Here is a 57,671-nt window from a genome sequence, read left to right as displayed (position 1 = left end):
CTATTTCACCAGCCATTTACTGGTTGTGGATAATCCCGGTTGCCTGCTTTGCTATTTTTGCATTACGGTACCGGCACAACAAAGTCAAGCTAGTTGACGGTGTTTGGTTTAATCTCTTCTTCTTTTCATTTTTAATCTGCTTAGGCTTTAGTATTATTGGTACCCAAAACGCAATTCTAATTAATACTGCCATGTACATAGCTTTAGCCATTATAGTGATTATCATTCTTACTTTTATGCTCCAAGCCTTTTTCTTTATTTGGAACGGTATCATAATGTGGCACAGAGAAAGTCATACTCTAGCTAATACTTTGACTCTGATTATTGGGATTGTCCTCTTATTAGAACCCATTGTCATTCGGTTGCTTCAACCGTTTTTGCCCAAAGTCATTAACGTCTTTTTCACCAATCTAGGGGATTCACTTTTCTTCTATATATTTGTTTGGGCCTACAATTTCCTTACCGTTTCGCTACTGTACCAATTTAACCGACCTAAACCAGATCAAGATTACATCATCGTTTTAGGGGCCGGCTTAATGAACGGGGATCAAGTTACTCCTTTGTTAGCAGCCCGGATTAATCGGGGCTTGGCCTTTTATCAGCAACAATTAGCCCAAACGGGGAAAAAAGCCATTTTGATTTTTTCCGGTGGTCAGGGGCCTGGCGAAACTACTTCAGAAGGTCAAGCCATGTTACAATACGCTTTACAACAGGGCTTACCTGCGGAACAGGGGATCGCTGAAACTAAGTCCGCTAATACTTACGAAAATATGCGTAACTCCAAAGAAATCATTGAGCAACGTCCAGGAACTCACAATACCATCTTTGTTAGCAACAATTACCACACCTACCGGGCTGCTAGAATGGCCCGTCAAGTTGGCCTTAACGCTGATGGTATCGGGGCCAAAACTTCCCTCTTCTTCATTCCTGCCGCCCTCATTCGAGAATACGTAGCCATCTTTTTAAAATACAAAAAATGGCACATCTTTTTCTTCATCCTTGCCCTTCTTTCCGCATTTTCAGCAGCTTATTTTAGTACCCGCTAAGTCAAATTCCACTGCTTTTAGTCCATTAAGCGCTATACTAATGTTGTAAAAAATAAGGGGAAATTTTATTATGGATATGAGCAGTGAAGATCGAAACCAATTTATTAACGCCGTTAAAAAGGAAACCTCAGGTCAAATTGACTCCGCTAAAGTGATCGGTGATCGGCGCTTTGAAACCCACGAAGAAGCAGAAACCGCACTGGGAATTGCCAAAGAAGTTGCTCCTAATAAGCATTTTGAAATTAAAGAGGCTAACGGCAAATACTACGTAGAAGTTAAGTAGCTTAATCGTTAAGCTACGACTCTAAACTTTATAAATAAAAACTGGAATCTTGACGTCAATATCAAGATTCCAGTTTTTATTTGGTGCTATTTATTACTAGAATGGAGCCGTTAAACTTATCTAGCTTAACTATTTCTTCTTACTGGGGAGAACCAACAACCGGTATAACCATACCGTGAGTAAATAATAAACCAGATAGATTAGGACAAATATTAAAATGATCCAACCGATTTGGTAGTAAGGATCCGTCATTACCACCTTAAATAGCTGAAGACCAAAGAGGACATCCACCACCCCTAAAATAGCTGGTAGTGTGAAGAGCACTAAAATTTCTCGGTTAATACTTTGTTTGAGTAATTTTTGTCGCGCCCCAATCTTGGCCAACATTTGGTAACGAATTTGATCCTGAGTGGCCCCAGACAAAATTTTAAACATCAAACAGCTAGCTAACATTGCTAAGAAAGCAATTCCCAAGAAGTAGCCCACAAATTCTAAGCCACCAAACATGCCAATAGCCAACTGATAAGTTGTAAAGGCTCCAAAGCCAACTTCTCCAGTGGCTAACGGATATTTTTTAGTTTGATAATCTGCCAGTTTAACTAGTTTATGGTAGTTAGTTGGAATATCCTTAACCGTTACCATGGTTACCCGTTGGGGTTTAGCTTTTAACTGAGCAAATTGACTAGCAGAAACAAATTTAGCGTTTAATGGGGTTCTGGTTCCCGCTAAGAAACCAAATTCATATTGTTGATTATTAGTTAATTGCTTAGTAGTTGTATCTTTGTATTTTGCGGCGGTGTGCGGATCTTTTCCCGGAATCACCGTCTTAAATGGCTGCTTAGTAAATTCAGACTGTAAATAATAAACATACTTCTTAGTAACTTTTTGTTGGTAAGTCACCGTTTGAGCGTCCGTTAATTGCTTAATTTGTCGTTTTTGGTTTTGATCCGGATTATTAATTGCCATAGTATAAGCTGACGAATTTTTAGCAATCAGCGGAATATCTCTTCTGAACCCCGTTCCGACGGTAATTGCTCCTAAAGCCATTGCAAACAGCAATGAAGTAACGGTTAAAATTTTAGTATAGTCATGCACCCGGAACATAATTTGGGAAAGAGTGAAACCATTGAGTCCTTTAATCGCCCAATTAGTGCGTTTAATTAGGGTCAATAACAACAACATCACTGCGTGAAAAACTAGGTAACTACCAATAGTAATGGTTACTAAGGCAATGGGAATAGAAGCCAAGACTAACGTAGCAACGTTAGCCATTGCCCAATAACCAATTGCGAGTAAGCCGATTCCCAAAATTGTTTGCAATACTAACCGCACTGGTTTGAAATTAACGCGGTCAACGGTGTCAGCTTGTTTCAATAACTTCAAGACTGGTGTTTTAATCATTTGGCCCAAGTTCATCAACGCTGCCACAATGAATAAACCGATAAATAAAATCAGGGTCACTACCACCGCTTTAGGATAAAACGGATTAAAGTGGTGCATGGTTAATCCCAATCGATTAAATAACCAACCGGAAAGTCCCCCGGTAACCACAATTCCTAAAATAATACCAATAACCGTAGCAATTGTTCCTACTAACAAAGTTTCTACCACTAGTAACCGACTAACTCGGCTTTTCTTGGCCCCTAACATCATAAACAAACCATAGTCATGTTGGCGCATATTTAGTAAGAATCTGTTCGCGTACATAACGTAAACTAAGGTAATTATTGCTAGTAAAATCAAGCCAAAGACGAACGTAATAGAAGCAAACTTAAAGTTAATATTAGCCTTAATCAAGGTTTGATTGGTGGCTAAATTAGCAAACATATAAAAAATAGCTGCCGACATTACTAACCCAGTTAACAAGACAATATAGTCTCGAATGTGGCTTTTAATGTTAGCCATCGTAAGTTTAATTAACATAGTATCCTCCTTTCTTATTGTTCAAACGTACCTAATTGTTCCAAAATATCTTGGTAAAATTCAGTCCGATCACGACCATCCCGGTTAATTTCCTTACCAATTACCCCGTCTTTGATAAACAAAATCCGGTTGCAGTAACTAGCAGAAAACGGATCGTGGGTCACTAGTAAGACGGAAATATGTTGTTCCTGGTTAATTTCGGTTAGTAATTCTAATAGTTCGCGCGCACTGTTGGAATCCAGCGCCCCGGTAGGTTCATCCCCGAATAATAACGCTGGATTAGCAATAATTCCGCGAGCTGCAGCTACCCGTTGCTTTTGCCCTCCAGATAATTCAGACGGATACTTACTTAACAATTCCGTAATTGATAAAGTTTCGGCAATTTTTTGAACGGCAGCATTAATTTTACTACGGCTAACTCCTTGTAGTGATAAGGGTAATGCAATGTTTTCAAAGGCCGTTAATGTTTCTAGCAGGTTAAAGTCTTGGAAGATAAACCCAATTTGGTTAGCCCGAAAATCAGAAATTTGATCCCCCTTAAGGCGGGTTACGTCTTGACCATTGATTTCAACCGTTCCACTAGTGGGTTGGTCTAACGTAGCCAACATATTAAGCAACGTGGTCTTCCCAGAACCAGAGGCCCCCATAATGCCCACAAAGTCACCGGGTTGCATTGTAAAATTAATTCCCTTTAAAGCTTCATATTGTTTTTCACCTTTACTACCATAAGTTTTGTGCAGATCAGTTACTTTAATAATTGGTTGTTTTGTCATAGTAAACTCCTCGATCCTAGTTTGTCAGTTGGTTAATTACTTGTGTAGCTAACTATATGAGAATTATTTTTAAAAGTCAACAATTTTAAGCAAAATAAAATATTAATTAGTAATAGTTTACGTTATTTAGTTTAAACTAACGAGCATTTTGAACTACAATAAAGTAACCTATTTGGGAGGTTCCCTTTAATGAAATTAATCGCTAAAAATGCCTTAAACAAGCATTTAAAATTATTCTGGAAAAATGCCACCGGCTACCACCTAAAATTACTGACCTTTAAAAAGGACCGATCTTTAGAATTGACCGGTAATACGGATGGCACGGTTACCATCGTCGAAGTTGGCTTTCAATCCAATACCTATTCAAACTTAAGTGTGGATGCAGCGAAGCACCAATTTAAAAAAAGTTTGACTCGGGAATTTCCGCGAAGCCATAATGTATACTTTGAACAATATAAGAAAAACTAAACTAAAAATACTATACAAGTCTCGCCATTAGCATTAGGCTAATAGTAGAGAAAGTGAGGTATTGCACATGCTTAATAATATTGAAGACACAGTCACATTGTCTAACGGCGTCAAAATGCCCAGACTTGGGTTAGGCGTCTGGCAAGCCGCCCCCGAAGACACGATTAATGCGGTTAAAACCGCCATTGAAACTGGTTACCTATTAATTGATACCGCCAAAGCTTACGGCAACGAAGCCGAAGTTGGTGAAGGGATTAAAGCCGGGCTAGCTGCTACCGGCAAAAACCGAGAAGATTTATTCATCACCACCAAACTAGCTAATGCGGACCAGGGTTATGAATCTACCTTAGAAAACTTCCAAGCTAGCTTGGACCGGCTACAACTAGATTATCTGGATCTCTACTTGATTCACTGGCCAGTCGCTGGCAAGTGGGCCGAAACCTGGCGCGCATTTGAAAAACTATATAACGACGGCAAAGTTAGAGCAATTGGGGTTTGCAATTTTACCGAAGCTACCATGAAATCCTTAATTGCCCAAAGTGAAATTAAACCGATGGTCAACCAAATCGAATACCATCCCCTCTTACAGCAACCAGAATTGAAACAATATTTGGATGGTCAAGGGATTCAGGCTGAAGCCTGGTCCCCACTTGGCGGTACCGGTGGTAACTTGATGCAAAATCCAATCATTGGCGACATCGCCTTAAAGCACCACAAGTCACCTGCTCAAGTTTTAATTAGATGGGATCTTCAAAACGGTTACGTTACGATTCCCAAATCAGTTCACCCGGAATACATTCAAGCTAACGCCGACGTATTCGACTTTGAGTTAGATTCCGATGATTTGTGTCAACTAAAGACCTTAGATCAACACTTAAGAACTAGTTACTGGTTAACCACCTTTGATTGGTACACCGGTAACGAACAATAATTTTTCCAAACCAAATTGGTAAACATTCTATTTGCCGGTTTGGTTTTTTATTTTGCCCGTAATCCAGTGAATTGACGTTTGCCAAAGTCTTGCGTACGCTATATGTAAGTAGAGTCTGAAAGGGGCGGATCAGCATGCACAAGTTTATTAAGGAATTGAGCTATGGTATTTTATTAGGAGTAGTTGCGGCATTAATCGTTGTCCTGTTTACTAGTCTTATTCACTGGGGTACTTGGCTGCTTTGGGAATTTTTACCTGAAGAATTAGGCCAACCATTAGTTTGGCCGCTTATCATTGGTTTAACCGGGGGCTTGATTGTTGGCCTTCTTCAAAAATACGTCGGGCCTTATCCTTATCACATGCAAGAAACCCTAAAAATGGCTAAGCAACCTCAATTTTATCGGGGCAAAACCTGGCGTAATTTTGTAAACGCCATAGTGATCTTAATTTTTGGAGCGGGGGTCGGACCAGAAGCGGCCTTAGTAGCGATCGTAGCTTGCTTTGTGGTTTGGATTAATGATCGACTTCAATATGCCGATTCTAACTCAGAATTTTTAACCACCAACGGAATCGGGGCAGTGATGGCTCTCGTCTTCACTAACCCCTTTTTTGGCCTATCAGAACAGATTGATCATGAACCAGCTAAAACTAAGTCTGCCGCCCATTACGCTGTCAATATTGCCACTATCCTTAGTGCTTGGTTAGTATTTTCAACGCTACAAAAATTTGTCAGTACTCCTTTTTTCCATCTCCGTTTTCAACACTTTAACTGGTCTTGGAGTTGGCTATGGGCTGGTTTATTAGCTTTTATTCTAGCTGAGGCCTACAGTTGGGTGTATTTTCAAGCCATCAAACCGATTGAGGCCTTGAGTAAAATGCAAAAACCAATTTGGCTAGCTTTATTGGGCGGTCTAATCCTGGGACTTACTGGAATGTGGTCTTCTTATTTGTTATTTTCAGGTGAAGAAAGCATCACTACCTTGCTGCAAACCTACTCCCAAATGTCCGTAGGTTTTTTAATCATCTTAGGAGTGGGCAAAATGTTACTAGCAATTTTTTATAATGCTGTGGGTTGGCGAGGCGGAGATATTTTTCCTAATATTTTTGGATCGATTTGTCTAGGTTTAGCCGTCGGAGTGGCTTTTGGACTTCCAGTAGTTGCGGTTGCGACGGTCTCTTGCGCGGTAATTTTAACTAATATTATGCAAAAACCTTTGTTGGTCTGTGGATTATTAATCTTAGTCCTACCACTATCCTTATTCCCGTTAGTGGTAATCAGTAGCTTAGCCAGTGCTGGAGTGCACAAACTACTGCCCCGTTCTGAATCTGCCGCCTAATTAACGGTTTAGCACTTGTATTTAGTAAGCAACAGTGCTAGGTTAAAGGTACTTAAATTTTCGGGAGGTAGCTTATGGCTGTACACGATATTAATTTCAGTACTCACGTTGGTTTAGAAATCATCGCTGATAAGTGGAACGCCTTGATTTTGAAACAATTAACTTCAGAATTCATCCCCTTTATGGAGTTACGAACTGCAATTCGAGGAATTTCTACCTTTAATTTTTTGCTTACGCTAGAACAATTAGAAGAGCTTAACTTAGTGACTAGTAATACCGATTATGAATATCGTCTAACTGCCAATGGTCAGCAAATTCAACGAATATTAGTCCACATTGAAATACTAGGTCGCCAAGCTCTAAATCATTTGGCTACCGAAGTAAACTAAAACCCACCAATCATTTGATTGGTGGGTTTCTTATGATTGGCGAATATTTGCCACTATTAGTTGGCCAGTTGATTTGGTTGTGAGCTCCCACACCTCGGTAAAACGTTGAATTAACGCTTCATCTCGCTTTAACTGGTTATACTGTTCAGATTGGTTCGGATATTCAAAATAGTCCTTGGCCTGTGCAACCACCACTACGTGAGTAGCATGGGGATCACTGAATTCCTGTTGTAAATCAACGATAGCTACATTTTCTAACCGGTTAATTTTGCCTTCTTTTTGCCAATTAGACATAATTCGTTTTTGTTTAGCGTAGTATTCCGGGGTCATTAATTTTGCTAACTGCTCTTGATCGTTTTGGGACCAAGCAGCTTCCACCGCATAAAATAATTCCTCGAATTGGGCAGCCAACTGCGGATCAATTGGGCCTACACCATGAGGTTGATTACGTTCAAATTGACGTTGCTTATAACGGTTGCGTCCCACTAAAATGCCGAGAAAGCCCAACGGAGCCAGCAAAACCCAGCCAGCACCGCGACCATAGCCACGGCCGCCATAATAACCGCCACCGTAACTACCAGTTCCACCACCAACATAGGTGCTCCCGCCGCCCCCGGCACTTCCACCACCGCCAGCGCTGCCACCTCCACCGGTAGATCCGCCAGCTCGCGCGAATGCAGGCACAGCGGGCATCCCTAGCAATATCACCAGACAGCCGATAATTGTTAACCATTTTTTCATGTGCTTTAACTCCGTTTTTAATTTCAATTAGAATATTATCCCATAATTATTTTAAAATGACTGCATTTTATTCAAATTTAACTAGTTCGTAACCGGATAATAAGTGCTATTAATTAAATAAGTTTAAAGTCACTTTAAAAGCTTGCTTTTCGGGTGGAAACTGGTAGAATCATTTCTCAAATAAAAGAATTATGGAGGAACTTTAATTGACCCTTAACCTGTTTAGTCACAATCCGTTACGCTTTATTATTTCAACCGTACTAATCGTTCTTAGTTTGGTTTTAGCTTGGCGGTTAATCTTAGCGGCAGTAGTTGTAGCTGCGGTTGTCGGTGTCTTCTTTTTCGTCCGCAATCGCATTCAAGCACGCTCAACCGCTAACAAGGCCCAGGAATCCCCTCAGGCTGAATTTTTCCGTGACGACGCTCCCCATCCTGAACGTAAAATCCTCAAGGATGTCGAAGAAAATGACCTATGATGATTTTAAGATAACAAATGCCCTTGGGCATGACCTTTATTAAGATAACAAATGCTCTTGGGCATGACCTTTATTAAGATAACCAATCCCCTTGGGTAACCTACAAAAACAAAAAGAGTCGGAAATTAAATTTCCGGCTCTTTTTTATGAACTCGCAATCTGATTAAATTTATCCACAGCCGTGGCTTTCCCTACCACGGTCAGCCGATCATCCAACATTAATTCAGTGTCTGGACTGGGAGAAACGTGAACCTGATCTTGGTGACTAATGGCAATTACCGTTACCTGATAACGATCATTTAATGCCAACTGTCTTAACGTTTGCCCCACTAACTGTTTGTTTTCTACCCGGACGTCAGACAAAGACACATCCTTATTTAACATCAAATAATGCAAAATGTTAGGTTCCAAAATTCGTTCTGCTACTCGCCGCCCCATATCAACTTCTGGTTGAATCACTTGATCAGCACCGACCTTTTTCAACACTCGCGCGTGCAATGGTGATTCTGCCTTGCAGATTACGTTTTTCGCACCTAATTCCTTCATAATCAAAGTAGCCATGATGCTGGCCTGCATATTTTGCCCGATGCAAATAAAGACGTGATCAAATTGACCTAACGCCAAATTTTTCATTGCCGCTTCATCAGTAGCATCCGCAATTACAGCTTGCGTAACCAACGGCGCATAATCATCAATCACCGTTTCATTACTATCAATTGCTAACACTTCTTGCCCCCGTTTAACTAGGGTTTTACAAATACTGCCACCAAATAGCCCCAAGCCGATGACCGCATAATTTTTCGCTGCTTGCTTAGCCAATTAACACACTCTCCTCTGGATAACGATAACCATCGTCAGGATGGTTGGAATTTAAAACTGCATACATAACGGTGTAGATACCGACTCGGCCGATAAACATCATAAATATGATTACTAGCTGTCCCCAAACGGTTAAGTCCGGAGTCAATCCCAATGTCGCTCCAGTCGTTCCAAATGCCGTTAATACTTCAAATAAAATATACTCGAGACCCACATTTTGGGGCACCGTTTCAGTAGCAGCCATAATCATAACCGCCACCACTACCAAAGCCAATGCGATAAAAAACATTGTCATGGCGTGTGCAACATTTTGGCGGGTAAAGCGGCGGTGGGCAAATGTTGCATCCCGTTTGCCACGTAAAGTAGCCATTCCTTGAATAATCAATACCCCTGCTGTGGTGGTTTTGATTCCCCCGGCAGTTGACCCAGGCGTTCCACCGATAAACATCAATACCATGGTGAAAACAATGCCGGCCATGGATAAATGCGCGAACGGTATGGTATCAAAGCCAGCCGTTCTAGGAGTGACCGCCAAAAATAAAGTGTTAACGAATCGTTGCACCGGCGTTAACTGAGCCAGTTGCTGAGCATTTTGTTCTGTAAATAAATACACCACGACACTGAGTCCCAGCAAAATCCCAGATGTGGTCAGCGCCAATTTAGTATGTAACGTTAAATGGTGTTGTTTGCGGTAGGCTAATAAATCAGCCAAAACTAAGAAACCAAACGAGCCGCTAATAATCAACAGCATAATTACAATCAAAACATAGGGATCAGTAGCGAAATTTTCTAAACTATTCCCAAATAGATCAAATCCCGCGTTACAAAAAGCTGAAATCGCGTGAAAAAAGCTATACCACATTCCCTTACCTAGTCCGTATCGTGGAATGAAATCAAATGATAGCAACACCGCTCCTACCATTTGGACCCCAAAAGAAAACGAAACGATCCAGCGAATTAATGCGATCTGGGATAAGCTCACCAGATTTAGTGACTCTTGCGCCATCAGCTGAGTAGACAGATCCAAATGACGCCTGGTAGACATGAACAGTAATACTACGAAAGTCATAAAACCTAGTCCACCAATTTCAATCAAAGCTAAAATCACTAGTTTGCCAAAAATGGTCCAGTGGGCCGCGGTGTTCACCACCGTCAAGCCAGTCACACAAGTTGCCGAGGTAGCCGTGAACAACGCATGAATCAGACTAGTAGATTCGTGCGCCGCAACGGGTAGCATCAACAATCCAGTTCCTAAAATAATGAAACCGAGAAACCCTAATGTTAGTCCCTGCACCAACGACAGTCGGTGTTGGGTAAATTTTTTAAACATGGATTAACTACCTCCCGTTAGTTTAAGTTTAACAAACCCTGATGCGGATTGGGGAATAAAGTCGTAGGAATTTAAATTGTCAATCCACAAGTGGATAATTACAAACTAAAAGAGTTAACTACTAACAGTTAACCCTTTTTGGTGTACGTCATCAACACGTGTGGCGTATTATTAAAAATAAATGGTTCGCCCTGGGCTACAAAGCCATGTTTTTCATAAAAACCAACTACCTGTTGTTGTGCTTCAATTTTAATAGTTTCTCCAGGGCATTTAGCTTGGCAATAGGCCAAAATATGGTCTAGTAACTGATTGCCGAGACCTTTGCCCCGCGCTGCTGGTGCTGTAACTACCCGCCCAAAGGTTAATTGCCCATCATCTTCACGAAAAATTCTTGCGTAGGCCCAAAGTTGACCGGTCACGTCATCACGATAATACAGATGAACAGCTTTCTTATCTTCCTCATCGACTTCGTGGTAGATGCGCTTTTGTTCCACTACAAAAATATCGGTCCGTAATTTGATAATATCGTAAAAATCAGAACTAGTTAATTCTAAAAACTTTTTTTGTGACCACATGATTAAGTTCCCCTTTTCGAGTAAAATAAGTTATACTAGAGTTGTATATGCAACTATCAAACAGAAACGAAGGTTTTTTACATGGACGATACCCAGCTTTTTAGAACTCTCGGTGCTATCTCTCGCAAAGCTACTACTAGTGCTAACCAACAGGTAAAGCCTTATGGGTTAGATAACAATCTATTCCAGTACCTAATGCGAATTGTTGAAAACGAAGGTATTACCCAAGTAGAGCTTACCAACTTAATCAAGGTAGACAAAACTACCCTAAGTCGAGCCCTACAAAAGTTAGAACGTCACGGTTACTTGGTGAAAGTCCCTAATCCCACAAATAAAAAATACAAACTACTCTATCCCACCGATTCTGGTCGAGAAGTTTATAACCAACTCTATCAGGTGGAACAAGGAATTATTAAACAAGCTCTCAGGCCACTAACCCCAACTGATAGAATCCAGTTGGCTACTTTATTGCAAAAAATCAGCGCATCGTTATAACGATTTTTATTATAACACCAACGGTTGCAAATGCAACTATTCTTTTAAAATGTAATCTTGTCAGCGAATTGCTTTCATTTTATCGGCATTGCACTATAATGATGGTAATCTTGATTAGGGGGAATTAATTATGGCAATGCTTGATGTTAAAGGTTCTATCAATAATTTAAAAACCACAACGGAAGAACACTTCAAATATATTCAGCAACAACGCTCCTTCACCCGTGCTTTTCCCATTCATTTTGAACTAGCCTACACTGACTTTCGGGTAATTGAGGTGGCTTTACAATTAACTAGCGAACAAAATCACGCCTTATTAGCTTCATTTGCCGCAGCTTACGAATCTGTCTACCAATACGAAGATGCTTATGCAACCGGCGGGTTAGAGGGATTTAATAATCAATTTGCTGATAAGCTAACTGATTATCAACGGGCCAAAGATAACTTCTTGGCAATTATCGAACAAATTACCAAACTACAGCCTTAACTTAAAACTCCCCGCAGTCGTAATGATTGCCGGGAGTTTTTTGCCATTCTTTGGTTATTTTACTTTAAAATTCGATTTAAAAATGTAACGGCAGTGCGGACACCGATTTAACCCGTAATGAATCGTCATCTGACGCCCACAATGCGGGCAATTTCCGGAGATACTGCGTTCATGAATCCCAGATATTTTAGTGGTCATGGTGTTAGGCCATCCTTTCAGAGGTTAATGGCTTTTTATATGGTAAATATGACTTATTTCCAATTCCCCAAATCCAATTAAATACAAAAACTCCCCAGTTCCAGCCCTCAATTTCTGCTGGTGTTTCTTTCCCGTTTTCTTGAATAATATTTACTCCCAATTTCAGCTTTTAACGACGATCAGTTTCGTTGGTCGTAATTCCCGCCAGTAGAATCGAACTACTACGAATCACCAGAGCGGGATGAGTTGCTTAAACATTAATATTAAGGTAATTACATATTAGGATTTATACTTCTATTTCATTTTAGTAAATATAATCTCACCGCCATTTTGATAAGCATAATGTAAATGTTTACCTACTTTTGCTAAATAGTTAAATTTTCCGAATGGTCTTTTCCCACTCAAAGTATAAAAATCTTTTTGAGCTTTTTTTAATTTTAAGGTATGGATAGACTTATTATAATGAACTCCGGGTGCTTGGGGTAAATATCCATAAAAGCGGTATTTGACAGTTTTACTAGTTACCGACATTTTCATTTTAGGAATTGCCATGTTCTTATTGATATGTTTAGTTCCATAAGTATAAACTGGTTTAGAAATCCAAACGCCTAGGTATGATTTTGGTAAGGTTTTAGCACTTACTGGGGATGTGCATACAACCATTCCAAATGATAGAGCGGTTAATCCCGCTAATACGTAATGCTTAAACTTCATGATAAATCCTCCAAATCTTAGCCCCTCAACTAAGTTAATTACCAGCTTTTAGAGTCGTCAGAGTTTGGACTAACTACATATCAAACAAAATAATATAATACTTAATTTAAAAAATACGAGAACCTATACTAGCAAGCGTACATTGTAATACATCTTAGTAAATTTCCACAATTTTATTTTTCTTATATTAATCCTTCAGCTTCCCGTCGATCATCGTGTACACCCGGTCCGCCTCCGCTAGCAAGTCATCGTCGTGGGTAATCATAATCACCGCTACATTGTGCTCTTTGGCTTGGGTTTTCAACGTTTTCACCACTTGAAAGGCCCGCTTGGAATCCAATGCCGCCGTGGGTTCGTCTGCGAAGATCACCGCTGGTTGATTGTATAATGCGCGAGCAATCGCCACTCGTTGCCGTTGCCCACCAGATAATTTGGCCGGCAAACTGCTTCGTTCCGCAGCCACTCCCAGCTCAGTCAATAATTGCTCAGCATAGCCATTATGATCTTGCTTGCTAATTCGATCGACCAACTCAAATTGCTCCTCAACCGTCAAAAATGGAATTAAATTCGATGCCTGTAAAATAAAGCCGTACTGATTAAACCTAACCTGGCCCCGTTGCTTTTCCGTCATCTGGCTTAGATCCTGACCGTTTAACAATACTTGTCCACTGGTGGGGGTCAGCAAGCCTCCCATCATGGTAAGCAAAGTAGTTTTTCCGGAGCCAGAAGGTCCAGTTAAAATAACAAACTCACCAGCGTTAATAGTTAGGTCCAACGGTGCTACTGCAGTAGTCGCCGTCTCACCACTCCCGAAAGTTTTGCTAACTTGCTTTAATTCTAATACTGCCATTATTCCGTCCCCCCAATCGCACTAATCGGATCAATTTTAAGAATTTGCCGAATTGAAAAGATGGATCCCAAAATCACCATGGCTAATAAGCCCACGGAAAAGCCACCCACTAACAAACCGTTATTAGCGTATGGCATCGCCGCTGGTAAAATCAGCACGGTTAATTGATTAGCAATCAAGCCTAGTCCAATCCCGACAATTCCCAAGATCAAAGCTTGGGCCACGATACTATTCACTAAAATTCTGCTACTAATTCCTTGAGCCCGCATAATTCCGTAAACGCTAATTTTTTGAACCGTCAAAATATACATAAAGATTCCTACGATAAATAGCACAATGATAAATAACGCACCGATCATTAAACTAAACGTTGAATTTTGGGCACTATAGCCCGGAATATTATTAATCAAGGTTTTAGGAGTAATCACTTTAGCGTTAATGACTCGCTTCACGTCCGCTTGGTTTTTATATACAATTCCACTGATATTACCTGCATGAACATTAGTATATTTGAGTTGGTTATAGGTGGGTAACGTAGTAAACACCACTGGCAGCGTCCCATACAGGTTATCCTGCGTGAGCCCGACCACCTGGTATTGTTGCTGACTACCATTAATTTTAAGGTGATCACCTAGCTTAACTTTACCGTCATTAAGCTGTTCATCCACTACCACCTGCTTGTCACTGCGTACTTGGTGGCCCTTCACCAATTTCGGTTTAATGAAGCTCTGAAAGTTAATCCCAAAAATAGTAGCATCAATGTTTCCATCACCACCGTTTAAGGTAGCCACCGCATTCATTTCCCCGACTGGTGCTTGATTGGCATTCAACTGTTTTAAGTTGACTCCTGACAAGGTGGAAGCCGCTAAATTACCATCGGCGAATTTGCTGATACTAATTCGATTGGCATCCCATTGGTCGACCGCCAACCGGTTATTCGAAGCAAGTCCGTAAGCCAACCCAGTTAGAAAGTAAATCAAGTAGGCGATCAAAAATAACATTAAAATCACTAGCCCGTAACGTCCCTTGTTAGCTTTTAATTCGTGTGTCGCTAAATACATAGCAATATCCTTTCTGATTCAAAATGAGGTTGCCACAATTGTACACCATTGAAATCGGTTACTAAAGTTGTTAACCTTCATGCCCCCATTTAAATAAAATAAAAAAGCCCTCCGAATTAGATTCAACTCGTAAGGGCTTTATAGTTTAGCACTTAAATTTTTTCTTCTGCTAACTCATCAACGCCAGTCTGTTTAGGCATTAGTAAGTTTAATAAAATAGCTGCAATAGCTGCCACCGCAATTGGCGAACCCAATAGATATTGAACCGTCTGGGGTGTTTCTGCAAGCACTTTAGCTGGAAGTAATACTAACGCTAACGTCAAAATAATTGGAATGCCAATGACGTAAATATCACCTTCGCTAGTGTCTAAGCTACGAATGACGTTTAAGCCGTTTAGCATAATAATGACACAAATAATAGCAAATACCCCGCCAATTACGGCTGCCGGAATCGCGGCAAGAAAGGCCGAAATCTTACTACAAAAGCCAAGCAAGATAAACCAAACCCCAGCGCCAATAAAGACACGTTTACTAGCAATTCCCGTAATGGAAATAACTCCGGCATTAGTTGAATAACCGGTTACCGGAGTGGTCCCGACTAGTGCTGCGATTAAACAACTGACCCCTTCACCGATGATTCCTTGGTTCCATTGTTTTTGGCTAATGTCACGATTGATCACCGCGCCCATCGCAAACCAAGTTCCCGTAGTTTCCGTAGTTAAGATGGCGTAAATCAAAACAAAGGTTAAAATGGCCGGTACCGAAAAATGAATTCCGTAGTGAAAGACCGTTTGGGTAGGTAAGCTAAACCACGGTGCTTTAGCCACTGCTTGCCAGTCAAAACGACCCATGGTGGCTGCTAAGCTAGAACCCACCAGTAGAGCTAAAATAATGGAACTAGTCTTGAAAATTCGTTGTAATTTGGGAAATCTCATACTTATCATCACTGCTACCAACAATGTAGCTGCCGTTACCACTGCCAATAAGATGTTTTGATTAACGTTTCCACTAGCCTGAAAAATATTAGAATTCAAGGCCGTTGGGATTAGTGACAACCCCACACAGGTGATGATGGTTCCCCCTACTAAAGCCGGCACCAAGGTAGAAATGATTTTATGAAAGATTCCGGTGATCCCCAGTAATATCAAAATTAAGGCCCCGATCAGGGAAGCTCCAATCAAGTTAGCCATTCCCCCGTTAAGACTACCGGCCCCCAAGATAATTCCGGCAGCAGCCCCCAGGGGCACAAACGAAGGGCCTTGCGATACTGGCATTTTCATGAAGAACCAGGTTTGTAAAATCGTCCCGATTCCCGCCGCTAAGAAGGTAGACTGCAGTAGTCCTGAAGTAGCACCGCTTCCCATCGCTACCGCTCCGGCCAAAACGATGGGTGGCACGTAAACATCCATTGCCAACACGTGCTGTAATCCGAGCAACCCTGCTTGGGAATTACTGATCTTATCATCTGGTCCGATTAAAATTCCGTGATTATCCTTCATTTATCTGTGTCCCTCCTGATTTTGATATACCATTTCGCCACCCACCATTACCCAACTAATAGAGTTACGTTCGGCTTGGTAGAGAAGCCGTTCAAATTCATCATCAATGCTTTCAGCAGTTAACGCGGGTGTCAACTTGACTACTTGAAAATCCGCCTGCTTGCCAACTTCAATCGCCCCTACTGGTAAATTCAGCGCCTGAGCGCCCCCCTTAGTCGCCAGATAAAATGCAGTTTTCATCGAAATTCGCGAATCAGGTACTCCTCGTTTAGTCGAATCCATTTCATTATTAACTCCGTCCGTTAGGAGTTGTGATGACATCACTGCCTGTTGCATATTGCGGTATAAGCTAGGTGAAAAGCCACCAGAGATGTCACTGCCCAACCCAATTTGGTTACCAGCTTGCAAAGCTTTTCGAGTGGGAAACACCGCATTACCGAAGTACACGTTAGAAATGGGACAATGGGCAACTGCAGCTTGGCGTTGGCGAAACAGGGATAGATCACCATCGGTTAGTTGAGTCCCGTGAGCCATCACCGCTTGGTCAGTCAACAAGCCAAAATGATCAAACACTTCCGCATCTCGTTGACCAAAACGTTCTTGCACGTACTGATCTTCCCAATCGCTTTCACTACAGTGAGATTGAATCGGCAAATCATACTGCTTAGCCAACTCACCCAAGCCCTGCAATAGTTCATTCGTACAACTAGGAATGAACCGGGGTGTAATAACCGGCATCAGAGTAGTTCTAGTTTGCTGTTGCAATTTCAACATTGATTCAATAAATTCTCGCGTGGCTTTAAGAGCCTCAGTTGCTGATTCGTCCCGGTAATATTCAGGAGTTTGCGTAGGATCATCCATCGCTACTTTGCCAATTAACGCCCGCAACCCAAATTTAGCTGCTTGCTGAGCCAAAATTAAATTGCTGGAATTATAGATGGTTCCAAACATCAACGCCGTGGTGGTACCGTTCGCCAATAACGTTTGTACTAAACTAGAATAGACGGTTAACGCAAACTGATCATCAGCAAACTTAGCCTCCAGTGGAAAAGTGTAAGTATTTAGCCAATCGTTCAGTGATCGATCTAACGCCAATCCAGCTTGTGCCCATTGAGGAGCATGAATATGTAAGTCTACAAATCCTGGTAGTAACCGTTCGTTAGCAGCTAGCTGCAGTAAGTTATTTTGATCTGCTGCGGTTTGGCGGACACTATGAAATTCTGGTTCCCGATCAGAAATAATCCGAACAATCTGCCCCTGTTCATCAATACAAATCAGTGTGTTTTCACCAACTTGAACTGTCTGGTCGTCCTTTGAAGTAAAATACGTCCCTGCAATCACCTGTGAGTACATTCTGGTTGCTCCCTTCGAATCCTAATTAGTTCCCCAAGAATATTTTTAGTATATCACAAACATTTTTAAAAACAAAACTAATATTGTTCGTATTTTTATGTAAATAATTCTTAAAACGATTTAACGTCACATAAATAGTTCGTTTTTAACTACAAAAAAAGACTTAACGGTTAATTTCGTTAAGTCTTTTTATTAATTCCTACTTTAATTTTTATCCTTAGCAATCGACTTGGCAATCAATTTGGCAAAGTAATGCACCCCAGTATTATTAGGATGAATTCCATCGCTAGTGAACCAGCCTGGATGTTTCTTAGCTAAGCTGTACCAATCGATGATATGGAGGTTTTTATATTTTTTAGATGCGGAAATAATCGTACTGTTAACTTCATTTTGCCAACTGCGGTTAGGCACGTAGGCGGTAGTCCAATAAACATCTCGTTTAGGCCCTACAGCGCCCATCACGGCTTTTACTTGATCGGAAGTAACGGTTCCGTTAGTCCCCAAATTCAAGAGTAAATTATCACTAATTTTGCCGCTGTTAGCCATTTGTTGAACGATAGATTGAGCTGCATCCATTTGGCGCCCAACTTGTCCGTCCACAACTGCTCCTGGGAATAATTGTTGTAGGCCACCGGAAATATCAATCATGACGGAATCACCAACGCTGGTTAATGGTGTGTGTTGCAACGTCACCATTTCTTGAGCGGTAATGCCATAACTCTTCATGACCTTACGTTTCTTCACTGACAAATGTTTAATCGCTTGTTTTTCTAACTTACGGTTATGCGCAAACTTTTTAGCTTGAGCAGCTTGCTTCTTTTGCAAGAGTTCTGCCCGTTGGTTTTTCTTATCAGCGGCGGCTTGACGAGCGGTGATCGTTTTTTTCAACGAGTCCGCGGTAGATTGCTCTGGTTTAGTGGCCATTCCCACAAAGGTTAACGCCACCATAGCTGCCATAATAGCCGCAGTAACTACTCTAGTTGGGTTCTTTAAAGCCGTTCCTAATTGATGCCAATCCATGTGATTAAGTGGCTTTTCAACGTAGCGATAACTCAATTCGCTAATTACCAAAATAATGGCTACTTGGATCAAAGCATTAATTAATGGATGGTTACCGATACTTTTTACACTGTTTTCGTAAAAAATCATTACCGGAAATTGGTAAACATAAATCCCGTAACTGCGTTTTCCAATATACGTAAAGACTGGATTAGTTAACCATTGATTCCAATGGCTGGCTGGATGAACGATAATAGCAACGAACAAGGTAGCCAAAAGTGAGAAAATAAACATGCCACCATGATAAGCCCAAGCATCTGAACCAGACATAGTGATGTAGTAGTAAATCATTCCTAGCATTAATAATAATCCTACACCATCAAACGTCCAGCGACTCCCCTTGCTGACGTTACTTGATAATTTATGAATTGGCCAGATAAAGGCCAACGATGCTCCTAGTAGCAACGCGAAGAAACGAGTATCAGTTCCGTAGTACACCCGGTTGATGTTATTAGGATCGTACAAGATAGCCATTTCTATAGCCGAAGCAATTGCCCCTACTAATAAAACTAGGGCCGATTGCCACCGTTTCTTGGTAAGCTTTAATAACAAAATAATCACGAATGGCCAAATCAAATAGAATTGACCTTCCAAAGATAATGTCCATAAATGAGTAAATGGTGATTCTCCCATTGCCCGGTCAAAATACGATTGACCATGCCCAATTTCAAACCAATTATACACAAAGGTTAAATTAGTGGCCAAGGTTGCCTTAATATTTGTTAATAATGAACGGTTAAATAACGTAATGTATGCCGTGGTGGCCACCAAAACGGTCACTAGCGTTGGATATAATCTGGAGATTCGTCGTTTTAAAAATGCTCCAATATGTAATGACTGTTCGTTATCCCAATCTAATAACATGAAGTAGGTTACTAAATAGCCCGCCAATACTAAAAAGATTGGCACCCCTAAAAATCCCCCTTGAAGAGCTGAAGGAGCTAAGTGAAAGACAATCACACCAATAACTGCTAAGGTTCTAAGACCATCGATTCCCGAAATATAACGGCGTTTATGCGTCTTCTTTGCCATTTGTTGATTGCGCCATTCTGCACGTTTCATAATTCTTTTCCTCTAGACTTTCTTTTCTTCCCCAAAATTATTAATTACTTATTAAATTTACCATTATTTAAACTACGATAGGGGGTAAATTTAAATATTTAAAAAAACCATAATATTTGTAATTATTCTTTACAAGTGAGCTTTCCAAATCAATCGTTTTAATAGTTATAATATAAGGAATTTAACAATAATTTTATGTTTTTAATTTTCACAATTTTTGATAACTATTTAGTTCTTATATTTATAAGATAATAATAAAACAGTTTAAAATAGCTAAATCTGTTATATCATAATTTTCACTAATTGGAAAACGCGATTGGCTAGTGAAAAGTATCAAAAAACAGAGGCCGTTTTATCAACCTCTGTATCATCTTAAAGTTAGTCTATTTGGGTTAACGTGGCTTTCTTTTAAGTTGTAAAAAGTACGTCACTGCCACCAGTAATACTGAGAGTATGCTGATCGTTAATCCCACATACCAACCAGCAGGTCTATACACTAGTTTAATATGGTTTATTCCAGTTTTTAATTTTGATCAATATTCTTTCGCATTCGCACTAATTTCTAAGCAAGAATTAGTTTCATGACAGTTAGGGCACTTCAATTTCCGAGTAGCAAACGTGTGAGCAGAGAAGAAAAAGGCCTTTTTAGTTGGTCGAAAAATGAAACCGCAATTAGGGCAAACGTAAGCGACACGGTGGTACATAAAATTAACTAACCAGGTAGCCCCTAAAACAGCAAGCACGATGGCACCGATGAACCAACCCCACTGACCGGTTCGCAAACTAATCACAAACGCCACTACTTCCACGATATCAATTACAATTCCCGCCGCGAATAAAACGGTTCTAGTGTTTCGCAAATCTTTTTTATTTTGCATAATGTCCCCCATTTCTCCAATGCTAGTGATCGGTAAGTCATTTAAATGACTTAAATATGGTTGCAGAGCTTTTATAGTTTCCACTGATTCTTTGGCAGCATCAATTTCGGTTTTAAATTCCTGCAACTGTCTATCTAAATGTGCTTGAATGAATTCACCGGGATTTTCCTGACTGAGAATTTCGCGAATATCGGCTAACCGGAAACCGAGAACCTTGAGTAGCGAAATGGTTTTCAAAACCGTGATTGCACTATCATCATAAATCCGGCGGCCATTCAGCGTTGATGCTGGATGCAGCAAATTTTGTTGATCATAATATTGAATGGTTCTAACGGAAACCCCGGTGATTTTTGCGAGTTCCCCCGATGTGTATTGAGTCATTGATTTCACCTCCACGGTCTTCTTTATACGCCATGACGTTGCGTAACTTGCAAGGATTTTTTGAATTATTTTCTTGATTAATGACAGTATGGATATTAAATCGAAATAATTAAACAATAATGATATCATTACAACTAATACATATCCAAATGAATACAGAAAGAAGTAAAAAAATGACTAAACCAAACAGTTCATTTAAGAATATTGCGTTACTACTAACTGTGGCATCAGGATTAGCTTTTAGCGTCGCTACACCACAAACTGTTAATGCTGCAAGTTACCACAATGGTGTTCCCAAAGTACTACGTGGTAAGTGGCGTTCAGGCATAAAAACATATAAATACGGTAAAATTATTCGTAAAAGTCGAGCACATGCTCATTTTTACAAAAAATCTTTTTCTAACCAAGGTGCTTTTTATCCTGATCCTAATTAATTATACCGTTAAGGTAAAATATAAGTCACTAGGTCACAAACACTATAAATTGGTAGGCTATCAAGTCAATAATGCTCCTAAGGGTGGCATTAAATATTCCATCACTATTAGTATGACTAATAGTAAAAAAATGAAAATCAAATTCAATCAGTCTTCGAAAGATAAATGGAATAATACCACTTACTACAAATATTAAAAACAAGAGGGATCCCAGAAAACAAAATTGGTTTTCTGGGATCCCTCTTGTTTAGAGACTTATGTCACAGTCTAGACAATCTCATTACTTTTGATTAATTTAATTAGTCAAGCTTAATTAGGAAAAAATTATCTCCAAAATATTAGCTATTTTTCTAAACAATCATATCCAAATGAGGAATATTATCTTCTAAATAAACTAATAACTTCGCAGTCACAGCCTCTATTTAGTAATGTTTTTCATATAATCAATTTTATTTTTCAAAAATTCATCAACTAGTCTTAACTGCTGGATCTGCTTACGAACCTTCTGTTGATAGATTAGCAGTCCCTCTAACCTTTCATTCATCTCCGTCTCAGTTACTCCTCTTAATTCCCTGACCGGAACCCCAATCTCTCTAATTCTCTTAATCACGTTAATCCACTCTAAATCAGCTTCAGTATAGCGCCGGTAATGATTGGTATTTCGCCTAATAGGTCCAATAATTTTTTCTTCTTCATAATATCTTAGCGTCGCTTTACTAATGCCGGTTAAGTTAGCCGTCTCTTCTGCAGAATATGTTTTCATAATTAACTCCTTGCTATCAAGTACACTTGATAGTTTATACTCTACTCAGTTTTTAAACAGGGAGAACTCAATTATGAACAATAACAAAGTGGCTTTAATTCCCTCCCTATAATTAACATCGTGTTGATTTCATGGTAGAAAATCACAAAACGGCCCAAACCAAAACGGCTCGCACCAAGCGTGCCATTCAAACCGCCCTTATTAGTTTGATTAACACTAAGGGATTACCCAACGTTACCGTCAGCGATCTCAGTCAAACTGCTGATATTAACCGCGGTACTTTTTACTTGCACTACGAAGACAAATTTGACCTAGTCAACCAGTTGGAAACAACTATTTTAGTCCAAATAGAACATATTTTAGACCACCACTTGGCCGGTCCAGTCGGCCTAGTTATTGATAATCCGCAACAACGACAACCACTGGAACAGGCGATTTACGAAATTTGCCTGCTAATCTCCCAAAATTTTGCACTTATCAAAGCCCTCCTTAGTCCGGAAGGGGACCCATACCTGCCCGGAAAAATTACCAAATTACTCCAAAACTACTTAGGACTCGATAAGGTACTGCAGCGTTACCATTTACGGATTCCAACTAATTACGCCGAAGCCATTATTGTTCAAAGTCTAGTGGATATTATTAATATCTGGTTGCAAGAAGAGCAGCCCAGATCCCCTCAAGAAATCACCCAAATTATTTTAGTGTCGCGCTTCTTCTCGCCTTATGGATTGATTGAAAAGGATATTAAATAGCGATAGATAAAAAAAGAGGCCAGCTCATGATGAGCTGGCCTCTTAAGTTTATAGTCTCAATTGTTTTTAAATCAGTTAATATCAGCGAAATTAGCTCACGATATAATCTAAAATCGTAAAGAACGCTGCCTTATTTGCCACCGGGACGGTTTTTTCAGCAATTTCAGTTGCCGTTTGGTGCAAATCGTTATTAACATCGGCATAGTCACCGTCATTGATGGTCATAGTGCGAACGTCCATTAGTTGTGGTTCTAAATGAAATTGTAAGCCCACCACGTTACCATTGTAGCAAAATCCTTGATTAGCAACTAAATCACTACTAAATAGCAATTCTGCTCCTCGTGGAATTTGAAACATTTCTTCGTGCCAATGCAAAACGATTAATTGCTCTGGTAATCCTGGAATCATATCATTTTGTCGATACACTGGTGCCCACCCCACTTCTTTGTGGGGAGCAGTCAAAACTTCGCAGCTTAAAACCTTAGTAATTTGTTGGGCCCCATAGCAAGCGCCGAAGATGGGCTTGTGCTGTTGTAACAGCTGGTGAATCAACTCGCGTTCTTGTTTAATCCACTCCAAATCATCATTGGGACTCATCGGTCCACCTAAAATGATCAATAGATCAGTTTCCGTGGCCCGGGGTAAAATGCAAAACTGATAAGGATGGTAAACAAACATTTCGTGTTGATGCAGGGTGGCCCATTCTTGAATAGCTCCGGGGCCTTCACTCGGGGTGTGTTGCAAGACGTTAATACGCATAGATAATCCTTTCCATTTCAACGGCAATGTTTTATCCGGTATCGCCTGCAATTACCAGTTATGCATTGAAATTAACATAGTCCTATTAGCGTTTCAAGTGATTACGAAATTTACCAATAGTTACTAATTGGTTTGTTAGGGCACACCACCCTATTTCTCCATAATCTCAGCTACTCGCCGTTGCAAATCCGGCACTACCTGTGCTTCAAACCACGGATTTTTCTTAAACCACCCGTAATTTAGTGGAGAAGGATGCACGATGGGAAAATATTGCGGTAAGTATTCTTGATAATGGCGGACCGTTTCGGTGAGGTTTTTTTGCGCCCGCTTTTGCAAGTAAAATTTTTGGGCGTAAGCACCGATTAATAAAGTGAGCTTAACGTTAGGCATCAGCTCTAACAAGGGAGCATGCCATTTTTCGGCAAAGCCTTTTCTTGGCGGTAAATCACCATGGATCCCCTTTCCCGGGAAGTAAAAATCTAGCGGCAAAACGGCAATCTTATTGGTTTGATAAAACTCTTCGCGACTGAGATTCATCCATTGGCGTAATCGGTCGCCACTTTGATCGTTCCAAAAAATTTGGGTCTCTTGCACCTTTTTACTCGGCGCCTGACTGATAATCAATATTTCTGCTTGGGGATCAACTTGATAAATGGGTGGGATATTTTGGGAAGTATATTCTGCGTTTTGGGGATCGGCCTGAATTGCCGCAAAAATTTCTGCATCTGTCATTTTAATTCTCCTACCGTTTTTTTATTTAAGATACTATTTCTCATCCTTAAATTAACCTCTGATCGGAGTTTTGGCAAGGAGCACAATGATATTTGAGTTGCCTAGTTGAATAGTTTACACTCAATGGTGAGTTATTAATTCTGAGAGGATGATTATCATGGGAAAAGGATCCCGGAAACGAAAAGAGCGCCAAGCATCAATGACCAACGCAGCAGAGGAAGTCACCCTCACTTGGCCGGCCCAGCCCATTTATACCAGCAACGCCAATGATTCGATTAGCTTTACCAGCTTTTTGTCTGAACGAAAATCACGCGGGCAACAACTCCTACTTGTCGAGTTCGACGATGGTGCGGTTTATGGCGGCTACAATCTGCATCCGGTTGGTAACTTATACTAAGTTCAACCAATCCTTCTTAAACGGCATCGAAGACGTTTTTAATAAGCCTATCATCTATAAGGACGACACCATGTTTTTCGATAATGACGAACTAGTGGTCATGGACTACCCCGTGCCGGGCAAGAAACAAAAGGATATTGCGGCCTTTTGTTTAAATTCGGAACAGCTTTGTTCCCGTTTTCAGCAAGCTCAAGATTTGAAACACTACTTGGATCAACTATACACAATCATGGTTAATCAAGCGGAACAGCAAAATAAATAAAGACTATTTGCAGCCATAATTATCAGAAAAGAGACTTTCTCACATTGAGAAAGTCTCTTTTCTAATGATTTAATTAATTAAACTTATATTAACATTCAGCAAACGTTAGTTAATAATATAGTTCTCAATCGTAAAAACTATCGTTTTGTTTTCCACCGTGATGACGATCGATGCTGATGAAATAATTTTAAACGAAATAACGAAGATTTATTAATTTAGATTAAGTCCATCAGAATTATTTACAATTTTTTCCATAGGGTCATTCTTTGGTAATTGTTGTAAAATAATGTGTTTTTTCATACTAACTTGAGCTGTTTGGGTGTTCCACCACATTGAGGCATTGTATAAAACTCCTAATGATGTATTCAATACATCCCCTTTTACAGAAGGATAATCGGTTAACCGACTACCATTTACATATCCCTTCTTATTGGCTAACCGGTATCGGCCTGCATCACCCCAAACATCGCTATATGGTTGATCAGCAATTAGTTTTTCATTAACAAAGAATAACTTCCAATGTTTAATGTTATTAGTAAAATTGTCTGATAATTTATAAATTCCTGGAATCCATTCAACAGCCCCAGCTCCTAATTTTTTATCTGGTATATGCAGATTTCCTAAATATGCCCGATGACCATTTTTTAGATAAGCATATTTACCATTCATTCCAGGAAAAGCTTGAGGATCAATATTTTCCATGTAAAGTTTACCATCTTTAAAAGTAATATCTGACCCCTTTAGATGTTTTTCAAGAGAGGTAGGTCCTTTATGTAGGTATATTCCATCACGACTCCAATCAGAATATTTCAAAGCAGCTTTGTCGTGATAACCTTGAGCTAAACCATATTTACGGAAAGTAGCCGATGAGTAAGTTTGAGGGAAGTATTTTTTAACATTACCTTTATAAATCCAGCCCTTGATAGAACCACTCTTAGTCTTTGATTGGATATATTGTTCTACAACCTTCTTACCATTAGACAATTTAACAGTAGCTTCCTTCTTCACATAGAAAGGCGTAGTCTTGTAGTTCTTAGTATTATGAGCAACCTTATTTAATTTAAGGTTAGTATACATAACCCCTTTAAAAATATGAGCATGAGTGTTGTTAATCTTCTTTTGACTAAGAGTCTTCTTACCGGTGGCAGCGTTTACATCTTCAGGTGTGACATATTGTTGCCAGTAGTAGCTAATACTAGAGTAGCCATAGTAGTGATAATCTGAGCAAAAATTTTTAATTTCTTGCTTTGCATAATAAACCTCTCCATTTCTTTATTTAGAAGTATTTTTTACTTTACAATTTAATTATAATTGTATCACAAATAATATCAAATAGTAATAGCAATAAGAAATGAGGAAAGTAATAGACATAAATATAAACAAAAATATTATAGAACTAATAGGATCACTACTGATGATCTTAATATTTCAGTCCCCTGTTAATAATATAAATACTCGTTTTCAGTACGGGTCAGAATTGAAACGTTACTTAGATCAACTCTATAACGTCATGGTTAAGCAGGCAGAACAGCAAACTAAATAAATGTTATCCACAGCCATCATCACCAAAAAAGAGACCCTCTCACATCGAGACGGTCTCTTTCATTAAATTTTATATGCTTTGGTTACTCTAAAATATGTCAAACTTATTTGACATTAATAATTTAATTTCCTATACTCTAATAGTCAAATACTTTTTACATTTGGAGATTATATTATGGAAATCGCTATTCTAATTTTTGTATTCCTTTTTTTAATCGTTTCGTTTGGTGCCATCATCGCTATGTTTCGAACCATCAGTAAACAGGGTGATGAACGCCGCAAACAAATTGTCATGACGGCTTCGGCCAAAACTTTTTACATTATCATTGGATTACTGGTTCTAGACTTTATTGGGCAAATTATTAGTATTTTTCTCAATAAGACCCCTAATAACTTGAAACCCTTTCATTTGTTATTGACTAGCGCCGTTATCTTTTTACTGGAATTACATAATGCTTCTAAAAAATTTGGTGATTAACATTGCAAAATCAAATTCGTATTTTACGTAAACAGGCTGGTATTTCTCAAGATACACTGGCCAAACTCTGTAACGTCAGTCGCCAAACTATTAATGCCATTGAAAATGACAAGTATGATCCAACCTTAAAATTGGCGTTTAGTTTAGCGCAACGGTTAGAAACAACGGTGGATACGCTATTTCATCCCACTTCTTAGTAATTTTGACTTCTTTAATTTTTGGCCTCACCACCTTATAATCAGGCTAACAAATCCAATTTCACTTATATTCAGTAAAAAAGACCCTCTCACATCGAGAAGGTCTCTTTTACTTTAATCAATTTAATTAGTCAAGCTTAGTCTTTGATACCACGTTCAACTTGTCATCGAAGTTGTACCACCAGTAGCCATTTCAAGGCTGATGATGTCTTCATCCTTTGGATAACTACCAAGATTGATATTTATCCACCTGTGGACAACTGTCGACCAGCTTAAATGCTCCCTTTTATCCACAAAAATGTTGATAACTAGCTAGATCTACTCTCCTTTAAAAAATTCTGATTTATTTTTCCCATTTACCTTCAAACGACACATAATGTCACGGTCGGTTGGTATTCTAGTTACGTAATCAAATCGGCTCATGGTTAGCCATATTGGAGGAATTAGGAAAATGAAGAAAATAATTCGGTTTAGTTTAGCGTTGTTCATGGCGTTATTAGTATTAGGCACAGGAGCCAAAGGAACGTCGGCAAAGTCATTTACATACGCTAACAATAAACACAAGACCTACCAAAGCGTTCAGACCTACAAAATTAACAAAACTTACAAAACCCCACACTCTGGCTATCTTAAACTCAAAAAAATTTACGTCTATCATGTCAGCAAGGCAAAGAGTAAATACCAAACCTGGGTAAAAGTAGATCTTTCTATCAAAAATACGAATGATAAATATTTAATAGATATAGACAAATACGGTGGTTCTAAACTCCCCATATACCATTTCACTAAAGGCAAGGCAAAGAAAGCTAACTTCAAGTATTCCGATAGTTTCCAAACTTTTCCAAGCTCGGTCGCTGGTGGTGGCGGTCGTACCCGAACCTACGATCACAGTCGTTGGGAAGTTTCTAAAGCCAAGACCGGCAAACTGGGCAAGACTAACTTACGGTTAAATCTGTGGATTTCCGATTGGTTTTCACCAGAAATAAAATGGCACAAAGACATCAGCGTCAACCTTAAATAATTTTAATGTAGACAAAAAGCCATCCTTCATCTGTGCTATACCCCTAAAGTTAAAGGAATTGCTCAAAAATATTGGCTAGATTTAGAATTAAAACTACCCCATGGGCAATTGAAAATAATGCCTCCTATACTCAAGTAACAGCAAAATTTGGGTATACGGGTATATTGCAAATCNCCATGGGCAATTGAAAATAATGCCTCCTATACTCAAGTAACAGCAAAATTTGGGTATACGGGTATATTGCAAATCTATAAATAGAAAGAAATTTATCGCAATGAAGGTCCAAATGGTTTATTGTCTGTAAGAAAAGAACGAAAACCAAAAATGAATAAAAAACAAAATAATGAAGCAGAAAATTTAGAACTAAGAATTAAAAATGAAGCGTTAAAATTATTGGAAACGTCAGCTTCAAAATATCGACAAATATCAGAAACTAAAGGACATTATTAAATATATAAGGATCACCCCCACATACGTGGGAAATACTAGATAAATCCCGCTGTATCAACATCTTAAAATCCGAATTAGTTTATTTTTATTACTTTTCTGTTTGTTAAACAGAACATCCTTACTTTAGCTCATCAATATCAATTTGACTATATTTAACAAAAAAAGAGACCCTCTCACATCGAGACGGTCTCTTTTCTTTTAATCAATTTAATTAGTCAAGCTTAGTCTTTGATACTACGTTCAACTTGTCATCGAAGTCGTAAACCACTGGTTCACCAGTAGCCATTTCAAGGTTGATGATGTCTTCATCAGAAATGCCTTCGATGTACTTGCTCAAGGCACGAAGTGAGTTACCGTGGGCTGCGATGATAACGTTCTTGCCATCTAATAACTTAGGAGCAATTTCGTCTTCCCATAGTGGCATAACGCGTTCCAAGGTAACCTTAAGGTTTTCACCACCAGGAACGATGTGTGGATCAAGGTTAGCGTAACGACGATCGTTAGCTGCTGAACCTTCATCGTCTGCACTCAAAAGTGGAGGCAATACATCGTAAGAACGACGCCAAATGTGAACTTGATCTTCACCAAATTTTTCAGCGGCTTCCTTCTTGTTTTGGCCTTGCAAAGCACCGTAGTGACGTTCGTTCAAACGCCAAGTCTTAGTTTCTGGGATCCAGAGTTGGTCTGAACCTTCAAGTGCGTAGTGCAAAGTCTTGATGGCCCGAGTCAATACTGAAGTGTAAGCGAAATCAAATTCGATTCCAGCTTCCTTGATTAACTTACCAGCGTTTTGAGCTTGCTTAACGCCTTCTTCACTAAGGTCAACGTCAACCCAACCAGTAAATTGGTTGGAAAGGTTCCATTCACTTTGACCGTGACGAATCAATACTAATTTTGCCATGTTTATTACCCCTTTTCAATTTCTCTTAATCCATATTATTTTACATCATTTCCCGTTAAAATTCAGCTTTTATTTGGGCTGATCACCGGTAATTCCTTTAGTATGATCCGCACTCTCCGTTTGAACTCCAGTAATATCTAGGAAGAACGTGAAGATTGGGACCCCACAAATCAATCCCCAGGTGCCAAAGAAGTGTTCTGCCACTAATAACACCACAAAAGTGTAAAAAATGGGCAGGTTAGTTCTAGAGGACATGAATTTAGGATTTAGCACGTAAGCTTCCAATGTGTGGACCGCCAAGATCATCAACCAAATGTATAAGACATCGGTAAAGCCCCCCACTGAGTAAGCAACTAATGACAACGGCACTAGCGACACAATCACACCGGCTACCGGAATCAAACTTAAAATAAAGATCATAATGGAAAGAACTGCTAATTCTGGCATGTGCATAAAGTACATGACGATCGTGGTTAACACGGTATTAACAATGGCAATGAAGAACTGAGCTTCAATCACTACCCCGAAACTGCCCACAAACTTCTTGCCAAAGAAGTAAAGATCGCTGAAGAACCAGCTAATATCACTACTTAAAAATTCCTTAGAAAATTTAGCCATAGAATTTTGTTCAATGGCATAAAAGAAACTTAGAATCAGTGATAAGAATAGGGTAACTCCCATTGCCCCAACACTGGTAACATAGTGCCAAACTAATGACACACCGTTTTGAACCTGATCCATCAAATGCGCTTTTTGAATCGCATCATTGATCCAGCCCATCGTTTGCCCATCTGGTAGGTTCTTCGGATCAGAATAAAAGCTAATCATATCCTTAGTAGAACTGATTGTTTGATCCAACAATTGGGGTAGGTAATCCGTAATAGTAATAAACAATCCTACCAATACCAACACGTAAACTACGACCACCACTAATGTTCGTGGAATTGGCGTCCGTTGGCTCACAAAATTAGAGAGTTTGACCACGATCAAAGTAAAGATAAAGGTCAACAAGATCATACTCATCATCCCTTTAAAGGCTACCAAGATTGCAATGGCCACAGCTAAAACAACGATCCGTCTTAACCGAATGTTACTGACAAATTTTTCCCACACGAGTTATTTATCCCCCGTAACTAAAAGTTTTCCTTAACGTATTGTGATAAGGATTCTTGTTTCTTATACGCACCATTAATAGCATTAATGACGTCTTGGTCACTTAACGCCCCTTCATCTACCCCCGCAGCTTTGATAGTTGCTCGAGCATCTTTGATTTGTCTGGCACTGGCTGCTTTACCGTTAATCTTCTTCTTAGAATCAGGTACGGTATATTCGTTACTACCTTGATAATTATCCGCAGCCTTCTTCTCAGAACTAGTCAATCCTGCACTTGAAGAGCTAGCAGCCGCCTCACTTGCAGAACTGGAACTGGAACTAGCACTAGCTGCAACGTTAGGATTATCTACTGGTTTGTTGCTTGGCTTTTCAAACTTGTTGGCTTCATTAGGGTCAGTTGGTGTGCTGTTATTTTCAATTGCACTATTATTAGCGTCCCGTAATTTCTTAGCCTTATTGAAAAGTACTTTGTAGTAACTCTGACTGGCACTCTTATCAGTCAAAATTCCGTTCAAGGTAATATTAGAATCTACATATTGCCCAGCTTTTTGTTGTTGCAAAGCTTCGTTATAAACCTTGGTATATTTAGCTAAATTAGCTTGCACCTTTTTAATCAATAGTAATTGATCTTTGGCCCGATCAGTTAATTGTTTATTGCCACCTTTAGTATTAGTGACCGCGGTATAACTGCTCTTAGCATCAGAATACTGACCGGCTTTAAAACTATTATCACCCGCAGCGTATTCTTGCGTTTGTTTCAATAAGAGGCTAGCCCGTTTGTCCCCTGGCTTTTTCTTAAGAGCATTCATGAATTCTGTTTCAGCAACGGTATACTTTTTATTAGAAATTTGTAAGTTACCTTGTTCCATTGAATCATAATAAAGTTTTTGATTTTCAGCGTGGCGAGCGTAGGAATAGCCCCCAACGGCCAAGCCGACGATAATGGCGACGACTAACCAGATCCACTTTTTCACGTGACATCCTCCTAAGCTTTAGACATTTGTTTTTTCATTATACCATTAAGTCCCTTAATGTTCGAACGAGTGAATTTATAATCTCCCACTTACAAAAAAGAATTCAAAAGCGTTATAATGCTAAATGTGTATTTTATAGTGAAAGAAGGAGAAGTTCATATGTTGGAGAAAAGATTTTACCATACTTTTTTCAAAAATGGTTTCTCAATTCCATTACAAGTAACGTATTGGGATGGTAAAACGGAAACCTATGGGGAAGGAATTCCGGAAATATCCATTGTATTTCATCAAGAAGTTCCTATTCGAGCAATTTTGAAAAACGCCTCAATTGCGTTAGGTGAAGCATATATGGACGGTACCATTGAAGTGCATGGCAGTCTAGAAGACCTATTGACTTCAGCATACGATACCGCTGGCAGTTTCTTCCATAATAAGAAATTCATCCACTACCTCCCAAAGATTTCACATGATGAAACCGAGAGTAAAAAGGATATTCAAGAACACTACGATATTGGTAATGATTTTTACCGGTTGTGGTTAGATAAGACGATGACCTATTCTTGTGCTTACTTTGAAACGCCAGAAGACGATTTGGAGACCGCTCAACTCAATAAGGTTCACCACATTTTGAAGAAGTTGGACCCACAACCAGGTAAAACTTTCCTAGATATTGGCTGTGGCTGGGGTACTTTGATGCTCACCGCCGCAGAAGAATACCATTTAGACGTTACCGGGATCACTTTGAGTCAAGAACAGTACGATTACGTTCACGACCAAATTAGAGACCGCGGATTACAAGACGTGGCTCACGTCAAATTAGTGGATTACCGCGAATTAGGCGACGTTCAATTTGATTACATCACTTCCGTGGGAATGTTTGAACACGTTGGTAAAGAAAACCTTGGTGAATACTTCAAGTGCGTTAATAACTACCTAACCGATGACGGGGTAGCATTAATTCACGGAATTACTCGTCAGCAAGGTGGAGCTACTAATGGTTGGTTGAACAAATGGATCTTCCCAGGTGGCTACGTTCCCGGTTTAGTAGAAAATATTCAACACATTGAAGAAAATGATTTACAAATTTATGATTTGGAATCTCTTCGTAGACATTACCAAAAGACTACCGAAATTTGGGACGCCAACTTCAATGAAGTCCGCGACCAAGTAGTCGAAATGTTTGATGAAGATTTTGCTCGGATGTGGGATCTTTACCTCCAAGCCTGTGCAGCATCATTTAAGTCAGGAAATATTGACGTAATGCAGTACTTAATCTCTAAAGGTGCGGCTGGTAAGTCATTGCCAATGACGAGAGATTATATGTATAAATAAAGTGCTGGAGAGAGAAACTAAATTTCTGAAAGAAATTTTTAGTTGGACCCTCGCAAGGTTGGCTAGAGTTTTGTTTTTTGAAACCCAGCCAACTACTGCGCTTGGGAACTATGGTTAATTTCTGATCACTCAAAAATTACCTAATAAAAAGACCACAACTAAAGTTGTGGTCTTTTTATGTATTTGTTTTTAAATGAATGCTGCTAATAAGAACACAGCAATTAAGCCCAAAATAACAGACAAAGCCATGGAACGAGTCCAATAAGCAATTCCGATTACTAACACTGCCGCAATCATTTGCGGTGCTTTATCAGCAAGGGAGAATGCATAAGCTTCGTTAATAAAGATGTCCTTAACCACCAACGCCGTGAATAGCGAAATGGGAACGTATTTCATCCATTCGTTAAACCATGTGGGAATTTTTCTAGTTCGGAAAAACAATAGCGGAATAAACCGTGGAGCAAACGCCACCACGAAGCACGCTAAAATTAACCACACATGTTGCATCGTATTCCATTCCATGCCTTACTCCTACTCTTCTTCGTCTTCAAGATCTTCTTCCACCGGTGATCCCGCTGGGTTCTTCATTGGATGAATCCACCGACTCTTAGGATTATGCTTGCGAATTTGAGCTTCAATTGCAAACCCGATCAACGAAGATACGATCGTTGAAATAACTAATCCCAGTGTCGACTTCGTCAAAACTAAGAAGAAGACGGCCAAAAATCCTGATAAAATGCAGATCACAATTAACAGCCATTCCTTTAATTGCATCACGATCATGTATAAGAACAAGGCCGTTAACGCAAAATGAACCACCGTTAAATCAATATGAATAGCGTTACCAATTAAGCTTCCAATAATGTTACTTACCGCCCAAAAGAGCAGCGTAAAATGTTCCACCTTCAAAGCATCTTGAGGGGTAAATTTTTTATCAGTTGAAAACTTCAAGTAATTGATCGCGTAGTTTTCATCGTTCATTGAAGCGGCGAAAATCGCCGTAAATTTCAGCGACTCTCCGTGTAAATACTTGGAGAGACTGGAACCTAATAACGCATACCGCAGTTCAAGAAAGAATAACATCAAAACTACCGAATACATAGGGGCATTGGTCGCTAGTAATGATGCAATCAAAAATTGCGCCCCACCAGAAAAGACCATCACTGATACCATCAGTGTTGTCCAGACATTAAATCCAGACGCGTTGAGTAAAATCCCACAAGCTAAACCGATAGGAATATAACTCAAATCAACGGGTAAAGAGACGTTTAAAATCTGTCGCCACTTTGGCAACTCTACCCTAGCATTAGCTACTTTGTTGGCCAAAAGGAATCCTCCATCTAATTAAAACCGAATTGATTCAAAAAAGAAAATCCAGGATTTATTATAGGTGATTTTCACAAAATAATAAACCCCTTTACGCACCGGTTTTCCTAAAACCAGTTAACAATTGCTCGCCATGCTCGCACAAAGATATTAGCTTTATCCACTGAATTAACCGTGGTCAAAGAAATTGCACTGGAGTTAGACGGTAAATAAGCTGGTGTTGCCCCATTAACTTTAAAGTAGGCAGTTCCTACTACCGAGTTATTAATAACGGGCGCTGACAACGTTTTTTGATTATTTTCTAATTGTAGGTTCCCGGTGATGGAACTTTTAGTACCCGTTTTAGGAATCCACACGCTTTCAGCATTAGCAGTTCTCAAGCCTACAGTATTTTGCTTACCATTAGGAACTTCAGCGCTACTAGCACCCTTGAGCTTAGTACCAGCAGCTATGGTTACTGGTTTGAAAACCTTATAAACATAGTTCATTAATTTAGCTGTTTGTTGATATCGCGCGGGATCAGTCGGAGATTGGTTGCCAGCGTGTAAGACCACGGTGACAATTCGATGGCCTTTTTTAGTAGCCGTTCCCACAAAAGAACCACCAGCTGCATCGGAAGTTCCCGATTTCAATCCATCAACTTTCAATCCCGGTTGAGCTTGAGACTGGCCTTTTAACAATAAGTTATGACCTTCATAGCTAGTGCCCTCAAAATTCAGACTAGCCTTTTTAGTAATTTTGGTAATACTAGGCATCTCTTGTAGAAGTTGACTAGCCAACAATGCCACTCCTTGCGCGCTCATTTTATTTTCGGCATCGTTGGAAACACCGGTTAATTTTAAGTCGCCGGCAAGGCCGTTAGTTACCCCAGCAGCATTGTAGAGCTTGGCGCCTTTAATGCCCAATTGCTTAGCAGTAGTTTGCATTAGTTCCCTAAAGTTTGCACTCGTTCCGGAAACCTTTTGTCCTAGCGCTAACGCCGCCGCATTAGCAGATACAACCAAACTAGCATTAACTAGTTCGCGAACCGAATACGATCGACCGCTAACCAAGGGAACGTTAGTTAATTCGCTATCCTGGCTAATTTTAGCTACTGCCGGAGAAATCTTAACTTGATCCGTCCAATTTAATTTACCAGCTTGGATTTGTTGCACGACAATGTAGACGGTCAATAGTTTAGAAATAGATGCAATCGGTAACGTCTGCTTGGTATTTTTTTGATACAAAATTTGGCCGGTAGTGCTATCAACTGCAATTGCTGCCTTAGCGGCAATTTTAGGAGATGTTGCAGCCGAAGCTGGAGTTATAGCAAAACTACTAGTTATTCCAAGTATCATGGTACCGATCATCAAAGTTTGTTTGAAGCGCATCATTTCTTTTCTCCTTGCTTAGAAATTAATTGGTGAGAGTGAGGATCAGTGATTTGATCATTTCTAGTAATTGGGATATGAATTGCAAACGTAGTAAACTCATCATCCGAAGTAACATCGATGTAACCACCATGGAGTTGCACAATACTTTGGGCAATCGCTAACCCCAGACCGGCTCCTCCAGTATCCTTATTTCGGGATCCTTCCACTCGATAGAATCTCTCAAAAATTTGGTTAAGTGATTCTTTAGGGATTTTAGGACCATCATTGATTACCTCAATAACGGCTTCCTCATCATTTTTCTTTATGGCTTTTAAATAAATGTGTTTACCACCAACTCCGTATTTAATGGCGTTAGCAATTAAATTGTTAAATACTCGGCCTAATTTTTCAGCATCCGCTTCAATAAACAGCTTAGAGTCGTTGCCATCAGTGGTAATCACCAACCCGTGTTTGTTAGCTTCTAGTTCAAAGCTAGCCACTAACTGCTCTAACATTTGGTCCACATCAATTCGATTATACGACAACTGGGTACCGGTTTGTTGCACTTTAGTGTATTCAAATAAATTATCCACCAGTGATTTCATCTGTTTAGACTTTAAATACGCAATTTCAGTGTATTTAAGTAGATCTTCTTCGCTATGGTACTGTTTGTCTTGAATTAAGCCCAAGTAGCCCAAAATCGAAGTTAACGGTGTTCTTAAATCATGACTAACGTTTGTAATCAATTCATCCTTAGAATGCTCGATTGCCCGTTCTTCTTCAATAGAGTCAATCACGCTATCTACCAAAGCATTAATGCTTTCCACCACCGTTTGGGTGTTACCAGATAGGTGAAAATCAATGCGATGATCCAAGTGACCGTTAGCAATGTAGTGGAGTTCATTAATGATGTGGCGCAATTCAATTTGGTGGTATCGCCGAATTAGCCGCCAATAAACTACGGCCGCATCAAACACAAACATCGCAGCAATAAAGATATTTTCCCAGCTCCAAATCTGGTAGTGGTTGGGACCAATGACAATTGAACGTTTAATAATAAAAATCCCGTCTTGTAAGCCGGGATTAGTCGATAAGGTTTCGTTGATTAAAACAATGATCGACAAGTTTAACAGCAGCAGCAAAATAACCGTAACGACCCCTTCTAAAAATAATTCAGTTTTTTCGCGGCCAGTTAGTTTCACGTTATTTGCTCCCTTTTCTTTTAATGAGATTCGATTTTGTAACCAACACCCCAAACGGTTTGAATAACTTTTTCACCGTTGGTAGCTTCTTCAATTTTATCACGTAAATGACTTACGTGAACCATCACAGTTTTAGCGGAGACAATACTTTCTTGCCGCCAAACGCGTTCAAAAATTTCGTCAGCAGAAAAGACCCGGTTAGGATGACTTGCCAAAAGGTACAAGATACCAAATTCGAGCGCCGTCAACTGGATTGGGGTACCAGTAATGGTTTTGACTTCGTGAGAGTCCTTGTTAATCGTTAACGGACCGATATCTAAAATATCTGGTGTATCATCCGTTACATGTTCTTCAGCCCGTCGGAGTAATGATTTTACCCGCGCCATCACTTCTAGTGGATTAAATGGTTTGGTAACGTAATCGTCTGCCCCACTGATCAAGCCTTGGATTTTATCCATATCCTCAGTCTTAGCAGACAAAACAATAATTGGAATTTGAGAATCTTTACGGACTTCCTTGATCACTTCAATTCCGTTCATCTTAGGCATCATGATATCCAAAATCATCAAACCAATATCAGATTCCGTCCGCAACTTAGTAAGGGCTTCTTGACCGCTATAAGCGGAAACTGGTTCATACCCTTCATTTCGAATATAAATTTCTAATAATTGTGCAATTTCTTTATCGTCATCAACAACTAATATTTTCATAGTAGTAACCTCATTTATAATTAATGATAGATCAACTCTGATTTAATTTTACACTTTTTGAGTATAATGACCAACCAAGCGACTTTAAGCTTAATGAAAAATATAAAGTGCTGACCAAGCGATTAAACAGCGAGCATAGCACTAATTAATTTAGATAGTTCGATTCGGACTTTGAATCGCTATTAAATTAATTGAGCTAAGCGGAACTGTTTGCTTGGGAAAGCCGTTTTAGAGTAATTTTTCAAATATCTGTAACCACACAAAAAGCCGGCCTTCAGCCGACTTTCTTGTTTAATGTTCTGAATAGTTAGGAGCATCCTTAGTCATTTTGACATCATGAGGATGAGATTCAATCAAGCCCGCATTAGAAATTTCCACAAATTGAGCGTTGTCATTCAATGCTGTAATGTCGGCAGCACCTGTATAGCCCATCCCGGAACGCAAACCACCGACTAATTGGAAGATAATATCGTCAACAGAGCCTTTATAGGCAATTTCGCCTTCGATTCCTTCAGGAACCAATTTATTAGCTTCGTTGACTCCGCTTTGGAAGTAACGGTCTTTAGAACCATGGGCCTGTTCCATTGCGGCCATACTACCCATGCCACGATAGGTTTTGTACTTGCGACCATTGTCTTCAAAGACTTCGCCTGGAGCCTCATCGGTACCAGCAAGCATGCTGCCTAGCATTACGGCGTTACCACCAGCAGCTAATGCTTTCACAATATCACCAGAGTACTTGATGCCACCGTCGGCGATAATTGGCTTACCCCATTTGCGAGCAACTGAAGCAGCATCATATACAGCAGTTAATTGAGGCACCCCTACCCCAGCAACCACCCGAGTAGTACAGATAGAACCAGGGCCGATACCCACTTTAACTACATCAACTCCGGCTGCAAATAACGCATCGGTACCTTCACCAGTGGCCACGTTACCAGCAATCAAAGTTGCGGCAGGGAATTGGTCTCTAATTTCAGCAATTTTACGTAAGACACCAGCAGAATGGCCATGAGCAGTATCAATCACGATTGCATCCGCGCCAACATTTAACAATGATTCTGCCCGTTCAAAAGTATCTGAAGTTACCCCAACTGCAGCGGCTACCACCAAATGACCATCAGCATCCACAGCAGCAGTATCGGTTACTGGTGCTGCCTTAACTTTGGCAATTTCAGCAGTTTGAGCTTCGATGCTTAGATTTTTATGAACCACACCTAAACCACCTAGTTGAGCCATTGCGATAGCCATTGACGCTTCAGTTACGGTGTCCATTCCGGCACTAATAAATGGTACCCGTAATTTTAAGTTACCAGCCAAATGTGTGCTTAAGTCGACTTCATTAGGTAAAACATCACTAGCTGCTGGAATTAGTAGCACGTCGTCGAAAGTATAACCTTTTTTGCTAAATTTAGTTTCCCATTTTCCCATTAAAAAATCCTCCTGTTTATAAAAAACGGGGCGACGTTTGCACGTCTATCCCGTTTAGTAACCATTAAAAAATTGTATTGCTAATTGAGTAATTCCGTTTAATATACCACATTCCAAGTGCAGCGATAACACCTAAAATAATATCTACTGCAGGTGGCATAATTGGATTGATTACTCGTGGAATAATTGCAGCCCCAAAGAAAATGACCATCCATACTAAGAACAACCCAATCAAGAATAAAATTCGCATCCATCCAGAATAACGGTGCTTAGCCTTAGGATCAAATAAATTAGAAACCAACGGAATAGTGGCACCAGCAACTAATGAACTGACGATAATTCCAGTAATTCCCATTGTGGTATTAGTATTAGCATTCTTAGCCATCATGGAAGTAATTCCGTACAACAAAGTGAAGATCATGAAGAACATCAAGGTGTTATAAGCGGCGTTAGGCCAATAGTTAGCTCCCATTACCCCTACTTCTTTTTGCGGCGGGTTAACTGTGTTTTGCACTTTTTGTTCAACAGTACCCCACATGTTGCGAGCAGTTTTACCAGATTTTTGGCCGTCTTTTAATTCTGCTAACATAGTGTCAATGGTGTTAGCTTTCACTTCACCACTTAGATTAGTAGCATTTAAAGCTTGGCTAAATTTAAACATGTATTCTGCGTTACGCTTAGTTAAGCCTAAATCATCAAACCGTTGGTGACCTTGTTTAGCGGTCCGGTTACGATCTTGGTGAACGTTGGCGTTACGCTTTTCTTCATTATTACTCACTTAAAAAGCTCCTTTATACGTTAAATCTAAATTCAACAATGTCGCCATCTTGCATGACGTATTCCTTACCTTCGGAACGTAATTTACCGGCTTCCTTAACGGCAGCTTGAGTTTCTAACTGATCCAAATCAGTAAAGGACATTACTTCGGCCCGGATAAATCCACGTTCAAAATCAGAATGAATAATTCCAGCCGCTTGTGGAGCCTTGGTTCCAGTCTTGAAAGTCCAAGCTTTGGTTTCTTTACCACCAGCAGTGAAGAAGGTTTGTAATCCCAACAGTTTGTATGAGGCGCGAATCAAGCGATTCAAGCCAGGTTCTTCTACTCCTTCAGCAGCTAAGAAGTCAGCCTTATCAGCATCATCTAATTCGGCAATTTCTTCTTCAGCTTCAGCAGCAACGGCAATGGCTTCTGCATTTTCCTTAGCAGCATATTCCTTAATTTGTTGGAAGTATTCTGATGCTTCTGGATCAGCCATATCATCTTCAGCAATGTTAGCTACGTAAAGGACCGGCTTAGAAGTTAATAGGAATAAACCTTTAACGATTTTTTGTTCTTCTTCATCGAATTCAATGGTCCGAACGGCCCCGCCAGCTTCTAAAACTGGTTTGATTTTTTCTAAAACGGCTAATTCAGCTTTGGCTTCCTTATCGTTTCCCTTTGCTGCTCGCTGAACCTTACTCAAGCGTTTGTCGACAGCTTCTAAGTCAGCCATCCCCAATTCCAAATTGATGGTTTCAATATCATCAATAGGATCCACTTTACCAGAAACATGGGTGATATTGTCATCATCAAAGGCCCGCACCACGTGCACAATGGCATCTACTTGGCGAATGTTTTCTAAGAACTTGTTACCGAGGCCTTCACCCTTGCTTGCCCCTTTAACGATTCCGGCAATATCGGTAAATTCAAAAGTAGTTGGAACCACCTTATCGGCTGGAATTAATTCTTGAATTCGGTCTAAGCGATCATCGGGAACTTCGACCATTCCCACGTTAGGATCGATTGTGGCAAACGGGTAGTTAGCCATTTCGGCCCCCGCTTTGGTAATAGCGTTAAACAAAGTTGATTTGCCGACGTTAGGTAAACCAACAATTCCTGCAGTAAGTGACATGTTAAAATCCTTCTTCCGTTAATCGTTTGCTTTTTGAAGTACTTTTTTGAGCTTATGTTCAAATTCTCGCCGGGATAGCATCACAACGTGACCACAGCCGGTACATTGAATTTTAATATCGGCTCCCATGCGAATAATTTCCCACCGGTTGGTGCCACATGGATGGGGCTTTTTCATTTCAACTAAATCATGTAATTCGTACATTCTACGTCCTCCTAATCTAGGTTGACATTTAACAGATCCAAAATGCGATTCAAATCATCATCAGACATATAGGCAATTTCAATCTTGCCTTCGCCCTTTTTCTTGTTAGTAGGATTAATGGAAACTTTGGTGCCAAAATGCTCTTGGAGTTGATTTTCTGATTCCTTAACAAACGGAGTTTTCACTATTCGATTCTTCTTAGTTTCTCCATCATGGTTCGCAGCGTTTAATCTAGCTACTTCGCGTTCTAGTTCGCGAACCGTCATTCCGTTTTTCACCGTTTTAGCAGCTAATTCTGGAATTTGATTTTTGTTTTCTAATCCCAGCAACGTTCTAGCTTGACCCATCGAAATTTTCTCTTCTTGCAAAAGATCTTTAATTTTTTCTGGCAAGCCCAAAATTCGAAGATAGTTTGCGATATATGGTCGGCTTTTACCTAACCGATTCGCCACTTCTGCTTGAGTTAAGTTAAGCTTAGTCATCAATGCATTATAGGCTTCTGCTTCTTCTAACGGAGTCAGATCTTCTCGTTGTAAGTTTTCAACAACCGCAATTTCCATCATTTCTTCATCACTAGCTTCGCGCACAATTCCAGGAATCGCAGACAGTCCAGCTAAGCGTGATGCTCGTAAACGGCGTTCTCCAGTTAATAACTCGTAAGCATTAATTTCTGGATTGGGACGGCGAACAATCACCGGCTGGAATACACCGGATTCCTTAATCGATGCTGTTAAATCAGCAAGTTTACTTTCATCAAACTGATGCCTAGGTTGATAAGGATTAGGCATGATAGCATCTACCGCTAAATCATGGATCTCTTCCTTACTGGTGTCGACTGCATTATCTGCAAACAACGCCTCAATTCCTCGGCCTAACCCGGAGCTTTTTCGTTTCTTATCCTCCATGTGCCGCCAATACCTCCTTGGCTAAATTCAAATAGCACTCAGCTCCCTTTGACTTGGGATCGTAATCACTGATCGGCATTCCATAGCTAGGCGCTTCAGATAACCGAACGTTACGTGGAATGACGGTGTCATATACTGAGTCTTTAAAATAATCGCGAACTTCTTTATTTACTTGGGCCCCTAAATTGGTCCGAGCATCGTACATAGTTAACAGTACCCCTTCGATTTTAAGGTCCGCATTAAAATGTTTTCGTACGAGCGCAATTGTATTAAGTAATTGGCTCAACCCCTCTAAGGCATAGTACTCACTTTGAACTGGAATGAGAATCGAATTACTTGCAGTAAACGCATTAATGGTAATTAAGCCTAACGATGGTGGGCAATCAATTAGAACATAGTCATATTGATCTTTGACCGTTTCCAAGGCTTGCTTAAGGCGAATTTCTCTAGCCATTTGCGGAGTTAATTCAATTTCAGCTCCGGATAATTGAATGGTGGCCGGGACAATATCCAAATTTTCATGTTGCGTTTGCATAATGGCATCTGTGAGGGGCTCTTCGTTGATCAATACGTCATAGATGTCTTTTTGAATATCGGCTTTAGAAATTCCTACCCCACTGGTAGCATTTCCCTGAGCATCTACATCCACTATCAAAACGCGATTACCTAAGGTAGCCAAGTCAGCTCCTAAGTTAACCGTGGTAGTAGTTTTACCCACTCCACCCTTTTGATTAGCAAGGGCAATTACATCGGTCATCTGAATCCTCCTTTAGCTTACGCTTGAATGGGTTCCTTATTTGGGGTTCCCGGTTTGCGCGGAAACTTCTTCGGGGTCTTCTTATTCTTCTCAATTACCACTATATGGCGTTCATCGTCGGTAATTGGTAATTTTAAATCGTAGTCGGCTTCGATAGTACCGCCCAATACTTTCAACGCCTTTTGGGCATCTTCGAGTTCGCTTTGAGTTTTAGTAGCTTTAAGAGCAACTAAATGGCCGCCAACTTTTACCAATGGTAAGCACAATTCACTTAAAACGCTCATACGAGCCACTGCTCGCGCAGTAACTAAGTCAAAGCTTTCCCGGTAATCTGACTTGGCAGCCCCAAATTCTTCAGCTCGGGCATGAACCAAGTGCACCCCAGTCAAGCCTAATTTTTCCACTAATTCTTTCAAAAAATTAATCCGTTTGTTCAAGGAATCCACAATGGTAACTTCGATTTCTGGGAACATAATTTTTAACGGAATTGAGGGGAAGCCAGCACCAGCACCTACATCGCACAATTTAATCGGTGTGTCTCTGATTTCGGCAACAAAAAAAGCGGGGGTCAAAGAATCATAAAAGTGCTTCAAGTACACCGCCGAATGTTCCGTAATGGTTGTTAAATTAACGTGTTCATTGGTTGCTACCAGTAATTGGTAGTAATCCTCAAATTGTTGCAATTGCTTTTCACTCAAATTAATTTGGTGGATAGCTAGTTCAGCTTTAAATTGTTCGATGTTCATATTTTTTCTCCTGCAAAGTGTGAAACAGAATGTTCCACGTCTTCTTATACTTTAACGTAAAATGCCCGTGGTGACAACCGAGTCAGCCGATTTTCATAACCAAAAAAGACATTTAATTCCACAAAAAAAGATTCGTCCGGACAAACCGAAAACGAATCTTTCATTGAAAAAAGACGAACCTAGTCTTTAATTTGACTCACTTCTTCTAAGAACCACTTGTTAAAGGCTGCTGCATCAATATCAACAGCGACTTTAGCGTTAGTCTTGCCATCATGGTAAGCACCACGAATATCGCCAACGGTTTCACCAATGGCAGGTCCATCAGTAATAACGTCGATCCACATATCTTTGGTAGTAATGGCTTCTGGGTGAAGTAAGTAGAAAATGGTATTAACATCGTGCATTGCACTACCAGCTTCGCTCTTGTCACCATCGTTAGAAATAATGTCATGAAGCATTTTACCAGCTTCGTTCATGTGTTCTAACTTAGTAAGGGATTCTGGAGTTAGCAATGCTTTCATGGTGATATCCAAACCGATCATTACAATCGGTACCCCAGATTGATACATAATTTTCGCAGCATCCGGATCAGTGAAGACGTTGAATTCAGCGGCACTGGTCATGTTGCCCATTCCTAAGGAACCACCCATAGCCACGATACGATCAATCTTAGTCTTAACTTCTGGATATTCACTGAACAACAAAGCAATGTTAGTGTATGAACCAGTAGGAACTAAGGTGATGTTTTCGTCGCTTTCCATAATGTACTTATGCAAAGCTTCCACGGCAGTCATATCAAGGGGTTTTGGTAAGTCTTCGGGAAAGTCGTAACCGGGCATTCCTGATTCGCCGTGAATTCGCGCAGCATCTTCAAATTCTTTGGTTAATGGTTGTTGTGCACCAGCAGCTACTGGTACGTCAGCGTTAAAGAAGCGAACAATTTTTTGAGCATTCTTAGTGGTTTTATCCACTGTAACGTTACCGGCAACGGAAGTCACCAATGCCAAATCGATTTGAGGATCGTTAATTGCCATAGTTAACGCTGCTGCGTCATCAATTCCTGGATCTGTATCCATAATAATCTTGATGGTCATGATAATTACCTCGACTTTCTTAATTAAAGTAGTGCACTAAGCACCAAATCTGCTAAAAACAAACTGCCCAACACATAGGTCGGAATCGAAATTTGTTTGGCCTTTCCAGTTGCAATCTGCAACAACGGATAGGTCACAAAGCCAAATGCCAATCCAGTAGAAATACTGGTAGTAAACGGAATCAGCACTACGATTAGGAATGCTGGGAACCACTCTGCAAAATCATTTAAATTAATACGGGAAAGGGCTGCCATCATCAGCGCCCCAGTGATAATAATCACCGGCGCAATTGCAGCTTGGGGAACGTAGGCTAATAACGGAATGAAGAATAACGACAAAGTAAACATAATCCCTGCCACAATTGCCATTAACCCAGTTCGGCCTCCACTTTCAATTCCGGAGGCACTTTCAGCCGCTGCCACGGTGGGACTCGTTCCTAAAATGCCAGAAAGAAAACTAGTTACCGAACTAGCTTGAAATGCCTTGCGGAATTTTTGAGGGTTCGGCAAGATTCCTTCTAGCAACCCCATCGATTCAAACACTAAAATCATAGTTAATGAAAAGATAGCTAAAATAACTGGAATGCTAGCAATATGACTAAAGTCACCGGCAAATAAGATTTTGCGGTACTGACCAAAATCACTTAAAGTAACGGTCGGCGCTGATTGGTCTTTGATATTAAAGACTACTCCTAGAATCGAAGTAACCAAAATACCAATGAAAAAGCCACCAGTCACGTTGCGTAAGAAGAGAACTAAAGTTAATAATAAGCCAAACAATGCCAGTAACGTAGCCGGTTGAGCCAAATTACCAACCGCCAATAAAGAACTAGTCCCCTTTTTGATCAGTTGTGCTTTTTCTAATCCGATTTCTACCAGAAATAAGCCAATTCCAGCAGTAATCCCTGCCTTTAAAGTTTCTGGGATTCCGTCCGCCAAAATCGTGGCTAACTTGGTAAACGCAACTAGTGCATAAATCACACTCGCCACCATCGAAATAGCGATAGCTTCTTGCCAGGTAAAACCCATCCCCACCACAACGGTGTAGGTGAAGAAGGCGTTAACTCCCATTCCCGGTGTTAGAATTACCGGAGCGTTGGCCCAAAAGCCCATGATAAAGCAGCCAATGGCTGAAGCAATAATGGTAGCAAAAACACTTAAATTAGTTGGAATCCCTGCGTCCTTTAAGATCAGTGGATTAACAATGATGATATATGAAATGGCGAAAAAGCCGGTAATTCCGGCGATAATTTCGCGTTTTAAAACTTGTTTATTCCTTAATGCGTCTAGAAGAGGTAGCTGGTTAGCTACCTCTTCTTGGTTTGAAAACTTATTCAAATAAATGACCTAACTTTCTAACACTCAGATTACCAAACGAATAAACCGATAATCCCAGCAGACATAAGTGAAACTAAGATCCCGGATATCAATAAAGTAAGAACGTTTTTACTGATTAAGTCGTTCTTTTCCTTATCAACAATTCCCTTGAAGGCCCCAATAATCATACCAGTAGTACTGAAGTTGGCAAATGAAGTCAAGAAAACAGTAAGTTGAGCTTGATAATGTGGGCTAAATAAATGAGTATCGTTAATAGTTGGTGCAATCTTCCCCATAACAACGAATTCGTTGGTTACTAACTTAGTACCCATGAATTGAGCGAATTGGAAAGCATCGTGAACGTCAAGACCCATTAACCAAGCAAATGGGAACATGATAATTCCTAAGATGTTTTCCAAAGTCAAGTTGTGGTTGAAGAGTTGCAAAATCTTGTCGATCAAGGCTGCCAAAGCAACGAATGCGATAACGTTAGCGGCGATGATCAAGATTAACCGGCCGGCACCCAAGATTGAGTCACCCAAGAATGAGAAGAATGGTTCTTTTTTACCGTCTTCTTCGCCCAAGGCTTGTGCGTCAGTAGTAGCCACGTCATCTTGACTACTGTTGCTGCCACCAATTTTAGCGATGGTATCTTCTTCAGGAGTAACATTAACCGGATTAATCATGTTAGTGATAATAATAGCGTTTAAAATGTTCAATGGAACAGCAGTCAATACGTATTGACCAGGAACCATTTGGGTATAAGCCCCTAAGATAGAAGCAGTGATACAAGACATTGACATCATAGCGATAGTCAAGTTACGTTGTGCTGACATTTGCTTTAATTGCAAAGTAGAAACCGCAATGGCTTCGGTGTTACCTAAGAACATCATTTCAACAGCAAAGAATGATTCGAACTTTGGTTGACCAGTGATGAATGACAAGCCACGACCAACCCACTTGATGATCCATGGCAATACCCCGATGTAAGTCAAGATATCGAACAATGGAACAATCATCAAGATTGGAAGAAGGGAACTGGTAACGAAGTCCATTTGCTTAACGTTAACCCAACTAGCAAGGGCAAAGCCAATTCCTTGATAAGAAACTTGAACTAACCAGTTGAATCCATCGGCAGCTGCCTTAACGGCATCCCGGCCACCAGAGAAACTAGTAAGGATCCAAGCGAGAATTAAATTAATAGCTAAAACAATAATAATTGATTTCCAGTTGATATTCTTGCGATCCTTTGAGAATAAAACTGCGATCCCCAAGTAAACTAGGATACCGATAATGTTAACAATCAAATACATTATGTGAATTCCTCTCTTTTCTATGTGTGCTAATAAACGTTAACGGTGAACCTCGCCCCTCCTCCGAGACTGAATTTGGTTTTAAAGATTAAACCCGAATTAAATTATTGCATTTCTCCCAGAAAACTACGGGCGCTTGGCTGCTTAGCTGGCAGTAAATCAAAAACGTCCAAGGCAGAAATAGCAATATCCCCCAACGTACGACGAATGCCAAGAGAGTGGCCAGTCGTAACTTGAGGTGTATAGGCCAACAACGGTAAATACTCACGTGTTGGCTGTGGCCCGTCCATCAAGAAATCATGGGCATAACTAGCAGTTACGATTAAAATATCACTGCTAAACATGTCATCCATGATGCGCCCTAAATGGCGGTCAATATGTTCCAAAGCGGCTACGTAGCTAGTAACATCCTTATCCACAGCAGCAGTGGCACAATCTACTAGGCGTGTATAAATCACGCCCGGAATATCAAGTTCAATCCGTTCTCGCAAAGCGTTAAACGCCTGTTGATCACTTGCGATTGCTAACTTGTCTTCGACTCCGCGCTGATTAGCTAAGTAGCTGGTATAGGGTGCCAGTAAGCTAACCCGTGTATTTCGTAACTGCGTAGTTTTCAAAGTACCAAACAAAGTTTCTACCCGATCGGTCCCTTGAAAGTCAAACATTTCCCTTAAACCAGCAAACTCAGATTGACTGTTACTAGCCATATGTACCTGGCTGAAAAAGCCGCGGGGATGGCTGGTCTGCGCAATAACTTCAAACGGATTAGCCCATCGAATGTTACCCAGTCCCAAATCAGTAAAATTAGGCAGAGCCACCGAACGATTAATCGCTGTTAAAACGTGACCTAAGGTATCCGCTCCTACTGATTGAAACCGGTTGGCATCACTAGCTTCACCAATACCAAGTGAAGGAATATCCAAAATGATTACCCGCTTGAAGTTCAAATTAATTCCCCATTTCCGAACAATAAGTTCCTAATTATCATTATATTGTGGTTAAATCGGAACATACGCCCTATATATAGGATAACTAATTATCGGGATCATGTAAATACTTGACAGGCTTTCAAAAATTGGTTCGAAAATGAGCAATTAAATGAAAGCTTATGTTAAACGGTTTCATCATCAAAAAAAGTAATATATTAATATTTAAATCCTAAAATTTTTATATTTGCCAAAATTTATCCGGACAAAAAAAGAACTTCGATTACCAAATTGATTAGATAATCGAAGCCTCAATCGGAAGGGATTTGCATTGGGCATAACACCCGCTTTGCGGAGAAATTAATGTTCTATCGCCTCATTTTGAAATATTTGTTCCAAGAGATTGAAAATTTAACTGTCACAAACTTCACTTTGAATAGTTTTCATACATATAGTGTTTGTCGGAAATTTTCAAAATTCGTAAACTTCATTAGAGTCAGTTTTTGTTTGGGCAAAAAATGAACTACATAAAATGATCAAATTTACTACTTTCTTGAATGAACCTTAATCATAATTTTTAATTACTTTTGTTAAATCTAAATCTTACCATCAACTGTCAAATCACTTCATTAAGCTTACTACAAGTTACTTCTAATTTTAGATTTCTCTATATTATTGTATAAGTTTTAATAGTAAACTTAACTCATTTTAGAAATTAACTGTGCAAATTCAAATTTTTTCAAATATTTTAGTTCCTTTCGAATTTGACTAATAAGCATGAAGCGGGATAAACCCTCTTTGTTACTTGGTATTACTTCCCTTCCTTGACTATATAATACCACATTAGAAAGCGTTTGCAATATTTAACTCCTGGATTTAATCATTAATTGAGAAGTGGTATTTTATGGTAATTAAATAACTTAGCTACAAAAAAACGCAAGGCTATCACCTTACGTTAGTAGTTATTTCATTAAATATTTAAATGGATCTAAAATAGCCGTAATTCCGATAATTGACGCAGCCGCAATAGCAGTTCCAACAACTGGAATTAAAACATCCACATCGTTTTTTTCATCACTATCCGTATATTGGTGATTACTATCTGGTGATTGAATGGAAAGCCCACTCTTTTCTAAATTATTATTATCTGTACTTGAAGATTTTGAAGTAGCATTTTGGTTAGTACTACTGGTTTTAGAATTAGAAGAAGTGGCTCCTGAATGTAGTCCATCAGCAGCTCCTTTCTCCTTAGTAATCAAGTGACCATCATTATTAAATGTTAACGTTGGCTTTTCAACGTGAGTTTCTTGATTAACCCTTGGATCAGTGCCACCATTGTTAGACTGGTTGACAGATTGAACCAGTGCTGCCACGTCATTAACTAACCACGAATTAGTCATTGGGTTAGTCCATTTAATCTGACCATCACCATTAACCACTTCGTAAGCATTAGCATTAACGTTGCCGCCACCAATAATACTTGGATTTTGTAGCATTGAGCTATTTTTAACTGGTGCTTTTTCATCTGTCCCCTTTTTATCTTCAGTGGATTCACTAGGTTCGTGATCATCAGTTAAGTTATCAACATTAGTTTTAGGATCGGTATTAATGTTGTCACTATCAAGAGAAGTATTTGTATCTTCATCTTCATTATCTACTGATGAGTCACCGTTGTCAGTTTTATCAGTAATTTCTACCTGATCCGTATTATTAGAATCACTAACTAAACCATCCCCTGGAACAGTTGGATCTGGAGTTACCGGATCGGTAGGTTCCACTGGTGTAGTTGGATCAATTGGCATAATTGGATGAATCGGTTTGACCGGCTTGGTAGGATCAGTAGGTTCAATCGGATTTTGTGGATCTACCGGTTCACTAGGATCGGTATCGGTATCACCACTACCATTATCAGTCTCAGATCCATTATCGCCACTTTCTCCTTGTCCGTCACCATCCCATTCATGATGATGTCCAGGCCACCATGGCCACTCCCAATTCCAGTCATGATCTGAATGGTTAGTTTGTCCAGGTGGAGTATTAATATTCGTCTGGTTTGAAGCTATATCATCAGTAACTACCTTCGCGGTATCAGCAGTAACCGAACTAGTCTCTGTGGTAGCTGAACTACTAGTTATAGTGGCCGCTTGGCTAGCTTGTCCCCAGCAAGTTAGCAGCAACACACTTGTTGCCAATGATAATAACTCCTTTCCGAATAATTGTTTCATAGTTTCCCCCTAAAAAATTCAAAAATACTAGATCTGTATTCCACATCTTATATGGTATTATACCGCCAAATTAGCTAGAATTCAACCGAGTTAATATCACTTTGTAACCTGCATGTAATACTTAACTAACTTAACTTTGCTAAAATGAATGAGTAAAATCATTAAGGGAGTTTAAGTAAAATGAAAAATACATATCAAAAAGTAACACTTGCTTTGGGCTTAGGACTCTTAGTATTGTCTGGCGCAGCTACTGCTAACGCCGCAGCCAAGAAGAAAGACACTACTGATAAGGAAACCACTGTCAAGGAAAAGCCCAAACCAGCAGCCTCCGTTATTAGTTCCACTGATATCGATGAACAATTACCATACCACTTAAGTGGTGGACAAGTCTACAGTAGCACAGATTTAACCACTACTTTAGGTAGCTGGAAAAAGTTTGCTAATACTACATGGTACTCAGTCAAAGACGTCAAAATGGACCGCTCTAGTCAAGGAAGCGGTAATTCCTTATTTACCCAAATCCAAAGTGGTAACAAAAAATATACCGCTTGGGTTTGGCACGGCTACCTGCAACCAGTAACGAAGGGAACGTTTAATATCGCAGCAAAAGATAGCTCAGTATTCAAGAATAAAAAAGTGGTTACCCTAGGCGACTCCATTACTCATGGTTATGATGGGATGGAAAACTTAGAAGATGGGACCTATCCACAATGGTTACAACGTTACTTAAACACTTCTGTGGATAATTTAGGTTATAACGGGGCTTTTCTAGCTACTGAATCCACCGGTGGTGATCTTACTACTATGGTAGATAAAACTGATCTTTCTAAGTATGATGTAGCCACTATCGCTTACGGGACTAACGATTATGGTCACAGTCGTTACACGTTAGACGCCGTTAAAGACGTCTTGGTTGACGACATTCATACCATGAAACAAAAGAACAAGAAGTTGGTTATTTACGGTATTTTGCCAATCACTCGTTACGATAACGATCAAAATTCTGACGATGTAGCCGGTATCGGTGGTTACACTATGAACGAATTGCGCGACATGCTTGCTAACGTATACAAATCAGAAGGAATTCCCGTACTAGATTGGCGCAATGATGCTAAGCAACTAATTACTGATAGCAATCGAACTTACCGCCTCTTTGACGAACGCCTCCATCCATCAGCTAGAACTTACCAGATGATGGGTAGTGAAATTGCTAAATTCATGATTGCTAATGCTCCTGAACCTAGCGAAAAAGAAAATACTGACAAAAATACCAGCAAAAGTAAGACTCAATCTAAGTCCAAATCAAAATCTAGCACTAAAACAACGGTTAAAACTAAAACCACTAATAAGAAATAATTAAAAAGCCAACGTCGTTATAATGTTGGCTTTTTAATTCGTTTTTTCACTCATAAATGAACAAAAATCGTTTCTTTTTTAAAATCAGTTGCACAAAACACGAACTTTGTTATACACTAGTTAAAAATGAATTGGAGTGGTTTTGGTGCACAACGTATATTTTAATCATGATGGTAACGTAGACGATTTAGTTTCTTTAGTTCTCTTATTAAAAATGCCAAACGTTAATTTAATTGGGGTTGGCGTCATTAATGCAGATGGATTCATTGATGAAGCAGTTAGTGCTTCACGCAAAATAACCGACTTAATCGGTAACCATGATAACCTAGAAATCGCCGCATCTAACTCTCGACCGGTTAACCAATTTCCGAACAATTGGCGGTTAAGTTCTATTTCGTTTGATGCGTTACCAATTTTAAACGAACACGGTGCACCACAAACTAAAAAAGCTCCTCAACCAGCTCACTTGGATATGATCGAAAAAATCAACCAGGCCGATGAATCCACTACTCTAGTAATGACCGGGCCTTTAACTGATTTAGCGCGGGCACTGGAAGTCGATCCCACCATTACCAATAAAATCGATAAACTGTATTGGATGGGCGGTACCATGAATAATAAAGGTAACGTCTTCGAACCTAACCGCGATGGTACTGCAGAATGGAACGCCTACTGGGATCCCGAAGCGGTTCAAACTGTTTTTGATTCTGATTTAGATATCGAAATGATTGGCCTAGAAAGCACCGATCAAGTACCGTTAACCGCGGAAGTACGTCAACACTTTGCTGAAAATCGTCGTTACCCATTGTACGACTTAATTGGTCAAGGTTACGCAATGATCATGTCGTATGAAGCCGACTCTACTTACTATTTGTGGGATGTTTTAACCACCATGGCCAGCAGTTATCCCGAATTAGTAACCACCAAAGAAGTTGCCGGCAAGGTCATCACTACCGGACCAGCACAGGGAAGAACTTATGAAGACCCAGCCGGTCGCCCAATTACGTTAGTAACTCACGTAGATGGACCTGCCTTTTATCACCAAATCGATGAATTAATCATGAACTAAATATATGTTAAAAAGCAATGGTCAACTGACCATTGCTTTTTTAGGTTGATTATCACTAATTTTCGAAGGTCTTAATAGTTACTAAAACGGCTTCGACCTTCAATTAGCTCCCTTAACTACAGAAAACGAGATAACGATACAAAATCAGTATCGAACTATCCCATTTTCTTAGGTTAATTATCGCTAATTCCCGAAGCGCAGTGGTTGGCTGAGTTTCAAAAAACAAAACCCTAGCCAACTTTGCGAAGGTTCAACTAAAAATTTCTGTCAGAAATTTAGTTTCTCTCTCCAGCACTTTAACTTCTTACATTCACCGCAATACTAGTTCCCAACTTGGCATCTTGTGAAATACTACGATTATCAACTAAATTGTAAGTATATTCCTTACCGCTAACGGTCACAGTCCCACCGTCTTTAAATGTGTCAGCAAATAATTGTTTAGCAGTTTGGTTACTAGTAGATTCTACAACATCCTTGCCCACGATAGAAGCTTTAGTTAAATCAAAATAGGTAACTAAGAAGCCGTCTTTAGGCGCAACGTTAGGAGAAACAAAAATCGTAATGGTGCTACCATACTTAGCCCCAATAATTGCGTTACTATTGGCTTTATGTTGAGCAGTAGTCAATCCTTCATAGTCATATCCCGGCATAACTGATTTCAAACTGCCGTCAATCAAATTACCATTACCAATCTTAGTAGTGACAAACTTAGTTGCATAAGTTGGTTGACTGCCAGCAGTAATAGAACTATCCACTAACGTTTTTTCACCCACGGCTTTGCCAGTAGTACCGTCCTTAAAGGTTACGGCAACAGAGTTACTATCAGTTGGCTTACTTGGTTCAGCTTCACTAGCATCATCATTAGCAGTAACTCCCTCATAATAAATCCAGCCAGCAATCTTGCTGTTATTATTATCCACAATCTTGTAATAAAGGGTATTTCCCCGCGTTAAACGGCGCGCCTTAGTAATTGTAAAAGTGTCTTTAGCGTAGTCTGAAGTATCCTTCATTAATTTTTTAGCACCGTATTGGGCCATGTAAGGGAAATTCCAAATTACATGACTAGTTCCGGGATCTGCCAATTTAACCTGCGTGTTGCTAGGCATTGTAGCTGCTTTAGAAGTGCTAGCTAGTTGCAAACCACCAGCTGTGTTTTTATAGGCTCCTTGCGGATTAGTTTTACCCACGTAGATCCAGCCACGATACTGCTTATCAAATGAAACCACCTTCATATAAAAACTACCGTTGCTAGTTCGAGCAACTCGATACCCAAAGAAGTAAGCTTGGCCCTTTGTGGACTGAGCCAACTGAGCCATAGTAGCTTTATTAGCCACTACCTTAGCCCCTTTTAAAGTCCCTGCTTTAGTGTACAAAGCGTTGGTACCGGTTGGAACAAAGTTACGGGTGGTTGCCCCACCTTGAGCAGGATTATTAGCAGTCACGGTTGGATAAGTCTTAGCATTAGCGTTCAATCCCCCGGCTACCAACATTCCCATCATTGCTGCAGTAGTTGAAAGCGTCGTCTTAATCTTTCGATTCATAATTAATCCTCCATATTCGTTCTTCTGTAAGTGTATCATGATAGCGAAGTATCCGCATTCACAATTACATAACAAATTAAAGTTGGTTAATTCACTAACAACTATAAATATAAATAAATTTATAGTTGTGGATTAAGCCCAGACTAAATAAAGCGTTTTCATTATCAACATTTTGTGGTATCTTCAAATAGTTGTGTTGCTGCTAGCAACCAATTAATTCAAAGTTGGAGGAATTACATATGACAATACCGGGAATAACACCAGCAGCTACCCATTACCACCAAAACGGAATCGACTTTACCCAATTGAAAGTTAGCCACATTAGCTTCCAAAACTCCGCTGAGCTGATCAATTGGTCCACCACTTTAGCTCTCTTGCCCCTCAATTCAGCTACTCACAAAACCGCCGTGGTAGATAGTAAGCGCGGTATCTACAAAGTAAAAGAAACCACCAACAGCCTGATTAGTAATCACTTAAACCGGGGAATGCATGGCTGTAAACAGATTATTAACCAAATAGACCGTCAAGCTCAAATCAAAGAATATCGGCCCATCTCCCACGGCAAGGCCATCTTTTTTCCACTAAAGTCACTGGCAACTACTGACAGTACTATTTGGATTGCTTGTCACCACATGGAAGCGCCCACTCAGCCGAATCCAAAAACCTCGGTATTTTACTTTAAGGATTGTGATATCAAGGTGATTCTTCCCGTCACTTGGTATTTTATTAATTCTAGAATCAACGACTGCCATAACCACTATTCCAATGTGGAAAAAGCCTGGCAGGAAGTAGACAATTATATTCACAATCCGATCTCACCGGACCCCCATCCATGCTATATTTTCAAACAAATCGTTCAAGGATTGCTAACGGACTACAGTCAGTTCATCACTAATCAATATGATTTGGAGATCACTAACGAAGAACTGGATAGAAATATTAACAAATTCATGAGAGAAAATTAATTCCGTAATTGCCATTATAATAAATAAAAACAACCGATTGAAATCATCGGTTGTTTTGTGGTGTTTACTTATCAAAATCGCGAAATTGCTTTTGTTTCAACAACGCCTTCAACAATACATAGCCAATTATTACGCCAGCCAACGCACTTAGAAAAAAACTCGGGACAAACAAGAACAACGCTCCGTTAGCTCCCATTAGCCACTTAGCCAACGGGTAAGCTACTAAGGCGCCAATGACCCCAGTACCGATTAATTCGCCTAACCCAGCTAGCCAGAGCTTCTTAGTGGACCTATACGCTAAGCCCACCAAAACAGCGCCAAACATACTACCCGGAAACGCCAATACTGTACCGGTACCCATCAAGTTGCGAATCAACGAAGTTAAGAAGGCTTGGGCCAACGCCCACCACGGACCTAACAGTACTCCAGAGACTAGATTAATCAAATGCTGCATTGGATCTACCTTGGCAGCTCCAACGCTAAACTCTAGTACACTACCACCAATGGTGCCAATAGCGGAAAACAGTGCGGTTAATACCAAGTTACGTAGTTGTTTTGATTGCAAAATAAAAGACCTCCCATGTTCGAAGACAGAAGAGGTCACTGAAAATACATGAACATTTCCTTCCGCTGGTGTTAACCAGATCAAGTTCAAGGGTCCGACCGTGTCGTCTCAGCTCGCAAGGGGCTCCCCTAATGTCATCGAAATTTTATTTTTATTATATCAAATTATTAGCACTAACATGTTCAAATATAAATTTATTTATCAAAAAAACACGCTGAAGCGTGCTTTTTAAAGATTATAATTAAGCTTTTGAAACTGTGTACAATACAGTAGTTGCAGGGGTAGCTGAATCAGCCTTAACACCTGTATCAGGAGTCATACCCTTGTAAGAAGCTTTGTAGGTAGTATTACCAACAGTAAAGTTAAAGTTCATTACACCAGCTTGGGTAAGAATTTGTTCAACATTAGCACTAGTAATTACAGTACCTTGAACTACTTGGTTATTTACGTCAATAATAGCATTATTAACTGCAGTTTGTTGAGCAGCAGATAACTTGTAGTACAAGTTAGTCTTAGTATCAACATTGCCGTCAACATTTGAGTTTGACATCATGGCAACATTAATTTTAGTAGTTTTAGGATTTTGGTTTACATAATACAAAGTTGAACCACCCTTAGCAACAGCTGTGGCAGTTGACGCCCATGGATTAGTGTCAGCAGAGTAGCCTACCGGAACGTTAACTTTAGTACTTGTTACGTCCATAGTACCTTTATCGGTTCCAGTATACTTAATTACTTGTGAACCAACGGGCTGACCCGTGGCCTTGTTGATAAAGGTAATAGTAACACCTTGAGCAGCCGAAACTTCGTCAGTTTTAGTCAATCCACTCTTCAAAATCCAGCCATTAACAGATGAGTTGTTAGCGTCTTCAACATATACCCATTGGTCTCCTTCGCGAGTTCGAGTACCTTGCTTAGTGATAGTCAAGATATCATCTTTATATGAAGAAGAATCAGTAATTTGACGACCTGAACCATATACAGTATACATTGGGTCCTTGTAAGTCAACATAGTACCATCATTAGTAGTACCGACAGTTTTAAACTTGAAGTTGCCTTGGTTATCAGTACTTACAGCTGCATCTTGTTTGAAAGTAGTGAATGGAGTTACACCACCAGCAAAAACAGAAGTACTCTTACCACCGTAAATCCAACCACGGTATGACTTATCAAGAGAAACAACCTTGTAGTAGACAGAACCACGGTTAGTAGTAGCAACACGGTAGGCAACGAAGTTGTCTTCACTGCTCTTTGACTTAGCAAGCTTCTTCAAAGTAGTAGTTGAAGCAACTACCTTAGCACCCTTCAAAGTACCAGCTTTAGTGTAAAGGGCGTTTGAACCGTTCAACACAACGTTGTTAGCTGAACCGGCACCAATCCACTTGTTGCTAGTTGCCTTAGCATATGATTTAGCACTAGCATTGTTAGCGTTGATTGAGCCTGCAGCGGTAACAAAACCTAATGCAGTCAAACCTAAATAAAGAGATTTTTTCAAATTGGCAAATTCTATAATTAATCCGAACAGAAATTAAAAAGCCCAA

The 57,671-nt window shown here is 39.9% G+C and carries 61 protein-coding genes, 1 pseudogene and 1 riboswitch (1 of these 63 running past the window's edge); of the genes and pseudogenes, 21 read left to right on the top strand and 41 right to left on the bottom strand.

The window, feature by feature from the left end; translation table 11 throughout:
* On the top strand, window positions 1–1,046 hold the 3' portion of the coding sequence (locus OXT66_RS07620) for a YdcF family protein (RefSeq protein ID WP_268596773.1). It extends 19 nt beyond the left edge of the window; 1,046 of the gene's 1,065 nt are visible here — the last part of the coding sequence; its start codon lies off the left edge, out of view; it ends in the stop codon at window positions 1,044–1,046.
* Window positions 1,047–1,116: 70 nt separating this feature from the next.
* Window positions 1,117–1,329 carry a hypothetical protein gene (locus OXT66_RS07615; protein WP_268596772.1) on the top strand — a complete coding sequence of 71 codons (213 nt, stop codon included), beginning with the start codon at window positions 1,117–1,119 and terminating at the stop codon, window positions 1,327–1,329.
* Between the two features lie 129 nt (window positions 1,330–1,458).
* Here the strand turns inward: OXT66_RS07615 and OXT66_RS07610 are convergent, their stop codons facing one another.
* Entirely contained in the window at window positions 1,459–3,252 is a 1,794-nt protein-coding gene (locus OXT66_RS07610) for an FtsX-like permease family protein (RefSeq protein ID WP_268596771.1), read from the bottom strand.
* Between the two features lie 14 nt (window positions 3,253–3,266).
* The gene (locus tag OXT66_RS07605) at window positions 3,267–4,025 is read right to left on the bottom strand and encodes an ABC transporter ATP-binding protein (RefSeq protein ID WP_268596770.1); all 759 of its coding nucleotides are present in this window, start codon (window positions 4,023–4,025) and stop codon (window positions 3,267–3,269) included.
* Window positions 4,026–4,214: 189 nt separating this feature from the next.
* Between OXT66_RS07605 and OXT66_RS07600 the strand changes: the two genes are divergently transcribed.
* The 4 genes from OXT66_RS07600 to OXT66_RS07585 all read left to right on the top strand — a co-directional run bounded on the left by OXT66_RS07600 (window position 4,215) and on the right by OXT66_RS07585 (window position 7,150).
* Window positions 4,215–4,493 (top strand): hypothetical protein, encoded by a 279-nt coding sequence (locus OXT66_RS07600; RefSeq protein ID WP_268596769.1) that lies wholly within the window; start codon window positions 4,215–4,217, stop codon window positions 4,491–4,493.
* Window positions 4,494–4,560: 67 nt separating this feature from the next.
* Window positions 4,561–5,424: an aldo/keto reductase gene (locus OXT66_RS07595; RefSeq protein WP_268596768.1), complete on the top strand. Its 864-nt coding sequence runs from the start codon at window positions 4,561–4,563 to the stop codon at window positions 5,422–5,424.
* A gap of 134 nt (window positions 5,425–5,558) precedes the next feature.
* Window positions 5,559–6,761 carry a chloride channel protein gene (locus OXT66_RS07590; protein ID WP_268596767.1) on the top strand — a complete coding sequence of 401 codons (1,203 nt, stop codon included), beginning with the start codon at window positions 5,559–5,561 and terminating at the stop codon, window positions 6,759–6,761.
* Between the two features lie 74 nt (window positions 6,762–6,835).
* Window positions 6,836–7,150: a winged helix-turn-helix transcriptional regulator gene (locus OXT66_RS07585; RefSeq protein ID WP_268596766.1), complete on the top strand. Its 315-nt coding sequence runs from the start codon at window positions 6,836–6,838 to the stop codon at window positions 7,148–7,150.
* 30 nt (window positions 7,151–7,180) lie between these two features.
* On the opposite strand, the gene OXT66_RS07580 is transcribed toward OXT66_RS07585, so the two are convergent.
* Entirely contained in the window at window positions 7,181–7,891 is a 711-nt protein-coding gene (locus OXT66_RS07580) for a TIM44-like domain-containing protein (protein WP_268596765.1), read from the bottom strand.
* Between the two features lie 206 nt (window positions 7,892–8,097).
* Here OXT66_RS07580 and OXT66_RS07575 point away from each other — a divergent pair, with 206 nt between their 5' ends.
* Window positions 8,098–8,367, top strand: a complete 270-nt coding sequence (locus tag OXT66_RS07575) for a hypothetical protein (RefSeq protein ID WP_268596764.1) — start codon at window positions 8,098–8,100, stop codon at window positions 8,365–8,367.
* A 144-nt stretch (window positions 8,368–8,511) separates the two neighbouring features.
* Here the strand turns inward: OXT66_RS07575 and OXT66_RS07570 are convergent, their stop codons facing one another.
* From OXT66_RS07570 to OXT66_RS07560, 3 genes are all read right to left on the bottom strand, one after another.
* On the bottom strand, window positions 8,512–9,186 hold the full coding sequence (locus OXT66_RS07570; RefSeq protein ID WP_268596763.1) for a potassium channel family protein: 675 nt from the start codon (window positions 9,184–9,186) through the stop codon (window positions 8,512–8,514).
* Entirely contained in the window at window positions 9,179–10,516 is a 1,338-nt protein-coding gene (locus OXT66_RS07565) for a TrkH family potassium uptake protein (RefSeq protein ID WP_268596762.1), read from the bottom strand. The genes OXT66_RS07570 and OXT66_RS07565 overlap by 8 nt, the downstream gene beginning before the upstream one ends.
* A 128-nt stretch (window positions 10,517–10,644) precedes the next feature.
* A complete protein-coding gene (locus OXT66_RS07560; protein WP_268596761.1) occupies window positions 10,645–11,091 on the bottom strand; it encodes a GNAT family N-acetyltransferase in 447 nt (148 codons plus the stop codon).
* A gap of 81 nt (window positions 11,092–11,172) precedes the next feature.
* On the opposite strand from OXT66_RS07560, the gene OXT66_RS07555 reads away from it, so the two are divergent.
* Together OXT66_RS07555 and OXT66_RS07550 are read left to right on the top strand one after the other, a co-directional pair.
* Window positions 11,173–11,586, top strand: a complete 414-nt coding sequence (locus OXT66_RS07555; protein WP_268596760.1) for a MarR family winged helix-turn-helix transcriptional regulator — start codon at window positions 11,173–11,175, stop codon at window positions 11,584–11,586.
* Between the two features lie 136 nt (window positions 11,587–11,722).
* Complete coding sequence (locus OXT66_RS07550) at window positions 11,723–12,073, top strand: hypothetical protein (protein ID WP_268596808.1); 351 nt, start codon at window positions 11,723–11,725, stop codon at window positions 12,071–12,073.
* Window positions 12,074–12,311: 238 nt separating this feature from the next.
* On the opposite strand, the pseudogene OXT66_RS07545 reads toward OXT66_RS07550, so the two are convergent.
* From OXT66_RS07545 to OXT66_RS07510, 8 genes and pseudogenes are all read right to left on the bottom strand, one after another.
* Window positions 12,312–12,416 (bottom strand): annotated as a pseudogene (locus tag OXT66_RS07545) (ribonuclease G); the annotation flags it as partial.
* 149 nt (window positions 12,417–12,565) lie between these two features.
* The gene (locus OXT66_RS07540; protein ID WP_268596759.1) at window positions 12,566–12,985 is read right to left on the bottom strand and encodes a hypothetical protein; all 420 of its coding nucleotides are present in this window, start codon (window positions 12,983–12,985) and stop codon (window positions 12,566–12,568) included.
* 187 nt (window positions 12,986–13,172) lie between these two features.
* Window positions 13,173–13,835, bottom strand: a complete 663-nt coding sequence (locus tag OXT66_RS07535; protein WP_268596758.1) for an ABC transporter ATP-binding protein — start codon at window positions 13,833–13,835, stop codon at window positions 13,173–13,175.
* On the bottom strand, window positions 13,835–14,896 hold the full coding sequence (locus tag OXT66_RS07530) for an ABC transporter permease (protein ID WP_268596757.1): 1,062 nt from the start codon (window positions 14,894–14,896) through the stop codon (window positions 13,835–13,837). The genes OXT66_RS07535 and OXT66_RS07530 overlap by 1 nt, the downstream gene beginning before the upstream one ends.
* Window positions 14,897–15,048: 152 nt before the next feature.
* Window positions 15,049–16,395: a uracil-xanthine permease family protein gene (locus OXT66_RS07525; protein WP_268596756.1), complete on the bottom strand. Its 1,347-nt coding sequence runs from the start codon at window positions 16,393–16,395 to the stop codon at window positions 15,049–15,051.
* Window positions 16,396–17,748 carry a guanine deaminase gene (gene guaD, locus OXT66_RS07520; RefSeq protein WP_268596755.1) on the bottom strand — a complete coding sequence of 451 codons (1,353 nt, stop codon included), beginning with the start codon at window positions 17,746–17,748 and terminating at the stop codon, window positions 16,396–16,398.
* Between the two features lie 204 nt (window positions 17,749–17,952).
* A complete protein-coding gene (locus OXT66_RS07515; RefSeq protein ID WP_268596754.1) occupies window positions 17,953–19,869 on the bottom strand; it encodes an acyltransferase family protein in 1,917 nt (638 codons plus the stop codon).
* A 533-nt stretch (window positions 19,870–20,402) separates the two neighbouring features.
* Entirely contained in the window at window positions 20,403–21,128 is a 726-nt protein-coding gene (locus OXT66_RS07510; RefSeq protein WP_268596753.1) for a MerR family transcriptional regulator, read from the bottom strand.
* Between the two features lie 173 nt (window positions 21,129–21,301).
* Here OXT66_RS07510 and OXT66_RS07505 point away from each other — a divergent pair, with 173 nt between their 5' ends.
* A complete protein-coding gene (locus OXT66_RS07505; protein WP_268596752.1) occupies window positions 21,302–21,562 on the top strand; it encodes a hypothetical protein in 261 nt (86 codons plus the stop codon).
* 418 nt (window positions 21,563–21,980) lie between these two features.
* Here OXT66_RS07505 and OXT66_RS07500 read toward each other — a convergent pair whose 3' ends face one another.
* The gene (locus tag OXT66_RS07500; protein WP_268596751.1) at window positions 21,981–22,325 is read right to left on the bottom strand and encodes a MerR family transcriptional regulator; all 345 of its coding nucleotides are present in this window, start codon (window positions 22,323–22,325) and stop codon (window positions 21,981–21,983) included.
* Window positions 22,326–22,456: 131 nt separating this feature from the next.
* Here OXT66_RS07500 and OXT66_RS07495 point away from each other — a divergent pair, with 131 nt between their 5' ends.
* On the top strand, window positions 22,457–23,077 hold the full coding sequence (locus OXT66_RS07495) for a TetR/AcrR family transcriptional regulator (protein ID WP_268596750.1): 621 nt from the start codon (window positions 22,457–22,459) through the stop codon (window positions 23,075–23,077).
* A gap of 90 nt (window positions 23,078–23,167) precedes the next feature.
* Here the strand turns inward: OXT66_RS07495 and OXT66_RS07490 are convergent, their stop codons facing one another.
* Both OXT66_RS07490 and OXT66_RS07485 read right to left on the bottom strand, forming a co-directional pair.
* A complete protein-coding gene (locus OXT66_RS07490; protein WP_268596749.1) occupies window positions 23,168–23,836 on the bottom strand; it encodes a type 1 glutamine amidotransferase in 669 nt (222 codons plus the stop codon).
* 150 nt (window positions 23,837–23,986) lie between these two features.
* Window positions 23,987–24,568, bottom strand: a complete 582-nt coding sequence (locus OXT66_RS07485) for a uracil-DNA glycosylase family protein (RefSeq protein ID WP_268596748.1) — start codon at window positions 24,566–24,568, stop codon at window positions 23,987–23,989.
* Between the two features lie 157 nt (window positions 24,569–24,725).
* Between OXT66_RS07485 and OXT66_RS07480 the strand changes: the two genes are divergently transcribed.
* Complete coding sequence (locus OXT66_RS07480; protein WP_268596747.1) at window positions 24,726–24,965, top strand: hypothetical protein; 240 nt, start codon at window positions 24,726–24,728, stop codon at window positions 24,963–24,965.
* Window positions 24,925–25,227 (top strand): hypothetical protein, encoded by a 303-nt coding sequence (locus OXT66_RS07475; protein WP_268596746.1) that lies wholly within the window; start codon window positions 24,925–24,927, stop codon window positions 25,225–25,227. The genes OXT66_RS07480 and OXT66_RS07475 overlap by 41 nt, the downstream gene beginning before the upstream one ends.
* A 210-nt stretch (window positions 25,228–25,437) precedes the next feature.
* On the opposite strand, the gene OXT66_RS07470 is transcribed toward OXT66_RS07475, so the two are convergent.
* On the bottom strand, window positions 25,438–26,304 hold the full coding sequence (locus tag OXT66_RS07470; RefSeq protein WP_268596745.1) for a hypothetical protein: 867 nt from the start codon (window positions 26,302–26,304) through the stop codon (window positions 25,438–25,440).
* 640 nt (window positions 26,305–26,944) lie between these two features.
* Here OXT66_RS07470 and OXT66_RS07465 point away from each other — a divergent pair.
* The 4 genes from OXT66_RS07465 to OXT66_RS07450 all read left to right on the top strand — a co-directional run bounded on the left by OXT66_RS07465 (window position 26,945) and on the right by OXT66_RS07450 (window position 28,915).
* The gene (locus tag OXT66_RS07465) at window positions 26,945–27,247 is read left to right on the top strand and encodes a hypothetical protein (protein WP_268596744.1); all 303 of its coding nucleotides are present in this window, start codon (window positions 26,945–26,947) and stop codon (window positions 27,245–27,247) included.
* 2 nt (window positions 27,248–27,249) lie between these two features.
* Window positions 27,250–27,444, top strand: a complete 195-nt coding sequence (locus OXT66_RS07460) for a helix-turn-helix transcriptional regulator (RefSeq protein ID WP_268596743.1) — start codon at window positions 27,250–27,252, stop codon at window positions 27,442–27,444.
* 451 nt (window positions 27,445–27,895) lie between these two features.
* Window positions 27,896–28,465, top strand: coding sequence for a hypothetical protein (locus OXT66_RS07455; RefSeq protein ID WP_268596742.1), 570 nt, complete (start codon window positions 27,896–27,898; stop codon window positions 28,463–28,465).
* Between the two features lie 324 nt (window positions 28,466–28,789).
* Window positions 28,790–28,915, top strand: coding sequence for a hypothetical protein (locus OXT66_RS07450; RefSeq protein WP_268596741.1), 126 nt, complete (start codon window positions 28,790–28,792; stop codon window positions 28,913–28,915).
* A 211-nt stretch (window positions 28,916–29,126) separates the two neighbouring features.
* Here the strand turns inward: OXT66_RS07450 and OXT66_RS07445 are convergent, their stop codons facing one another.
* The 3 genes from OXT66_RS07445 to OXT66_RS07435 all read right to left on the bottom strand — a co-directional run bounded on the left by OXT66_RS07445 (window position 29,127) and on the right by OXT66_RS07435 (window position 31,903).
* Entirely contained in the window at window positions 29,127–29,816 is a 690-nt protein-coding gene (locus tag OXT66_RS07445) for a 2,3-diphosphoglycerate-dependent phosphoglycerate mutase (RefSeq protein ID WP_172188523.1), read from the bottom strand.
* Window positions 29,817–29,885: 69 nt separating this feature from the next.
* Window positions 29,886–30,875 (bottom strand): AI-2E family transporter, encoded by a 990-nt coding sequence (locus OXT66_RS07440; protein WP_327059009.1) that lies wholly within the window; start codon window positions 30,873–30,875, stop codon window positions 29,886–29,888.
* Window positions 30,876–30,949: 74 nt separating this feature from the next.
* A complete protein-coding gene (locus OXT66_RS07435) occupies window positions 30,950–31,903 on the bottom strand; it encodes a hypothetical protein (RefSeq protein WP_268596740.1) in 954 nt (317 codons plus the stop codon).
* A gap of 159 nt (window positions 31,904–32,062) precedes the next feature.
* On the opposite strand from OXT66_RS07435, the gene OXT66_RS07430 reads away from it, so the two are divergent.
* Window positions 32,063–33,235 carry an SAM-dependent methyltransferase gene (locus OXT66_RS07430; RefSeq protein ID WP_268596739.1) on the top strand — a complete coding sequence of 391 codons (1,173 nt, stop codon included), beginning with the start codon at window positions 32,063–32,065 and terminating at the stop codon, window positions 33,233–33,235.
* 189 nt (window positions 33,236–33,424) lie between these two features.
* Here the strand turns inward: OXT66_RS07430 and OXT66_RS07425 are convergent, their stop codons facing one another.
* The 17 genes from OXT66_RS07425 to OXT66_RS07345 form a co-directional block, all read right to left on the bottom strand.
* Window positions 33,425–33,757 (bottom strand): AzlD domain-containing protein, encoded by a 333-nt coding sequence (locus OXT66_RS07425; protein ID WP_268596738.1) that lies wholly within the window; start codon window positions 33,755–33,757, stop codon window positions 33,425–33,427.
* Between the two features lie 9 nt (window positions 33,758–33,766).
* A complete protein-coding gene (locus tag OXT66_RS07420; RefSeq protein WP_268596737.1) occupies window positions 33,767–34,561 on the bottom strand; it encodes an AzlC family ABC transporter permease in 795 nt (264 codons plus the stop codon).
* 107 nt (window positions 34,562–34,668) lie between these two features.
* A complete protein-coding gene (locus tag OXT66_RS07415) occupies window positions 34,669–35,934 on the bottom strand; it encodes a D-alanyl-D-alanine carboxypeptidase family protein (protein ID WP_268596736.1) in 1,266 nt (421 codons plus the stop codon).
* Window positions 35,931–37,115, bottom strand: a complete 1,185-nt coding sequence (locus OXT66_RS07410; RefSeq protein WP_268596735.1) for a sensor histidine kinase — start codon at window positions 37,113–37,115, stop codon at window positions 35,931–35,933. The genes OXT66_RS07415 and OXT66_RS07410 overlap by 4 nt, the downstream gene beginning before the upstream one ends.
* 20 nt (window positions 37,116–37,135) lie before the next feature.
* The gene (locus tag OXT66_RS07405) at window positions 37,136–37,825 is read right to left on the bottom strand and encodes a response regulator transcription factor (protein ID WP_056977802.1); all 690 of its coding nucleotides are present in this window, start codon (window positions 37,823–37,825) and stop codon (window positions 37,136–37,138) included.
* Between the two features lie 291 nt (window positions 37,826–38,116).
* Window positions 38,117–39,256, bottom strand: a complete 1,140-nt coding sequence (guaB, locus tag OXT66_RS07400) for an IMP dehydrogenase (RefSeq protein WP_268596734.1) — start codon at window positions 39,254–39,256, stop codon at window positions 38,117–38,119.
* A gap of 64 nt (window positions 39,257–39,320) precedes the next feature.
* Complete coding sequence (locus OXT66_RS07395) at window positions 39,321–40,034, bottom strand: DUF1129 family protein (protein ID WP_268596733.1); 714 nt, start codon at window positions 40,032–40,034, stop codon at window positions 39,321–39,323.
* Window positions 40,035–40,047: 13 nt separating this feature from the next.
* A complete protein-coding gene (gene ychF, locus OXT66_RS07390) occupies window positions 40,048–41,148 on the bottom strand; it encodes a redox-regulated ATPase YchF (RefSeq protein ID WP_268596732.1) in 1,101 nt (366 codons plus the stop codon).
* 18 nt (window positions 41,149–41,166) lie between these two features.
* On the bottom strand, window positions 41,167–41,352 hold the full coding sequence (locus tag OXT66_RS07385; RefSeq protein ID WP_056977794.1) for a DUF951 domain-containing protein: 186 nt from the start codon (window positions 41,350–41,352) through the stop codon (window positions 41,167–41,169).
* Window positions 41,353–41,363: 11 nt separating this feature from the next.
* Window positions 41,364–42,257, bottom strand: a complete 894-nt coding sequence (locus OXT66_RS07380; RefSeq protein ID WP_268596731.1) for a ParB/RepB/Spo0J family partition protein — start codon at window positions 42,255–42,257, stop codon at window positions 41,364–41,366.
* Complete coding sequence (locus OXT66_RS07375) at window positions 42,247–43,014, bottom strand: ParA family protein (protein WP_268596730.1); 768 nt, start codon at window positions 43,012–43,014, stop codon at window positions 42,247–42,249. The genes OXT66_RS07380 and OXT66_RS07375 overlap by 11 nt, the downstream gene beginning before the upstream one ends.
* 17 nt (window positions 43,015–43,031) lie before the next feature.
* Window positions 43,032–43,760: a 16S rRNA (guanine(527)-N(7))-methyltransferase RsmG gene (gene rsmG, locus OXT66_RS07370; RefSeq protein WP_268596729.1), complete on the bottom strand. Its 729-nt coding sequence runs from the start codon at window positions 43,758–43,760 to the stop codon at window positions 43,032–43,034.
* A 179-nt stretch (window positions 43,761–43,939) separates the two neighbouring features.
* The gene (gene rihC / locus OXT66_RS07365) at window positions 43,940–44,854 is read right to left on the bottom strand and encodes a ribonucleoside hydrolase RihC (RefSeq protein ID WP_268596728.1); all 915 of its coding nucleotides are present in this window, start codon (window positions 44,852–44,854) and stop codon (window positions 43,940–43,942) included.
* 23 nt (window positions 44,855–44,877) lie between these two features.
* On the bottom strand, window positions 44,878–46,191 hold the full coding sequence (locus OXT66_RS07360) for an NCS2 family permease (protein ID WP_268596727.1): 1,314 nt from the start codon (window positions 46,189–46,191) through the stop codon (window positions 44,878–44,880).
* A 29-nt stretch (window positions 46,192–46,220) separates the two neighbouring features.
* Window positions 46,221–47,483 (bottom strand): NupC/NupG family nucleoside CNT transporter, encoded by a 1,263-nt coding sequence (locus tag OXT66_RS07355; RefSeq protein WP_268596726.1) that lies wholly within the window; start codon window positions 47,481–47,483, stop codon window positions 46,221–46,223.
* Between the two features lie 104 nt (window positions 47,484–47,587).
* The gene (locus OXT66_RS07350; RefSeq protein WP_268596725.1) at window positions 47,588–48,430 is read right to left on the bottom strand and encodes a phosphopentomutase; all 843 of its coding nucleotides are present in this window, start codon (window positions 48,428–48,430) and stop codon (window positions 47,588–47,590) included.
* Window positions 48,431–49,371: 941 nt separating this feature from the next.
* Complete coding sequence (locus OXT66_RS07345; RefSeq protein ID WP_268596724.1) at window positions 49,372–50,634, bottom strand: hypothetical protein; 1,263 nt, start codon at window positions 50,632–50,634, stop codon at window positions 49,372–49,374.
* 180 nt (window positions 50,635–50,814) lie between these two features.
* Here OXT66_RS07345 and OXT66_RS07340 point away from each other — a divergent pair, with 180 nt between their 5' ends.
* Window positions 50,815–51,990 carry an SGNH/GDSL hydrolase family protein gene (locus tag OXT66_RS07340; RefSeq protein WP_268596723.1) on the top strand — a complete coding sequence of 392 codons (1,176 nt, stop codon included), beginning with the start codon at window positions 50,815–50,817 and terminating at the stop codon, window positions 51,988–51,990.
* A gap of 145 nt (window positions 51,991–52,135) precedes the next feature.
* Entirely contained in the window at window positions 52,136–53,059 is a 924-nt protein-coding gene (locus OXT66_RS07335) for a nucleoside hydrolase (protein WP_268596722.1), read from the top strand.
* Window positions 53,060–53,355: 296 nt separating this feature from the next.
* Here OXT66_RS07335 and OXT66_RS07330 read toward each other — a convergent pair whose 3' ends face one another.
* Entirely contained in the window at window positions 53,356–54,600 is a 1,245-nt protein-coding gene (locus OXT66_RS07330) for a hypothetical protein (RefSeq protein WP_268596721.1), read from the bottom strand.
* A gap of 239 nt (window positions 54,601–54,839) precedes the next feature.
* Here OXT66_RS07330 and OXT66_RS07325 point away from each other — a divergent pair, with 239 nt between their 5' ends.
* Window positions 54,840–55,565, top strand: coding sequence for a competence protein ComK (locus OXT66_RS07325; protein WP_268596720.1), 726 nt, complete (start codon window positions 54,840–54,842; stop codon window positions 55,563–55,565).
* A 64-nt stretch (window positions 55,566–55,629) separates the two neighbouring features.
* On the opposite strand, the gene thiW is transcribed toward OXT66_RS07325, so the two are convergent.
* Window positions 55,630–56,130, bottom strand: coding sequence for an energy coupling factor transporter S component ThiW (gene thiW / locus OXT66_RS07320; RefSeq protein WP_268596719.1), 501 nt, complete (start codon window positions 56,128–56,130; stop codon window positions 55,630–55,632).
* Between the two features lie 40 nt (window positions 56,131–56,170).
* Window positions 56,171–56,270, bottom strand: a riboswitch (TPP riboswitch).
* A 101-nt stretch (window positions 56,271–56,371) separates the two neighbouring features.
* Entirely contained in the window at window positions 56,372–57,625 is a 1,254-nt protein-coding gene (locus tag OXT66_RS07315) for an S-layer protein (protein ID WP_268596718.1), read from the bottom strand.
* Between the last annotated feature and the right edge of the window lie 46 nt (window positions 57,626–57,671).

Source organism: Lentilactobacillus senioris, assembly GCF_026798195.1.
GTDB lineage: Bacteria > Bacillota > Bacilli > Lactobacillales > Lactobacillaceae > Lentilactobacillus > Lentilactobacillus senioris_A.
The sequence above is the reverse complement of the archived record's forward strand: the minus strand, read 5'-3'. Positions and strand labels throughout refer to the sequence as shown.

Bases quoted from the DNA above. Each gene is read 5' to 3' on its own strand.
- OXT66_RS07615 (WP_268596772.1), top strand. From the start codon at position 1,117: ATGGATATGAGCAGTGAAGATCGAAACCAATTTATTAACGCCGTTAAA.
- OXT66_RS07610 (WP_268596771.1), bottom strand. From the start codon at position 3,252: ATGTTAATTAAACTTACGATGGCTAACATTAAAAGCCACATTCGAGAC.
- OXT66_RS07605 (WP_268596770.1), bottom strand. From the start codon at position 4,025: ATGACAAAACAACCAATTATTAAAGTAACTGATCTGCACAAAACTTAT.
- OXT66_RS07600 (WP_268596769.1), top strand. From the start codon at position 4,215: ATGAAATTAATCGCTAAAAATGCCTTAAACAAGCATTTAAAATTATTC.
- OXT66_RS07595 (WP_268596768.1), top strand. From the start codon at position 4,561: ATGCTTAATAATATTGAAGACACAGTCACATTGTCTAACGGCGTCAAA.
- OXT66_RS07590 (WP_268596767.1), top strand. From the start codon at position 5,559: ATGCACAAGTTTATTAAGGAATTGAGCTATGGTATTTTATTAGGAGTA.
- OXT66_RS07585 (WP_268596766.1), top strand. From the start codon at position 6,836: ATGGCTGTACACGATATTAATTTCAGTACTCACGTTGGTTTAGAAATC.
- OXT66_RS07580 (WP_268596765.1), bottom strand. From the start codon at position 7,891: ATGAAAAAATGGTTAACAATTATCGGCTGTCTGGTGATATTGCTAGGG.
- OXT66_RS07565 (WP_268596762.1), bottom strand. From the start codon at position 10,516: ATGTTTAAAAAATTTACCCAACACCGACTGTCGTTGGTGCAGGGACTA.
- OXT66_RS07560 (WP_268596761.1), bottom strand. From the start codon at position 11,091: ATGTGGTCACAAAAAAAGTTTTTAGAATTAACTAGTTCTGATTTTTAC.
- OXT66_RS07555 (WP_268596760.1), top strand. From the start codon at position 11,173: ATGGACGATACCCAGCTTTTTAGAACTCTCGGTGCTATCTCTCGCAAA.
- OXT66_RS07550 (WP_268596808.1), top strand. From the start codon at position 11,723: ATGCTTGATGTTAAAGGTTCTATCAATAATTTAAAAACCACAACGGAA.
- OXT66_RS07540 (WP_268596759.1), bottom strand. From the start codon at position 12,985: ATGAAGTTTAAGCATTACGTATTAGCGGGATTAACCGCTCTATCATTT.
- OXT66_RS07535 (WP_268596758.1), bottom strand. From the start codon at position 13,835: ATGGCAGTATTAGAATTAAAGCAAGTTAGCAAAACTTTCGGGAGTGGT.
- OXT66_RS07530 (WP_268596757.1), bottom strand. From the start codon at position 14,896: ATGTATTTAGCGACACACGAATTAAAAGCTAACAAGGGACGTTACGGG.
- OXT66_RS07525 (WP_268596756.1), bottom strand. From the start codon at position 16,395: ATGAAGGATAATCACGGAATTTTAATCGGACCAGATGATAAGATCAGT.
- guaD (WP_268596755.1), bottom strand. From the start codon at position 17,748: ATGTACTCACAGGTGATTGCAGGGACGTATTTTACTTCAAAGGACGAC.
- OXT66_RS07515 (WP_268596754.1), bottom strand. From the start codon at position 19,869: ATGAAACGTGCAGAATGGCGCAATCAACAAATGGCAAAGAAGACGCAT.
- OXT66_RS07510 (WP_268596753.1), bottom strand. From the start codon at position 21,128: ATGACTCAATACACATCGGGGGAACTCGCAAAAATCACCGGGGTTTCC.
- OXT66_RS07505 (WP_268596752.1), top strand. From the start codon at position 21,302: ATGACTAAACCAAACAGTTCATTTAAGAATATTGCGTTACTACTAACT.
- OXT66_RS07500 (WP_268596751.1), bottom strand. From the start codon at position 22,325: ATGAAAACATATTCTGCAGAAGAGACGGCTAACTTAACCGGCATTAGT.
- OXT66_RS07495 (WP_268596750.1), top strand. From the start codon at position 22,457: ATGGTAGAAAATCACAAAACGGCCCAAACCAAAACGGCTCGCACCAAG.
- OXT66_RS07490 (WP_268596749.1), bottom strand. From the start codon at position 23,836: ATGCGTATTAACGTCTTGCAACACACCCCGAGTGAAGGCCCCGGAGCT.
- OXT66_RS07485 (WP_268596748.1), bottom strand. From the start codon at position 24,568: ATGACAGATGCAGAAATTTTTGCGGCAATTCAGGCCGATCCCCAAAAC.
- OXT66_RS07480 (WP_268596747.1), top strand. From the start codon at position 24,726: ATGGGAAAAGGATCCCGGAAACGAAAAGAGCGCCAAGCATCAATGACC.
- OXT66_RS07475 (WP_268596746.1), top strand. From the start codon at position 24,925: ATGGCGGCTACAATCTGCATCCGGTTGGTAACTTATACTAAGTTCAAC.
- OXT66_RS07470 (WP_268596745.1), bottom strand. From the start codon at position 26,304: ATGTATACTAACCTTAAATTAAATAAGGTTGCTCATAATACTAAGAAC.
- OXT66_RS07465 (WP_268596744.1), top strand. From the start codon at position 26,945: ATGGAAATCGCTATTCTAATTTTTGTATTCCTTTTTTTAATCGTTTCG.
- OXT66_RS07455 (WP_268596742.1), top strand. From the start codon at position 27,896: ATGAAGAAAATAATTCGGTTTAGTTTAGCGTTGTTCATGGCGTTATTA.
- OXT66_RS07450 (WP_268596741.1), top strand. From the start codon at position 28,790: ATGAATAAAAAACAAAATAATGAAGCAGAAAATTTAGAACTAAGAATT.
- OXT66_RS07445 (WP_172188523.1), bottom strand. From the start codon at position 29,816: ATGGCAAAATTAGTATTGATTCGTCACGGTCAAAGTGAATGGAACCTT.
- OXT66_RS07430 (WP_268596739.1), top strand. From the start codon at position 32,063: ATGTTGGAGAAAAGATTTTACCATACTTTTTTCAAAAATGGTTTCTCA.
- OXT66_RS07425 (WP_268596738.1), bottom strand. From the start codon at position 33,757: ATGGAATGGAATACGATGCAACATGTGTGGTTAATTTTAGCGTGCTTC.
- OXT66_RS07415 (WP_268596736.1), bottom strand. From the start codon at position 35,934: ATGATGCGCTTCAAACAAACTTTGATGATCGGTACCATGATACTTGGA.
- OXT66_RS07405 (WP_056977802.1), bottom strand. From the start codon at position 37,825: ATGAAAATATTAGTTGTTGATGACGATAAAGAAATTGCACAATTATTA.
- guaB (WP_268596734.1), bottom strand. From the start codon at position 39,256: ATGGGAAAATGGGAAACTAAATTTAGCAAAAAAGGTTATACTTTCGAC.
- ychF (WP_268596732.1), bottom strand. From the start codon at position 41,148: ATGTCACTTACTGCAGGAATTGTTGGTTTACCTAACGTCGGCAAATCA.
- OXT66_RS07385 (WP_056977794.1), bottom strand. From the start codon at position 41,352: ATGTACGAATTACATGATTTAGTTGAAATGAAAAAGCCCCATCCATGT.
- OXT66_RS07380 (WP_268596731.1), bottom strand. From the start codon at position 42,257: ATGGAGGATAAGAAACGAAAAAGCTCCGGGTTAGGCCGAGGAATTGAG.
- OXT66_RS07375 (WP_268596730.1), bottom strand. From the start codon at position 43,014: ATGACCGATGTAATTGCCCTTGCTAATCAAAAGGGTGGAGTGGGTAAA.
- rsmG (WP_268596729.1), bottom strand. From the start codon at position 43,760: ATGAACATCGAACAATTTAAAGCTGAACTAGCTATCCACCAAATTAAT.
- rihC (WP_268596728.1), bottom strand. From the start codon at position 44,854: ATGACCATCAAGATTATTATGGATACAGATCCAGGAATTGATGACGCA.
- OXT66_RS07355 (WP_268596726.1), bottom strand. From the start codon at position 47,483: ATGTATTTGATTGTTAACATTATCGGTATCCTAGTTTACTTGGGGATC.
- OXT66_RS07345 (WP_268596724.1), bottom strand. From the start codon at position 50,634: ATGAAACAATTATTCGGAAAGGAGTTATTATCATTGGCAACAAGTGTG.
- OXT66_RS07340 (WP_268596723.1), top strand. From the start codon at position 50,815: ATGAAAAATACATATCAAAAAGTAACACTTGCTTTGGGCTTAGGACTC.
- OXT66_RS07330 (WP_268596721.1), bottom strand. From the start codon at position 54,600: ATGAATCGAAAGATTAAGACGACGCTTTCAACTACTGCAGCAATGATG.
- OXT66_RS07325 (WP_268596720.1), top strand. From the start codon at position 54,840: ATGACAATACCGGGAATAACACCAGCAGCTACCCATTACCACCAAAAC.